This window comes from Embleya sp. NPDC127516 (assembly GCF_044765325.1).
GTDB lineage: Bacteria > Actinomycetota > Actinomycetes > Streptomycetales > Streptomycetaceae > Embleya.
The window spans coordinates 451,971-507,130 of sequence record NZ_JBIWJT010000004.1 but is presented as its reverse complement, the minus strand read 5'-3'; the positions used below and the strand labels follow the sequence as shown (position 1 = coordinate 507,130).

The following is a 55,160-nucleotide window of genomic DNA, read 5'->3' as shown; positions in this document are numbered from 1 at the left end:
CGTCGTAGTAGGTGTCCTCATACACCTCCTCCCGCCCGCCGGCGAGCCCCTCCAACGCACCGAGAAGCCCCTCCCGATCACCCACCCGAGCCTTCAACTCCACCTCGATCACACCCCACCCTCCCCACCCTCCCCACCGACCACCCGAACCGCCGAACCGCCAGGGCAGTGTCGGACGGGCCGATATTCCGGATCGAACCAGAACCGGCGTCGCTTCTCAGCGGAAGCGGGCTCGATTTGCGGTGAGGAATTCGGCGAAGATGCGCGGCTTTCGGCCGGTGAGGTGTTCGACGTCGGGTGTGGTGGCGGCCAATGAGCCGGTGCCGACGTCGGCCCAGAGGGCGGCGACGTCGTCGGCGAACCGTTCGGGGACGCCCTGTGACACGAGTTGCCTCGCCATGTCGTCCGGGGTCAGCCCGACGACATGGACCGGTTTGTCGAGTAGCTCGGACAACTGCCCGGCGACCTCGGCCATCGTGAGTGCCTCCGGGCCGGTGAGGACGAACGTCTCTCCCGCGCCCCGGGGTTCGGTGAGCAGGACGGCCGCGCACGCGGCGATGTCGTGGCAGTCGATGTACGAGACGGGAGCGTCGTCCGCCGGAGCGATCAGGCTCCCGTCGGCGCTGAACGTGCCCGCCCCGGTGTGGAAGTTCTGCATGAAGCCGCTGGGTTGCAGAAGGGACCATTCGATGCCGGACGCCTTCAGGTGCTGCTCGATCTCCCAGTGCGCACCCTGAGCGAGCCTGCCGCTCCGCTGCGCGTGCCAGACCGAGACCTTGACGATGCGTGTCACCCCGGCCCGCCCGGCCGCGTCGATGAAGGCCCGTTGTTGGGCCACCATCGGCTGCGCCGCCCCGTCGACGGTCGGTACCGCGCCCGCGCCGTTGAGTAGGACCCGGTCCACCCCGACCAGCGCCGCGGCGATCGAGTCGGGATCGTCGAAGTCCGCCACGACGTACGGGCAGCCCAACGTCCGACCCTTGTCGGCGTCCCGGACCAGTGCGGTGAACGGCGCCTGTAGGTCCCGGAGTCGGCGGACCAGATGTCCGCCGATGGATCCGGTGGCCCCGGTAACCAAGATCATGTGCAGCTCCTTCGACTGAGGACCCTCGGCTAAACTGAGGGCTCCTCGGAATAATAAGTCGAGGTACCCTCGAATAAGCAAGGGGCAGGTGGATGAGCGGCACCCGAACACGCCGACCGCGCGCCGACGCGCAACGCAACTACGAGCGCATCCTCGAGGCGGCCGACACGGCGTTCCGCGAACAGGGCACGGGCGCGTCCCTGGAGGGCATCGCCCGCCGGGCGGGAGTCGCCATCGGAACCCTGTACGGGCACTTCCCCAACCGGCGGGCCCTGGCCGCCGCCCTGCTGCGCGAACGGCACGCGACCCTCTTCGAGTCCGCCGAAGAACTGCCGGAGCAGGTGCCGCCGTTGGCCGCCATCGCCGACTGGATGGGTGCGGTCGCGGTACACGCGGCGGCCTACCGGGGCCTTGCCGCGCTGCTGATGGAGGGCTTCGACGACGAGGCCTCGGAACTGCACGAGGCGTGCGAACGCATGGCCGCGATCACCGAGAGCCTGCTGAGCACCGCCCGCGACGCGGGTGCGGTCCGCGCCGAGGTCACCGCCGCGGACATCCACGCCCTGATGAACGCGGCCGCCTGGCTGCGCGAACAGGTGTCACCGACCCAGGCCGAACACCTCCTGCGCCTGATGGTGGCCGGCCTACGCCCGGGCGGCGAGGACCCGACGCAAGAAGACTGACGGGAACCGACGGTGGATCCAGGGACCAGGGAGCTATTCCCGGGTCGTCGTGATCTGTTCGACCAGGTGACGGCGCAGGATCTGGCCGGTTGCGGGGGTGCGGGGGAGTTCGGGTACGTAGACCACTCGGCGCGGGTGTTTGTGGGTGGCGAGTCGGCCCGCGCAGGCGGCGCGCAGTGTGGTGAGGTCGGGTGGGCTCGTGGCGTCGGCCGGCACCACGACCGCGCAGATCAGTTCGCCCCAGGTCGGGTCCGGCAGGCCCACCACGGCCGCCTCGCGGACCCCCTCGACCCGGAGCAGCACCGCCTCGACCTCGCCCGGCGCGACCGCTTCGCCGCCGGTGCGGATCAGCTCGCCCACCCGGCCGACGATGCTCAGGTAGCCGTCGGCGTCCACCGTCGCGAGGTCGCCCGTGTGGAAGCGGCCGTCCCGCAATACCGCGCGGGTGGCCGCCTCGTCGTCGAAGTAGCCGTCGAACAGCAGCGGCCCGCGCACGCACACCTCGCCGTCGGCGCCGAGTTCGACCTCCTGGTAGGGACTCGGCACTCCGCAACTGCCCGGCTTGCGCGGCACGTCGACGCCGTCGAGCGCGGCCACGTTGCCCGCCTCGGTCGAGCCGTAGAAGACGCGGAGCACGGCGTTCGGGGCGGCCTCGGCGATCGCCGCGAGCAACTCCGGCGGGGTGCGGGACGTACCGGTGTCGGCGAAGCGCAACGTCGCCAGCGTGCCGCCGTCGGGTCCCTCCTCCGCCGCGAGCGTGTCCAACACCCGTTGCCAGACCGCCGGTACGCAGTTCAGTCGGGTCGCGCGGTGCCGGCGCACCGCGGACACGATCTCCGGGCCGTCCGCCCGGGTGACCAGGACCACCGTGTCGCGCGCCTGCCACTGTTGCAGCGCGATCGTCCAGGCACCCATGTGGAACAGCGGGTACGGGCACACCATCGCGCCGCGTGGTTCGAGTTGCGCACCGGGATGGGTGCGCAGCACGTTCGTGCGGTGGGAGAGGATCACGCCCTTGGGCCGACCGGTGCTGCCGGACGTGAAGAACAGCACGTGCGGGTCGGCCTCACGCGGACCGTCGCAGGTCTCGCCGCTCCCGCCGTCTCCGCCGCTCGGCGCGGTGTGCGCCGGATCCGCCGAGCCCGCCACCTCCGCCAGACCGAGCACCGGTACGCCGAGCGCGGCCCCCACCGCCGCGCCCGGCACACTCTCGTCCGCGATCATCAGCGCGGGCCGGGCCACCCGTACCGTCGCGGTCGCCTCGGCTGCGGACAGTCCCGGGCTCAACGGGACGTACACCGCGCCGATCCGGGCCAGCGCCACGAACACCGGCAGTACGTCGAGCGTGGTCCGGTTCCAGCACGCGACCCGGTCGCCGCGCCCGACGCCGGCCGCACGCAGCGCGTGTACGGTGCCGGACGCCGCCGCGTGCAAGGCGCCGAAGGTGAGCGCGTCCTCGCCCAGAACCGCCGCCGGCCGGTCCGGGACGGCTCGGGCCGCGCCCGTGAACACGGCGTCGATCACCAGACCCTCGTGCGCCATTGCCACACCCTTTCGTCGGTGCTCCGCGCCGGAGTGACCACCCGGGTCAGCGGTCCTTCAGTTCGACGATGATCTCGTGATACCGCTGCTCGCCGACGTTGACCGCGGTCTCCACGCCGCCGCGTCGCATCGGGACGACCACGCCGGGAACCACGTCGGCGGCGAAGTACTCGCGGTACTCGCCCTCGGTGTCCGGTTCGGGTTCGACCGCGATCCGGTCGCCCGCGATCTGGATCAGGTAGTAGTCCAGTTCGTGCCGGTGCGCGTCGCTGCGTGCGCCCGGGGCGAGTTCGAGTTCCCAGATCCGGACCTTGTCGTCCTCGAACAACACCCGGGTACCGATCCCGCCGAGGGTGCGTTCGGCGGCCGGCTCGCCCGTCGCGGACACGGTTTCGTCGCTCATCTGCTGATCCGTCCTTGGGTCGCTGGGGTGATATGGGCGGTGGTGGTGATGGGCAGCCGGGGATTCAGCAGCCCGCGTCCGGGTCGATCCGGTTGCGGAGTTCCTCGCCCGCCAGGTACCGGGCCAGGTTGTCGCGGAAGAGCCGGAAGACCTCGGTGAAGTGTTCGAGGGCCGCGCTGGAGCAGTGCGCGGACAGGTACAGGTTCGGCGCGTCCCACAGCGGGTCGTCGGCGGGCAGCGGCTCGGCCGCGACCACGTCCAGGGCGGCGCCGCCGAGCCGGCCGCCGCGCAGCGCCGCGATCAGGTCCGCCTCGACCACGAACGACCCCCGGCCGACGTTGCAGTAGAACGCGCCCTCGCGCATCGCGGCGAACGCGGCGGCGTTCATCGTGCCGACCGTGTCCGCCGTCTCCGGAGCCGCGGACACCACCGCGTCGCAGCCCGCCAACATCTCGTGCAGGTCGTCCGGGTGGAAGAGCCGGTCCACGTGCTCGGCGGGCACCTCCACCCGCCGCCGCGTCGCGTGCACCGTCATCCCGAACGCCTTGGCCCGGCGCGCCAGTTGCGACCCGATCCCGCCGACGCCGATCAGGCCCAGGGTCCGGCCCTGGATCAGCCCGCCGAACGCCGGCTTCCAGCGCCGCGCGTCCTGGAGCGCGTCCAGCTCGCGATGCCGCTTGAAGAACGCGAGCATCCGGGCGAAGACGAACTCCGCGATCGGCGTACCGTTCACCCCTGCCGCCGTGGTCAGCCGGATCCGCTCGGTGGGCAGGCCCGCCGAGAGCAGTTGCCCGTTGCCCGCCGCGCAGCTTTGCACCCAGCGCAGCTTCGGTGCCAGGTCCGCCACCTCGAACGGCAGGTCCGCCACCAGCGCGATCTCGGCCCGGGCCAGCAGGTCGCGCTGGTCGGCGGTCAACGCGGGGGCGAGCTGCCGCAGTTCCGGGCGGGCCGCGGCGCCGGGTCGGCCGCGCTCGGTGCGCAGGTGCTCGGGCTCGACGTAGCGGCAGTCCACGATCTCCAGCCGGGGATCGAGCGCGCGCACCGCGTCGAAGTCGGCCGCGAGCACGTGCGCGGGCCGGATGTCCCAGGCCGAGGGGTACATGACGGCGACCACGATGGACGGCCGATCGGGTTCGGGCGCGGGCTGGTGCGTCCGCTCGGGTTCGGGCGCGTCACTCACGCTGATGTCCTCCGGTCCTTCAGTACGCCGAGGGTGTGCGTCGCGGCGTGCGTGTTCGCCAGGTAGTCGGGCGCGGCGGTGGTGTCCACGAACCAGCCGGTCGGGCACATGGTCAGGATCTCCACGAACGAGAAGCCGTCGCCGCGCAGTTGGGTCCGGAACGCGTTCTTGATCATGCGGGCGGTGCGGGTGATGTTGACGATGTCGTTGACCGCGCCGCGCGCGACGTACGCGGCGCCGTCGAGTTCGGCGATCAGTTCGGCGAGTCGGATCGGGTAGCCGTGTACGGCCGCGTCGCGCCCGTCCAGTGTGTTCTTGGTGCGCTGGCCGAGCACGGTCGCGGCGGTCATGTGCCCGCCGGTCTCTCCGAATACGCCGTTGTTGAGCATGAAGCACGTGACGTTCTCGCCGCGTGCCGCCGTGTGCAGCACCTCCTGGAGGCCCTCGTTGACCATGTCGCCGTCGCCCTGCACGGTGAACACCAGGGTGTCCGGCCGGCAGCGCTTGACGCCGGTGGCCAGGGACGGGGCCCGGCCGTGCAGGGCTTGCAGCACCTCGATGTCGAGGTTGTTGGAGTAGGCCGTGTAGCAGCCGATCCCGAACACCGCGATCGCCTTGGTGACCTGGTCCAGTTCCTGTACCTGCTCGACCATCGAGCGCATCGCGATCGGCTCGCCGCAGCCGGGACACAGGTGGTGCGCGCCGACGTCGATCAGGTCGGGGGTGAAGTCGTGCACGAGCCGGGCTCCGCACGTGGGCGCGGTGGCGGTGGTGGTCAGCACGGGCAACTCACGGCGTCCGGCGGGCTGCGGGCCGGGCCGGGGACCGGACCGGGCATCGCACGCGGGGCCCGGCGGAGTGGCCGCGCCGGTCGAGGAGCCGCTCGTCGGCGTTCCGGCGCTCATCGGTGGTCCGCCGCGGGTCGGGCGTCGGCGGCCGAGTCCCGGTCGGCGGCCGGATCCGGATCGGCTGCCGGGGCCCGTGCCGATCCGTCCCCGGCCGACTCGAACACCGCCTCGATCCGCCGCCGCATCGCACCGACATCGAGGTCGGGCGCGATGCCGAAGCCGGACGAGTCCAGGCTGAGCCGGCCGATGAACCGCACCGGCGCCGCGCCGAGCACGGCCAGGCGTACGTCGTCCACCATCTGTCCTCCGCTGTTCTCGTACACCGCCACCACCCGCGCGCCCGCCGCCGCGGCGCGCACGATCTCGCTCGGGAACGGCACCAGCGTGATCGGGCGCACGTAGCCGACCCGCAGGCCCAGCGCGCGCAGGTCGCGAACGGCCTGGCGGACGTACAGCGCGGGCGTTCCGTACGCGACCACCACGACCTCGGCGTCGGCCAGGAACCCGGTCTCCGCGCGGGGTTCGGTCTCGGCGACCATGCGTTCCATCGCGCCGCCGTGCCGGGTGTAGAACTCGGCCAGATCGTAGCCGGCGTCGGTGCGATCGCCGGCGTGCCGCTGCTTGCGGTCGGACAGCGGCGAGACGAGTCTGGCCGCGCCGGTTCCGCCGGACGAGCCGTCCAGTGCCCAGTCGCGGGCGGGCAGCGGCCCGAAGTCGTGCGGCCGGACGTCGACCGACACGTGCGTGTGGGCCAGGTAGTAGTCGCCCATCACCAGCACCGGGCTGCGCCAGAACTCGGCCAGGTGGAACGCGTATTGGGTCAACTCGACCGCCTCGCGCACATCGCACGGCGCGAGCACCAGGTGCCGGTAGTCGCCGTGTCCACCGCCGCGGGTGGCCTGGAAGTAGTCGCCCTGCGCGCGCGCCATGTTCAACACCACCAGTGGCAGCCGCGCGTACACGATCTCGGCCAGCGACTCCTGCATCAGCGACAGGCCCTGCCCGGTCGATCCGGTCGCGGCCGGCGTACCGGTGGCGGCGGCGCCCCACGCCATCCCGACCGCCTCCAACTCGCTCTCCGCGTTGACGCAGACGCCGTCGACCTCGGGCAGCCGGGCCGCCATGTGTTCGAGCACCTCGGTGAACGGTGTCATCGGATAGCCGGCGAAGAACCGGCAGCCGGCCGCGATCATCGCCTCGCCGATCGCGGCCGAGCCGGGCAGTACGGGCGGGCGGGTGTCGGTCGTGGTCCCTGGCCTGCTCATCGGCGGTCGCCTCCGGTCTCGTCGCGGGGTTCGTCGTACCGGTAGACCTGGAAGACGAAGTCCGGGCAGACCGCCGAACACGCCTTGCAGGCGATGCAGCCGGGCAAGAGTTGCGGATAGCGGTAGCCCCGGTCGTTGACCTCGTCGACGGTCATCCGCAACACGTCCACCGGGCACGCGTCGACGCACAGGTCGCAGCCCTTGCAGGCGTCGACATCGATCACCAGGGTGCCCTTGCTGAGCACCGGTTCGCCGGGCTGCGTGGCCGCCGGGCCTCGGCCGCTCACGCGTACACCGGCCAGGCCCGCAGCGCCGGTCCGGCATGCGCGTGTCCCATCCGGAGCGCGCTGCGGATGCCCTCCGCGTGTTGCCTTCGGTACGGCGGCAACACGTCGGCGGCGGTATCCAGGAGGGTGTCGAGGCCCACGACGGCGGTCGCGGCGGCGTACGCGCCGAGCGCGATCATGGTCACCGCCGAGGGGTTGCCGGTGCTCGCGGCCAACTCCGAGGCGGGGATGGGCACGAGCCGGCCGACGACGGGCGTCGCGCCGGGGTCGCACAGGCTCGTGTTGAGCACGAGCAGGCCGTCGTCGTGCAGTCGGGAGTAGACGCCGCCGGCGTGTGCGGGGTGCAGGACCAGGCCGGACCAGGCCGAGGCGACGGTCGGCGGACTCTCGACCGGCGCGTCGCCGAGGACGAGCGTGGTGTCCGAGTTGCCGCCGCGCATCATGCCGCCGTACGACCCGAAGTACATCGCGTGCCGGCCCTCGGCCACCGCGGCCGCGGCGAGCAGTGCGGTGGCGAGCTGGATGCCCTGACCGCCGATCCCGGTCAGTAGAACCTCGCGCTGCATGGAGACCCCTTCCTCGCCGCTTCTCTGCCCGGGAGAACCGTGCGGGGTGTATCCGGAACACAGTGAGTATGTCTGAGAACGTTGTTCCGGATAGTATGATGTAGCGTTCCGACAAACAAGAGCGTCGGACAATCGAAGGGGGGACCGCCGATGGACGAGATCGACGGGGTCGACAAGCTCCAAGGGACCGAAGCGGCGGCGAACTCCGAGGGTCTGGTGGGCAACGCGGTCCGCCGGCCGCTGGAGGCGCGCTGGGCGGTCTACGAACAGGAGGTCCGGCGGCTGATCGACGCGACGTACCGGGTGGTCGAGCGCACCGGCAGCCTCGATCCCACGATGCGCGACATCATGCGCGAGTCCGGACTGTCGAACCAGGCGTTCTACCGGCACTTCCGGTCCAAGGACGAACTGCTCGTGGCGATGCTCGACGACGGCCGGCGGCGGATGGCCGCGTACCTGGACCACCGGATGTCGAGCGCGCCCGACGTCGCGGGGAAGGTCGCCGCCTGGATCGACGGCGTCCTCGCCCAGGCCGGCGACCCGATCGCGGCCGCCCGCACGCGCCCGTTCGTCGCCCACCAGGACCGCCTGGCCGACCTCTTCCCGACCGAACAACGCGACTCGATCGAGGCCATGCTCCGCCCCTTGCGCGAGGCGTTGGCCGGCGCGCCGACCCCGAACCCCTCGGCCGACGCCCTCGCGATCTACCGCCTGACCCTGGCCACCCTCCACGACCACCTGCGCACGGGCACGGCGGTCGCCCCCGAGGACCGGGCCCACACGGTGCGCTTCGCGTTGGCGGGCGCGGGTGTGAGCGCGAACTGACGCACCGGCTCGGAGCGCGACGGACGCCTCTGCCGGGGCGTACGTGTCACGCCTTTGGCCGTTGCGGCGGCGGTAGGGCTTACGGGCCCGCCGATCGTCGGATGCGGACGATGTCGTGGTCGTGGCCGATGGAGAAGCCGGAGTCGTTCGGCTCGGCGAAGTTGGTCAGGACGTAGTGTTCGAGGGCCTTGCGGCTCGGCAGGTGGTCACGGGAGGCTAGGTCCGGCACGTTCACCATGAACTCGGCGACCGCGAGGGTGTCGGCCAGGTCGTCGGCACGAAAGCGCACGGGCAGGGTCTCGATGGTCCAGTCCTCGACGAGGCCGTCGTCGGCCGCGACCAGCGCGCTCGCCGTCGCCGTCAGGTCGAAGCGCACGTCGAAGAAGTGCCGCACGAGGCGCATGCACTCGTTGTCCGGATTCTGGAGCGCGAGGACGAGTTCACCGCCCGGTCGGACCCAACCCAGCATGCGCCGCACCGTGGGCAGCCAACGCGGCTCCGGCAGGTAGTAGAGCATGTGCGAACACAGCGCGAAGTCGGCGACGGCGGGCAACTCCACCGCTTCGACGGGCTCGCCCAGCACCTCCGCGTCCGGGCAGGCGAGGCGCAGCGCGGTACGCATGTACTCGCCGGGTTCGATGGCGATCGTGCGCTCGAAGTAGCGGCCCAGGTACCGGGTGGTGGCACCGGAACCGGCTCCGATGTCGACGAAGACCGAACGACGGGGCAACTGTTCGACCAGCGCGCTCAGATGGGCGTGGGTCACGGCCTTCTCGTCCGATCCGGCGAGGAAGAGTTCGAAGGACTGGCGGTATTCGTCCCCGGCGACGTCCAGGATCCGAATCGGGTCGGAAGGGGATGCCTCGGCAGGTGGCAACGCCATGCGGTTCGCCCTCCCGCGAGGAGGATCCCCCGCAGTTCGCTGTGGTCGTGGGACACCACGCTACGCGGTCACGGGGGTCCGATCCCGGATTGTCGGGGGTGAGCGAATCGCGGTCGCGCGAACGGCCGAAGCACCGACGCCCGGGCCCTCCGTCACCATCGCAACCAAGCCGCGGTGTCCGACCCGAGCCGGCCGTCGTCGGTCAATGGCCCACTCGTCAGCAGCGGTTCGGCGTGTTCGGGAAGCTCCACCGGGTCCCGGCCCAGGTTGACCACACACGCGAACCGGTCGCCCCGGGTGAACGCGATCACCTGCGCCGGCGCCCCCGGCAACCAGGTCAGTTCGCCGTCGCCGAGCGCCGATTCCGCACGGCGCAGCCGGATCGCGGTCCGGTACAGGGTCAGCATCGAGTCGGGGTCGCCGCTCTGTGCCTCGGCGGTCCGGTCGGCCCAGTCGGCCGGCTGCGGCAGCCACGGCGGCCCCGACGCGCGTGCCGGGCTGAAGCCGTACGGCGGTGCGTCCCCCGACCAGGGCAGTGGTACCCGGCAGCCGTCCCGGCCCGGCGAGGTGCCGCCCGAGCGCAGGGCCATCGGGTCCTGCAACGCCGCCACCGGGATGTCCTCCACCTCGGGCAGCCCCAACTCCTCGCCCTGGTAGATGTAGACCGCGCCGGGCAGCGCGAGGGTGAGCAGCGCCGCCGCCCGGGCCCGGCGGGTGCCCAGTGCCGGGTCGGTCGGTACGCCGCGCGCCTTGGTCGCGAAGTGGAACGAGGTGTCCGCGCGGCCGTACCGGGTTACCGTCCGGGTCACGTCGTGGTTGGCCAGTACCCAGGTCGCGGGCGCGGACACCGGGGCGTGCGCGGCCAGGGTGTCCTCGATCGAGGCGCGCAGTCGGCCGGGTTCCCACGGGCAGGACAGGAAGTCGAAGTTGAACGCGGTGTGCAACTCGTCCGGTCGCAGGTAGCGCGCGAAGCGCTCGGTGTCCGGCAGCCAGATCTCGCCGATCAGCGCGCGCGGATCCGGGTACGAGTCGGCGATCGCGCGCCACGAACGGTAGATGGCGTGCAGCCCGTCCAGGTCGACGTAGGGGTGCGGGCCGGTCGAGTCCGGGTCCAGGTCGGGCAGCGCCGGATCCTTCTCCAGGAGCGCCGCCGAGTCGATCCGCACCCCGGAGGCGCCCCGGTCGAACCAGAAGCGCAGTACCTCCTCGTGTTCCGCGCGAACGCGCGGGTGGGCCCAGTTGAGGTCGGGCTGGCGCGAGTCGAACAGGTTGAGGTACCAGTCGCCGGGCGTGCCGTCCGGGTCGCCGGACCGGGTCCAGGCCGAACCGTGGAACTCGGACACCCAGTTGTTCGGCGGCAGTTCGCCGTGCTCGCCGCGTCCGGGCCGAAACCAGAACAGCTCGCGTTCGGGTGCCGTCGGGTCGGCGATCGCCGCCCGAAACCACGGATGCTCGCTGGAGACGTGGTTGGGCACGATGTCCACGATGGTGCGGATGCCCAACTCCAGCGCGTCGGTGATCAGCTTCTCCGCCCCGGCCAGGGTGCCGAACTCCGCTGCCACGCCCCGATAGTCGGCCACGTCGTATCCGCCGTCGGCCATCGGCGAGGGATACCAGGGGCTGAACCACAGCGCGTCCACGCCCAATTCGGCCAGGTACGGCAGCCGCTCGCGCACACCGGCCAGGTCCCCGGTTCCGTCGCCGTCGCCGTCGGCGAAGCTGCGCGGGTACACCTGGTAGATCACCGCGCCGCGCCACCACGGTGCCGCCTGTGCTCCCTGTCGGCCGTGCTCTGCCACGTCGGCGTTCCTTTCGGTGGGAGGGGAAGGGAAGAGGAGGAGAGGAGGTACGGGCGAGGGGGAGAGGAGGTCTACTCCTTGACGCCGCCCGCGCTGATCCCGGCGATGATGTGCCGCTGGAAGACCAGGAAGACGGCCACCATCGGGATGCTCGCGATCACCATCGCGCCGATCAGGTAGGTCAGCGGCAGACTCGCGGACAGTTGCACCAGCGCGACGCTGATCGGCTGCTTGTCGGTGTCCGGGAAGACCAGCAGCGGCCACAGGAAGTCCTGCCAGACCGCGACCACCGCGAAGATCGACACCACCCCGAGCACCGGCCGCGACATCGGCAGCACGATGTACCACAGGGTCCGCAGCGGTCCGGCGCCGTCGATCGACGCGGCCTCCAACACGTCGTCGGGCAACTGGTCGAAGAAGCGCTTGAGCAGGTACAGGTTGAACGCGTTGGCCACCGACGGCAGCCAGATCGCCCACGGGGTGTTGAGCAGGTTGGTGCCGACGAATGGCACGTCGATCGCGGTCAGGTACTTGGGTACGAGCAGCGCGGACGCGGGCACCATCAGCGTGGCCAGGATCGCGCCGAGCACGATCTGCCCGAACACCGGCTTGAGTTTGGACAGCGCGTACGCCGCCGTCGTGCACAGCACGATCTGGAAGAACCACGCGCCTCCCGCCTGGAGCGCGGTGTTCTCGAGGTAGCGGGCCAGGTCCATCCGGCGCCACGCCTCGGCGTAGTTGTCCGCGTGCCATTCCTTCGGCACGTAGGTCGGCGGGCTCTGCAACATCTCGTCGGGGGACTTGAACGCTCCGGTGACCATCCAATAGATGGGGAACAGGAACGCGGCGGTGAAGCCCGCCAGGGTGAGCGCGAAGACCACCCAGTAGGTGATCCTGCCTCGCTTGCTGCGCATCCGCATCGGCGAGACGAGGGTGCGTACCTGGGCGCCGGCCCGGCGTCGGGAGCGTTCCGCCGCGCGCTCCGCCCGCCGACGCGCGCGCCGATCCGCCCATGCGCCGGCGCGCCCGCCGTCGGATCCGATCGTGGTCGTCATCGCCGGCCCCCTAGTCCTTCGTCCGGGTCAACCGCAGGTACAGCGCGGAGAACGCCGCGAGCAGGATCAGCAGCAGCACGCTGAGCGCGCACGCGCTTCCGTAGTCGCTGTAGACGAACGCGTATTTGTAGATCAGGTACAGCACGGTGATGGTGGAGTCGCCGGGTCCGCCGCCGGTGATCACGAACGGTTCGACAAACACCTGCATCGTGGCGATGATCTGCAGGAGCATCAGCATCAGGATGATGAACCGGGTCTGCGGGACGGTCACGTGCCGGATGCGCTGCCACAGGTTCGCGCCGTCCAGTTCGGCCGCCTCGTACAACTCGCCGGGGATGCCCTGGAGCGCGGCGAGGTAGATCAGCACCGTGCCGCCCATGTTGGCCCAGGTGGCGACCAGGACCAGCGAGATCATCGCGGTGTCCTCGCCGTTGGTCCAGGTCGAGGTGGGCAGGTGCGCGGCGCGGAGCACCTCGTTGAACAGGCCCGGTCCCGGGTCGAAGAACCATTTCCACATCAGCGCTGTGACCACCGGCGGGATCATCACCGGCAGGTAGACCGCGAGTCGGAAGAACGCCCGGGCGTGCCGCATCTCGTTGATCAGCAGGGCCAGTACGAACGGCACCACGAAGCCGATCACCAGGGCCAGCCCGGTGAAGTAGAAGGTGTTGCGCCAGGCGGCGGCGAACTCGGGGTCGTGGAGGACGGTGGTGAAGTTGTCGAACCCCACCCACTCGGTGCCCGCGTCGGCCCGGCCGCCGGTGCGTTGGAAGGACAGTTGGATGGCCCGGATCGCCGGATACCAGGAGAACAGCGCGAAGCAGAGCAGGCCGCCGGCGAGGAATCCGTAGGCGGTGAGGTTGGCGGTGATCGCGCGGCGTAGACGGGTTCGGCCCTGGGAGTGGGAGGCGGGGCCGCCTCGGGGGCCGGTTCGGGAGCCGCCCGGTCGCCATCGGGTCCGGCCCGGGGGGTCCGGCTTGGAGACCGCGACCGTGGTTGTCATGGCGTGCGCTCCCTCGCTGCTGTCGCTTGTCGCCGCTGCCGCTGCCGCTGCTTGTGCCGGTGCCGCTGGTGGGCTGGTGGGCTGGTGGGCAGGTGGGCCGGGGTGGCCGGGTGTCGGGGGTGTGCGGGCAGCGGGCCGAGCGCCGGGGGCGGGCCGGGGCTGGGGTGGTGTCCCGGCCGGCCCGTCGGGCGCGCGGACAGGGCCCGGTGGTGACCGCTGCTCGCGGGCCGGGGCTACTTGGCCAGTTGCTGGGTGATCTTGCTGTTCGCGTCGCCGAGCAGCTTGTCCAGGTCGGCGTCCTTCTTGGTCAGCACGCTGGAGACCACACCGTCCAGGATCGAGTAGATCTGCTGGCCGTTCGGGGGTTCGGCGATCGCGGGGACGGTGGCGCCGGCGAAGCTCGCGTAGTTTTCCACCGGCAGGTTCGCGTTGGCCGCCTTGAGGTCGACGTTGGACTTCGCGGCGCCGCCGGTCCAGATGGCCGGCTCGGGCAGTCCGACCGGCTCCTTGTCGGTCTTGCCCCGGGCCCAGTCGTTCAGGCCCTTGCCCGGGGTGAGCGCGAGGAAGTCGAGCCACTTCAGGCCCGCCTCGATCTGCTCGGGGGTGCACTTCTTGTTGAACATGTAGCCGTCTCCGCCGGCCAGGGTGCCCTTGCCCTCCGGCATCGGCGCGATGCCCAGGTCGGCGAGCTTGCCGCCGAACTCGTTGACGATGGTGGGGATGTTGTCGGGCGCGGCCAGGAACATGCCGAGCCGACCGCTGCCCATCATCTGCTGGACGTCCGCGATGGTCAGCAACTGCTTGCTGCCCATGCTGTTGTCCGTCCAGCGCATGTCGTGCAGCGTCTGTAGGACGGCCTTGCCCTCGGGCGTGTTCACGGTGCCGGACTTGCCGTCGGCGGACACCGCCGTGCCGCCGCGCGAGTACAACTCGGCGACGAAGTGCCAGCCGCCCTGGTTGCTCGCGCTGTAGTCGGCGTAGCCGACCGCGCCGCCGCCGCTGTCGGCGATCTTCTTGGCCGCGGCACGGACCTCGTCCCACGTGGCCGGCGGTTTGTTCGGGTCCAGGCCGGCCTTGGTGAACAGCGCGCGGTTGTAGACCAGGCCCATCGAGTAGTTCGTGCGCGGTACGCCGAAGGTCTTGCCGCCGGCGTCCTGGAAGTACTTCACCAGGTCGGGGCGAAGTTCCTTGCCCGCGACGAGCTTGTCCATGTGGGCGCTGATGTCGGCCGCGCCGCCGCGGGCCAGCACGGTCTGCACGTTGGTGTAGTTGACGTAGAACAGGTCTTCCATCCGACCCCCGGACAGCTTGGCCTCGAACGTGGTCGGGTCCGAGCAGGGAAACGCGTCCTTGGACTCGATCTTGATGTTCGGGTTGGCCTTCTCGAAGGTGGCCACGTCCTGTTCCCACTGCTTGCGGTCGACCTCGGCGGTGCGCGGCGGCTTGCAGTTGACCGTGATCGAGACCTTCTTGCCGCCGCCGGTCGCGGTGGTGTTCGCGGCGCCAGAGGGGTCGGCCTTGGCGTTGTCCGCCTTGTCGCCGGAGTCGTCCGAGCAGGCGACCCCGGCGAACAGGAGACCGGCGGCGACGAGGACGGCGGAGGATCTGCGGTACCTGGGCGTGGTGTCGCGCAGCCGACGTGCGCGACGGGTTTCACGTATCTGGCGCATCTGAAGAGCCCTCCTGACCGTGGGGACCCGTCGGCCGGCAGGTCGTCGGCTGCCCGCGGGGGGTTTGCGGGCAGCACGAGATGGCCCGGAGGCGGCCGTGCGGATCTCGGTCGGTACTCGATGGAACCCGACGATGGAACGAACAGGCGCAGACGTCCGGGAAGGTGCGATCCGGACCCTGCGTGGCGCTGCACACTCAACCACGGGGAACCACGGCGCTACAAGATGTCGACGAGATTTCGCAAATTAGCGACAGGGATCGGTGGTTCGTTCGATGGCACCTTGCAGAATGCTGCCTTTCAGTTGGTGGTGGGCCCGGTGGAGCGGTCGTCGGGGGTGTTTCGGCCCGCCGCCGGAACCGGTCCCGACGACTTGCGCAGCACCAACTCCGGCTCGAACAACAGCTCGTCGTGGGTGACCCGGGTACCGGCGATCTCGGCCATCAGCAACTCGACCGCGGCCCGGCCCATCAGCTCGATCGGCTGGCGTACGGTGCTCAGCGGCGGGTCGGTGGCCGACATCAGCGCGGAGTCGTCGTAGCCGACGATCGACACATCGCCCGGAACGTGAAGTCCCAGGCGGCGCACGGCCCTCACCGCGCCGAGCGCGAGCGGGTCGCTGGCGCACACGAGCGCGGTGATGCCGCGATTGATCAGCCGGGTGGCGGCGGCCTGGCCGCCCTCGGGGGAGAACAGGGCGTGTTCGATCCGGTCCTCGGGGAGGTGTACGGCGAGCCGGGCCGCGGCCAGTTTGCGGTTGGAGGGCACGTGGTCCGGCGGGCCGAGGATCATCCCGATCCGGTCGTGGCCCAGCGCCGTCAGATGTGCGATCGCCTGCTCGGCGGCGGCCGCGTCGTCGCAGCTCACGCGCGGGAAGTCGAGGTTGTCCACGGCCGCGTTCATCAACACGGTGGGCAGGTTGCGCTCGGCCAGGCGGGCGTAGTGGCCGTGTGGCGAATCGGCCTGCGCGTACATGCCACCGAAGAAGATCACCCCGGAAACGGCCTGGTCGAGCAGCATCTCGACATAGTCGGCCTCGGTCACCCCGCCCGCCGTCTGGGTGCACAGCACGGGCGTGAACCCGCGTTGCGCGAGCGCGCCGACCACGATCTCGGCCAGCGCCGGGAAGATCGGATTCTGCAACTCCGGCAACACCAATCCGACCAACCGCGCTCGCTCGCCGCGCAGTTGGGTGGGTCGCTCGTACCCCATCACGTCCAACGCGGTCAGCACCGCGGCCCGGGTCCCCTCCGACACCCCCGGCTTTCCATTGAGCACGCGACTGACCGTCGCCTCGCTCACTCCAACCTTCTTCGCAACCTCAGCAAGTCGACGCACCATGCGCGCAAGACTAGTACGGGCAACGTCATCATTTTGCATAATCACGCAAGACCTGTGCATGCAGGGGTGGGAATGCGGGGTGCGGGGGCGTCACGGGCCACCGACGCCCACCGTCGCGCTCCCGCCCCGGCGCGCCCGGGTGGTGCGGACACCGGGCCGGCGCGAGGACCCCCCGCGCGCCGTTCGACGTGCCCACCCCACCCACACCGCGCACCGAGACGCTACCGGGCAGGCGCGACCCCGGCACGCGAACGGAGCGACCGAAGGGTGCGGGGTTACGGGGGTGGGGGTGTGAGGGATTGGGCGGCTTCGAGGAGGGCTTCGACGATCCGGGATTCGGGGACGGTTTTCACGATTTGGCCTCGGACGAAGATTTGACCCTTGCCGTTGCCGGAGGACACGCCGATGTCCGCTTCGCGGGATTCGCCGGGGCCGTTCACGACACAGCCCATGACCGCGACGCGCAGCGGGATCGGGAAGCCGTCGAAGGCCGCCTCGACCCGGCGGACCAGGCGGTGGATGTCCACCTGGAGTCGGCCGCAGCCCGGGCAGGAGACGATTTCGAGTCGGCGCGGACGCAGCCCGAGGGATTGCAGGATGTGGCAGCCGGCCTTGACCTGTTCGGTGGGCGAGTCGGACAGCGACACCCGGATCGTGTCGCCGATGCCCTCCGCCAGCAGGATGCCGAACGCCACGGCGGACTTGATCGAGCCCTGGAGGCTGGGCCCGGCCTCGGTCACGCCCAGGTGCAGCGGATAGTCGCAGCGCGCGGCGAGCAACCGGTACGCGGCGATCACCGTGCGCGGATCGTGGTGCTTGACCGCGATCTTCAGGTCACCGAAGCCGTGCTCCTCGAACAACGAGCATTCCCACAGCGCCGATTCGACCAGCGCCTCGGGGTCGGCCCGACCGCCGTGCCGGGCCAGCACCCGCGGGTCGAGCGAGCCGGCGTTGACCCCGATCCGGATCGGTACGCCCGCCGCGCCCGCCGCCGTCGCGATCTCCCGGACCTTGTCGTCGAACCGGCGGATGTTGCCCGGGTTCACCCGTACCGCCGCGCAACCCGCGTCGATCGCCTGGAAGACGTAGCGCGGCTGGAAGTGGATGTCCGCGACCACCGGGATCGGCGATCGCGCCGTGATCGCGGGCAGCGCGTCCGCGTCGTCCTGGGAGGGCACCGCGACCCGGACGATGTCGCAGCCGGCGGCGGTGACCTCCGCGATCTGCTGCAGCGTGGCGTCGACGTCGGCGGTCGAGGTGGTGGTCATGGTCTGCACGCTGATCGGCGCCCCGTCACCCACCGGTACGGCGCCGACGTCGATCCGCCGCGACCGGCGCCGGATCGGAACCTGCGTGGGCACCTCGGGCAGGCCGAGGTCGGTGGCGGTCATGCGGGTGCCTCCTGTGCGGATGGGCGCGTGCTCGCGGTTGCGCGACATGGCTGTGCCGGGGCGTCTGCGATCGGCGCATGCCGTACCGGCGACGGGAGTTCGGCACCGGCGGAGGACGTACGGGGCGGCCTCGCTCGAGTACCGGTCCGCCGGCGTAGTCGCGGATCGGTCGCGCGTGGTCGACCGAGTCTCGAGCACCCGTCGTACATGTTCCTCCCGGGTCGCGGCAGTGTGCGCACGCGGCCGCAGGGGCGGGCCGAGGCCCGGTCGGCGCGACGTGCATATGGCAGTTTTCCCGACGATCGGACGATCGAGAAGGCGTGAAGCATGGCCCGGTGGCGCACCGATGATCACGACGGCACGCGGGGGGTACGGACGTACGGGAGGGCGCGATCGGATGCGCCGGGCGGGCGCTTCGAGCGCCGTCGGATGCCGGTTCGCGTGCCGGTCGGGGGCCGGGTCGGAGGCAGGTTCGGGGCCGGTTCCGGTGCGGGGTCGGGTCCGTGGGCGGCCTCACGGCTCACTCGTCGAGCAACATCCGGCGTAGCCGCTCGAAGGCGGTCGGACTCGGGCGGTTCGGCAGGAAATCGCGGATCTGCCGGGCGCATTCGGCGGAGCTGTAGGTGTGTGTGTCGCATTCGAGGTCGTACACGCCGTGCGCGTGCACCCGGTCGAACTGGAGGGCCACCAGGCCGGAGGGCCGGTCCCCGCGTGCCTGTTCGCGGCGCAGCAACTCGGCGCGTGGGCAGCGCAACCCGACCAGCACCACGTCCCGGGCGGGCAGCACGTCCAGGCAGTCGAGCAGGCGCCAACGTTTGCTGAGGAGGTGGTCCATCACCACGTGGTTCCCGGCGGCGGCCATGCCGGCGACCGCGCGATGGAAGCCCCTGACCGTGCGGTCGATTTCGGCCTGGACGAGGTCCGGCGCGATGTGCCGCTTCGAACGCATGGCGTGGAAGGAGTCCACCGGGAGGTGGTAGTGCGAGGGTTCGAGGATGCGCAGCAGTTCCGTCGCGATGCTGGACTTGCCGGAACTGGAGGTGCCGTTCAGGAAGATGACGCGCCCCGTCGCGGGTCGCGTCGGTGACTCTTGCGGCGACGTCATCTCCGCAGTGTAGCGGCCTGGATCCTATTACGGATCTTCTATATCCGTTATATCGATGCCGTTGCGCCGGTCGTTCCGTCGGGGAGTGGGCTCCGCTCGGTGGTGCTCCACGGGTGAGGCGGGCGGGTGTCGTCCGGCGGTGCGGCGGGCGTTGGCCACGATGAATTCGGTCGCCTGATTCGGTCGCCTGATTCGGTCGCGTGATCGGGCCGTCGGATCGGGTGGGAACGCCCGGTATCGGACCGAAATCACCGATGTGGTCGACCTCGCGGAGTGTCGCACCTCCCGAAGGGGGGTTGCCCGTCGGGGCTCTGGCATGCTGGGCGGCGTCCGAGTACCCGTGATGGGGAAGCCAACGGAGGTCCCAGATGAGCCTTGCCCGCAGAGCGACTTCGCCACCCAAAGCGAAGGTCGTGGTCGTCATCAACCGTAAGGGTGGTGTCGGCAAGAGTACGATCGCGGTGAACCTGGCCGCCGTCGAGGGCCAGAACTTCACTCCCACCGGGCCGTTCGACCCCGATGCCGACGCGCCCGTGGTCGCCTGCGGCATCGACCCGCAGGGGTCGATGGAGGACTGGGCGGACCGGGTCCCCGAGGAACACCTGCCGTTCGACTACATGTCCACCAAGGGCAAGCCCGGCATGCTCGCCGAGTTGAAGGCCGATCCCGCGGTCGCGCGGATCATCGTGGACAGCCCGGGATTCATGGACACCGACCCCGAGGCCGAACTCACCACCGACCCGCTCGGGCACGGCGCGGCGGCGGACGCCCTGCGGGACATGCTCGAGGTCGCGGACCTGGCGGTGGTACCGATCACGCCGGAGTTCATGAGCTGGTCGCCCAGCGAGTACACGATCGAGCGGGTGCTCAAGCCGCGTGGGATCCCGTACATCGCGGTGGTCAACCTGTGGGACCCGCGCGACGGCGAGACCGACCGGGCCCGGGTCGAGGCGTGGATAGACGAACGCGGCTACCCGAGGGCCCGGGAGCCGATTCGCAAATACAAGATCCACGCCCATGCGGCGGAGGGCGGACTCGTGGTCACCCAATACAAGGAGAGCGGCACCGCGTTGCGTGCCCGCGAGGACTTCTACAAGCTCGCCCTCGCGATCGAGCAGGCGATCTGATGGGCCGTCAACGTACTCCCAGGACGGCCGCCGAGCCGCGTCGACTGCGGACCGCCGCCGACATGGCCAAGGAACTGCCGGCGCCGTTTCGGCCGCTGTCCGACAGTCCGGTCCTGATCGACGACGAACAGCGACAACTGGCCGCGTGCGAGGCCGCGATCGAGACCTTGCGGGTGGCGTTCTGGGCAGCGGGCAAGGCATTGCAGATCGTCCGCGACGCGCGGCTGTACCGCACCCGCTACGAGACCTTCGAGGACTACTGCCTCGACCGCTGGGACATGCAACGCCGGTACGCGGACCGGCTTATCCAGGCCTGGCCGATCGCGGAGGCATTGAGTCCAATTGGCCTCAAGGCGGTGAACGAGGCGCAGGTCCGTGAACTCGTGCCGCTCGCGGGCCGATACGGGAACGAGGCCGCCGTGACGGTGTACCGCACGGTCGCCGAGGCGGAAGCCGTACCGCTGACGGCGGCGGTGTTGCGCGGCGCGGTGGCGGCGGTCGGCGAGGCGTTCTCCCCGGCTGCCGCGGTCGAGCAGGTCCGCGGCTACCTCGCCTCGCTCGGCATCGAGCCGGAGCCCGACGGCGACCGGGTGGTCGACTACACGGCCAAGGCCGCGGACACCATTCCGCGTCGCTGGCTGAGCACGCTGGCCAGGCAGGATCGGGCGGCGGCGGTGGCCTACCTCGACGAGCTGGAGCGTCAGGTGGCACGGGCACGGCTGGAGCTTGCCGAGGGCGACGCCGAAGGCCGTGCCGGTGGTCCGGGCGCAGCCGAAGTCGCGGGTCGTCCGGACGGCGACGCGGGGTCGGGATCGAGCGCGGACCGGAGCGCGGTGTCCGCGTAGACGCTGCGCGCCGCCGGAGCATGGGCGTCGGGTGAGTCCAATTGGACTCACTTGGTGAGTCGTTGCGGCCGGGCGGTCGCTCGTACGTGCGTTGCGATGCGCCGGGGTGTGTCTGTGCTCCTTCGGGACTCGGCGGCCCTGCCTTCGTCGCACGTGGGCGGGTGCCTTCCGCGTACGGCCGCCGGCCGCCGGCCGCCGACCGCCGGCTGTCCGCCTTCCGCCTCTCGTGTTCCGCGTTTGCCGCGAGTACGAGGCAAGCGCGTGGGGCGGGCCGGGCGTGCTCGGCGGTGGAGGGCCGCCGGTGCGTGCGTCCCGCCGACGCGACGGGCGCGCGGCCGGGCCGGCGTACGCGCGGATGCCGGCCCGGGGTCGGCGGAGCGGATGTCTGCGGCACCTGATCGGATCGTCCCCGGTGGTGGATCACCTGTCACCGACCGCTTCGGCAGGTCACTTCCCGGAAGGTGACATCTCGAAGGGTGACTTGTCGAAGGGTGGCTCCGGAAGGTGACCGCGGATCACCGACCGGACGTCGGAGCGGCCGCCGAAGGCCGAGCCGCGTACCGCGAAGCCGGGTTCCTCCACCACGCAGGTAGCCTCCTCCACCGAAGGACGGTCCCTCACCCGCAATCCAGTCTCCGGCCGAAGGACGCCGCCGCCGAGGGAAGCCCCCACCGACCGTCGGATCGCCCACCCGGCGTTCGCTTCTCCGCGGCCCGAACCACCCACCGAAACGAGCACTTCCCGACTCGGACCCGTGCCTCGCGCGCGGGACGAAGGAGTTGTCGCAGACATGCTGGACCTCGCGCGCTGGGACTGGTCCCGGCACTGGCCCTACCTGGCCGGAGCCCTCGTCGTGCTGGCCTCGATCGTCCTCATCGAACGCGCCCGCCGCCGCGCGATCGCCGAACGTGCCCGCGTCGCGGCCCTGCCGGAGGAGGCCCGCAAGGCGTTGGAGAGCGACCGCTCCGCGACCCGGGACCGGCGCGGGAGGCGAGTCGAGGACCTGCTGACGGCGGCGGTCGCGGCAGCCGCGGCGGGCCTGTCGGCGGCCCAACTCGGCAAGTTCGGCCGGGACGTCATGGGACTGCACGGCCCGTGGGCGTATCTGCCGTTCGTCGCGCTGGACTTCGCGGCCGTGGTGTGTGCGCTTCGAGCGCGCCGGCGGGCGTCGCGGGGCGCCGCGGCGGGTCTGTCGGGGGCCCTGGTGTGGGTCCTGGCGTTGTTGTCCGCGTCGATGTCGGCCAGCGAGGGTGACAACCTCGGCGAGGCGTTCGCGCTCGGCATCTGGGCGCCGATCGCGGCGGTGTTGTGGGAGCTGGGCCTGGCCGAGGAGCGGCACGCACGGACCGAACGCGCCGATCGCCGGATCGGGTTGATCCGCTGGCTGCACCCGATCGAACGTGTCCTGGTCCTGGCCGAGCTGGCGGGTGACGAACACCTCGGCGCGGCCGACGCGACCGAACGTGTCCGTGAGCGCCGCGCGGCACGCGCGTTGTACCGCCTGCGCCAGGCCACCGAGGCCCGTGCGGCACTGGTGGACGGGGGCGTCTCCCGCCCCAAGCGCGGGACCGAGCGCAGGTACCGTCGGGCCGAGGCGTTCGCGCAGCGTACGGCGGCGCGCGTCCGGTTGGCCGATGCCGAGGTGGAGGCCGCCGTCCTGCCGCAACTGCGCATCCTGGTCGACGTGGGTCGGCTCGCGAACATGACCTGGCCCGCCCCGGACGCCACCGCCATCCCTCGGCAGCGCGGCGGCCGGCCGCACCTCGGCACGGGTCCCACGCACCCGCAGGCCGGCGAAGCGCACCCGTATCCGACCGCCACGCGCCGGGTTGCCGGCGTCGCGGTCTCCGCCGGCGCCGGCGCGGGCGCTCAGCCGGAGGCCGGGTTTTCGTCCATGGACGGCGGATCGTCGGGGGACGAGCCTTTGCAGCGCGCCACGACTGCCGCGTCGCCGGGGGCGAACGGCTCGGGCCGTGGCGCGGCTGCGGCTTCGTCCTCGTCCGCGGTCGGGGGAGACGCGGAGATGGAGCAGCAGGGGACGAGGATCGGGTGGTCGGGGACCGGCGACCTGCTCGTCGGCGGGACGGTCGGGTCGGCCCATGCCGGGGACCCGCGTGACGGTGTGGTGGCCACCTGGCCGGGCGGCGGCGAGTCGGGCCGAGGGGCAGGGGCCCGGTTGCCGAGGGCCTCGGGTCCGGCGACTCTCGGTGCCGGCGGTGCGGCGACCCGAGGCACGCCGAACGGGCCGCGCGGCCCGGAAGGCCGCTCCCGGGAAGCGGCGATGGCTTCGGCGGGCGCCGGGGGCTCGACCCGGTCGCCGGGCACCGGGGGCGGGGCGCCGCGAGCCGCCGAGCCGCGTCGGGCGGAGGCGGGCGACGGGGATTCGGATGACCGAGATCGGACCCGAGGCGTGAGCGGAGACTCGCCGAGCGGGCACGGACCTCGGTACGAGCGTCCCCCGGGTCCGGCGGCCGCACAGCCCGACTTCGGCGCAGGTCGCGAAGGTGCGGCGGAGTCCGCACCGGCCGCCGTGAGCTGGGCCCCCGAGATGGCGACGCCGCCGGACGGCGAGGGCTTGCCTCCCGGTGCGCGGATCGGGCCGCCCGCGCCCGGCGCGGGCCACCGCGAGTCGGGCGCCATGGCCGGGCCGCGCGGAGGTGAGCCGCACCTGTCGGCCGTTGTCGGTGCGTACGAGCCGGGGAGCGGGCCGGAACCTGCGGATGACGGTCGGCACTTGGCGGGGACGAATGCGTACGGCGACGCGTACGCGCCCCACGAGGCACAGGTCGGGTCGTCCGGTGGCGAAGGCGTGTACGGCGACGAACTCGGGACGTGGCCGGAGTCCGCGAGTACGCGCCGCCACGTCGCGGAAGCCGAGGTGTCCGGCGACACGGCCGCACCTCGGGGCACGGTGGCGGGTGCGCGTCGGCATGTTGCGGATGCGGACGCGGACGTGTCGGGTGCCGTGGTGGGGGCCGACACGATGGCGGGGCCCGAGTCGTTCGGTGGCGGAGGTAGGCGTCACCACATGGCGGGTGCTTGGTCCGAGGACCTGGAGCCGGACCGCGTGTCGGGTGTCGCCGGCACGCGTCCTGTCGCCTCGAGGCGGGATGCCGGTGGCGAGTCGTCGGGTTCGGGGGCGAGTTCGGGGTCGGGTTCGGTGTTGGGCCCGGGTCCGGGTGTCGGGGGAGGGCGTGGGTTCGACGCGGTGGCCTCCGAGGGGCGACTGCCCGATGCCGGCGTGCGTGCGGAGGTGGATGGCCGGTCGTGGGAGGTCGGTGACCTGCACCATCGCGCGACGGCCGAGGTGCGCTGGGAGGGGACTCCGCAACCTGCCCCGTCGGGCATGTCGCCGGCCGCTCCGAACAGGTACGAGGTCGGCGCCGCCGGGTCGCCCGCAATGGCGGGTTCGTCCCCGGACGCGGGTGCCGGTTCGCCCGACGTCCCTGGCCGCCGGCCGCGCGATGCCGCCGGCGCCGTGAGCGCGTCGGGAGCGGTGCGACCCGACATGGCGGCGAGCGGGTCCGGTACGGGGGCGACACCCGTGCCGGCTCGTGCCACCCGCCACGGGCGGGCCACCCGACACGACACCGACCCCGACACGGCGGCGCCCGGCGACCCGACATCCGCCGTGGCGGCGCCACGTGGCCGGACAGGCGACATGGCGCCCATCGCCGATTCCGGCAGCGGCGCACACCGGCCGCCATCGGAACCGACACTGCCGGACATGCCCGCCACGCCCGCCGACCGCCGCGCGGAACCCGACGTCACACCGTCACGCCGGTCGTCTCCGGCCGAGTCGGCGGCCGGTGACGCCAATTCCGCGCTGGCACCGGCGACACCCGACACGCCGTCGGAGCCGCCCGCCCGCGACCCGATCGAATCGTCTTCCGCCGCCTCCATCGACTACGACATCGCACTCCAGGGTCGCGTCGCCGACGGCGCGGCACTCACCACCGCCGCCCGCCGCGACCCCCGAGTCCTCAGCCTCGCCGCCCTCCTCGCCGCCGAAGCCGACCTGACCGGCGCCGCCGTGGGCCGCAGCCTCGGCGTCAGCGAACGCACCGGCCAACGCCTCCTCCGCCTGGCCCAGGACGAACTCGACGCCCGCCGCAACCACGCCGACAACCCCGACCTGGCCGACGCGGGCCTGTGACCCGAGGTCGGCACTACCAAGCCCGCCACCGAGCCGGCCACCACCGAGGTGACTCGCATCCGAGAAGTGACTTCGTACAACCGAAATCCCGCGCGAGTCGCCGGCGGTCGTGACGTCGAGGGTTCGCCCGAACTCTTTCGCCGGTGATCGGTGACCGATGATCCGTGCCCCCATCACCCAGCGCACCGTCTCGCGTTCCGCGGCCCGCCGCACGGCACGTTGCGCACGGGGATTCCGCAACCGCGCGCACCTGGACCGGTTGCCCGATTCCCGAGTCCTGCTCCTTGAACGTCGGCCCGACCCCCGGTGACGGAGGCCGGGCCGACGTGTCCACCACCCTGCGGCGAACATGGCCGGTCGCAGCAACGACGGCCCCCGACATCATGACCGGTCACACCGACACGACAACAGGCGCATGGCAATACGAGGCTCGGGACGGTCGGCGCCGCGCCGCGTACCGGTCGACTTTGGGTCGGCCGCCGCCGTCGTGAGGCGCGGAACGCGGCCCGGCCCGACCCGGCACCCGTGGCGCGGCGCGTCCTTGCCGTCGCGATCGTGGCGGTGACTCAAGACACGGGCTTTCGCACTCCCCGCTCGACGCCCTCGACGCCCTCGACCACAATCGTCATCACCGGTCCGGGCCGGCGGTCGACGCAGCGGCACACAGCTTCCTCGACGCGATCCGACCGGTCCTCGAACGCGCCCAGGCCGCCGGCGCCGCCCGCCCGGACGCCACCGTCGACGACGTGTCCACCCTGGTCCGAGCCCTCGCCCACGTGGCGACGCCCGACGAGGGCGAAGCCGTCGACCGGGTCCTGCGGATCGTCCTCGACGGCCTCGGTGTGCCCCACTGACCCGCCTGCGGTGCGACCAGCCCTGATCTCCGGCGATGCCGGGAGTGAGGGTGGGAGCGACGGGGAACCGGTGCGGTTCCGGTGTCGACCTCGGCACGGCCGGTGGTGCGTGCGGTGGGGCGATGAGTTTCGCCGTTGCCGCCGGTCTCCATTTCCGACACGCGATCAACCGCACTCGAGGAGAGCGTCATGACCGCCACCTACACCTTCGACGTCTTTTCCAGCCTCGACGGCTTCGGCGCGGCCGGCGGCGACTGGACCGGCTACTGGGGCAAGCAGGGTCCCGAGCTTCTCGACCACCGGTTCGCCCTCTACGGCGAGGACCAGCGGATGGTGTTCGGGGCCAACACGTACCGGGCGTTCGCGCGCATGTGGGCATCGAGTACCGAGGAGTCCGAGGTGCGTGACCCGTGGGTCACGCGGATGAGGAGCCTGCCCGCGACGGTGGTGTCGACCACCTTGGAAGGATCCCTCGACTGGCCGGACGCGACCGTCGTGAGCGGCGACGCCGTCGATGTCGTCGCCCGGCTCAAGGCGGAGTCGGACGTACCGTTGCGCTCGCACGGCAGCCTGTCGATGAACCGGGCGCTGATGGCCGCCGGTCTGGTCGACCGCGTCCAGGTGACGCTCTTCCCCGTGATCACCGGTCGGACCGGGCTGGACCCGATCTTCCGGGGCGCGGCCGACTTCGACCTCGAACTGATCGAGCACCGGACACTCGACGGGCACATCCAAGAACTCGTCTACCGCCCCACCCTGCATGTCTGAATCCACATGTCCGAATCCGTGCCCGCCCCCGGCGGATGCCGCGATCGCTTCCGCGGACGGTCCGGAAGGATGACCGGTCACCGAGGCGGACGTCCGGTTCTGTCCGCGCTACTGCGCGTAGCGCCGACGGGCGAGATGAAGGGTGATGTCGGCGGCAATCTCCACCGTCTCGGGCAGAACCCGCATGATCTGCCGAAAAACCTGCTCCTGCTCCGAGGCCGGCAATATCAGATAGGCCGATATGGTCGAGAGTTGGCCGATGTAGTCGCGAGCACTCATCGTCAAGCGCCGTCCGATCATGGACTGCCGAACATCGGTGAACCACTCGGAGCGTTGCAGCTCCGTACCCGGCCACTGCATGTCATGCTCCGGAGGTGTCCCGTCCGGGGACGGAACCCCGTCGCTTTCCAAGAACGGTGCTCGGGCCGCTCGAACGGCTTCCTCCACGGCGGGGTCGGCCGGTTGCACCGGTCCACCGAACGAGGCGAACACGCCACCCGGCTCCAGCAGCGCGGCCGTGCGTGACCACCGACCCTCCGGGTTCGTCCAATGCAGCGCCGCCGCCGCATACACCAGCCCATAGCTTTCGCCCGGTCGCAAGTCCTCGAACGCGGCTCGCACCGTCCTGACCCTCGCCGGAACGTGCTTGCGCAACTCGGCGAGCATGTCTCCGTCGGGCTCGGTGGCGGTGACCGCGATTCCCCGTCGAGCGAACAGGCGGGTCGCCTTGCCTGTCCCGGCGCCGACCTCGAGGGCAGTCCGAATCGGCCGACCCGCGTACTCCATCACCCTGTCGAAGAGCTCCACGGGATACCCCGGCCGGAAGCGTTCGTATGCTTCCGCTCTCATCCCGAAGCTCAGTGCGCGACCAGACATGCCGAGCATCGTGACACGAGCTGCGCCGTCGTGGCTCGGCGCTTTTTGTGCGACCCGACCGCCCGATCGAGAACACGGGCGGGCACACCTCGCTCGTCTGCCCATCCCGGGCCCTCGCCGAAGCCGACGGGGCCGGCGCACCGGTCGACGCCCACCGGGTCGGCCCGCGCCGCCCGGATCACCGGCCTCGGCAGCGGTACCGACTCGGAGCTGTGGACGCGGTTGGCCCGGACGTATGGGCCCTGTCCGCCGGCGCCCGGTCCGAGCGGGCGGCGGAATCGTCCGCGTCCGAGGTCTCCGGAATCGGCGGTCGTGTGTGTCGGTCGACGGCATCGAGTCGTTGACCGGACTACCGGAGGACACGCCGGGAGTGAGCGGTCGAAGTCTCCGTGGCGACGCGGTCAGCTCGACTTCTCGGCGAGTTCGGCGAGGAACCGCGGCACTCGGCCGGTACCGAAGTCGTAGAACCGTGCCCATTTCGGCTCGACCGCGATACGCGCCATCCGGTCGTACATGGCCCGGCAGTTCCGCTCGAACTCGGCCGCGTACTCAGGGTCGAAGTTCTTCCGCGCGGCCGCGAGGTACTCCGGAACCACGCCGTCGACGATGGTGAGGTGCACGACGCCGCGCACCGACAGTGTCCTGGCCGAGCCCGGGCTGTCGCCGGCGTCGATGGTCAGGGCAACCTCGGGGCGGGCGGACAGCGCTTCCACCTTGGGCGCCGTGGCCGCGGTGGACATGACGATCTCGTCGCCGGTCCAGAAGATCCCGATCGGGATGACACGTGGCAGCCCGTCGAGTCCGTTGTATGCCAGTCGCGCCATCGACGCCCGGCTCAACAGCTCGTGAGCGTCGGCCAGCTCCTGTGCGATCTGCTTGGGGTCCATGACTTGTCGTCCTCCACTGTCGCGCGGCCGCTCGTGGCCACTGTGTCCCTGGGACGGAGACGCCGCCCCGTTCTCGACACCCGCAGCCGAATCGCCGTCCACTCGCCCACGGTAATCGTGCCGCGCGGACCGGCTCGGCCGGACGGCGCAGCGAACGAACAGCCGAGGAGTTCCTGCTCAGAGGAAAACGCGCGCGTTGTCGAGCCACGTCTGCGCGTCCTCACCGTGCGCGGTGAGGTCGGTATCGGCTCGGGACCTGCGCTGGGTGACGCGGAGGCAGAAGTCGAGGGCGCTGCCCTGTATCCGTTGCGTCGCGTTCTCCGGGCCCCATGCCCGGGTTCGGCCGTCGGGACCGGTCAGTTCGACGCGGCACGGCTCTGCCGGAACGGGTAGCTGGGCGGCATGGTGGTGCGGATGGTCTCGGCGGTGACGCCGCCCGCCCGGCGCGCGTCCTTCGGGCGGCGTCCGCCGGCGTCCGTGCCGATGCGACCGTGCTTGTCGATGCGGCGCACCAGCGGGCCGGGAACATCCTGTCCGTGCTCATCGAGCACGGCGCGCCAGGCCCGCATCGCGCGGACCGGGCACAGGTGCGTGTCGGGCTGCGCGAGGATCCGGGTCACGACGCCCGTGGCGCGCACGTCCGTCTTGGACACCCGGGTGTGTACCAACAGAGCTTCCGTTTCGACGAGTTCCCCGGTCTGCTCGTCGAGCAGACCGCCGCGGATCTCCTCGACGTCGTGCAGGTTGAGCCCGGCCGGTTCGGACGAGCGGCCGGCCATGAAGAAGTCGACGAGCAGCACCATGGCGTCGCGGATGCCGCGCGGTGTGGTCCGGTCGGGTGTCCTGCTGAAGTTCGCTGATGCTTACGCCGGCCTGCGCCGGGGTGAGATCCCTGTGGAGCCGGGTACGAGCACGGCGTACCGACTCGACCCGGCGCTGTCATAGCGACCACCCATGTTCTGAGGTGCGTCGACCCGACGTCGCGATCGAGGGCTTCGAGCGGCTACTTGGCTCCTCGTAGGTCCGGGAGCACGACACCGTCCGCCTCGATGAGCCGGCGCGGCTCCGGGCAGTCCAGATCGTCAGGCGATGCCCGAGGCGGTTGCCGTCATGTTCAGACGCACGAAGTCGAGTACCGGTCGTTCCAGGCGCGCGGAGACGGTGCGGACCAGGTCGCGGCGTTCGCCCTCGGTCCGGTCGGTCAGGTAGGGGCCCAGCGCGGCGTGGAGGAGGAAGTCCTCCAGGGCGCCGGCGGAGTCGAAGGGCACGGGTGCGTCCATGAGCCATGCCCGGGCGCCGGTGAATCCGGCGGCGGCCAGTCGTTCGGTGGTCTGCTCGGCGGTGGCGTAGTGGTTGTGGCCGGAGGTGTCGACACCGAGGTCGGCGAGGATGGCGCGTACTCGGGCCAGGCTGCCGTGGCCGCCGCACTGCGCGACCAGGTGCCCGCCCGGGCGCAGGACGCGGGCGGTGTCGGCGAAGAACGCGGCATGGTCGCGCACCCAGTGCAGGGCACCCGTCGAGAGAACGACGTCGAAGGCGGAGTCCTCGAACGGGAGCCGGCTTTCCAGGTCGACTCGGCGCAGGACGACGCGGTCTTCCTGCGGCTCCAGGCGGGTCCGCGCCTGGCTCAGCATGCTCTCCGATACGTCGACGGCGACCACGGAGACCGACGGGAAGCGGCGCAGCAGTTCCTCCGTCACGCGTCCACTGCCGCAACCGGCGTCCAGCACGGTCGAATTCGGTGGTATGTCCAGGCGGGCGAGTACATCGGTGCCCCAGGCGTGCTGGGCGTCGCTTCGCGCGTCGTATGTCGAGCCGGTCCAGGTGTCGGTCATGGCGCTCACTCTGTCGCAGTCCCGGTGCCGGTCGCATCGGGAATTGCGCCCGGCACCGCGAACGCCGTCTTCAGCGATTTTGTCCGCCCACAGTTCGGCGTCCACGAACGGCCTCGCCCTGAACTGCTCGACCGGCGCCGCCATGTGTTCCTGCGAGCGGGCCACAACCAGGCGCTCGCCGCCATACCGGTCGTCATGGGCGTGGATCGCGGACGCGCGCATACAGCTCGCTGCCGTCCGTGACCACCTTCCCTGCAGGTCACACAGCTCCGGTGAGGCGCCGTCCTCGCTGCCGTCTTCGTTCATCCTTTCTTCGAACTCTGACCGCGGCACACAGTGCTCGGATGCTCAGGCGACATTGGTGTTCTGCATGGCGCTTATCCACCACGCGCCGTCCTTCCTGACCGCTACCGCCGTGCCGTGGTTGGCGAACGCTCCCTGCGGAGTAGTGGTGTCCTGGCGAAGGTGGAGGATCGCGAGGTCGGGGGCAGGGGACGAGATGTCCGTCGTCGTGATGCGGGTCGTCCAGCCGGTGACGGGACCGTTCAGCCGGGCCGTGTGGTACTCGAACAGGTTGCTCCAGCCGCGCAGGACCGTGCCGTCGGGGACGATCACGACGGCGTCGTCGCTGAAGGGTCCGTCGATCACGGCCGGGTCCTTCCGGTTGAAGCCGGTCTCGATCTGCGCGACGAGCTGCTCCAGATCGCGCCGGTCCTGCTCGGAGACCGCGGGGCCGTACACGGAGGGTCGAGCGGTCACGGTGATGCACCTTTCTCAGGGGTCAGGCGTTGGTGAGGACGGACAGGAGGTCCTGTTCGGAGAGGGCGCCGCTGCTCGCGGGACGGCCGTCGAACTGGAGGACGGGGACCCCGCGAACGCCCGAGCGGCGGACCCGGTCGAGCTCGGCTCGGGTCTCGGCGGCTCCTTCATCGCTCCAGCGGACACCGACCTCGGACGCGAGGTTCCGCAGGACATCGGGATGGGCCACGTTGAGCTCGTCGGTGTGGTGGGCGCGGAAGAGGCGCTCGACCATCGGCTCCCCGAGGCCCTGGCCGCTTGCGAGGGCGACAAGACGGTGCGCATCGAAGGTGTTGGAGAAGATCGCTTTCTCATGCCGCAGAACGAGGCCCTCGGCCGCCGCGAGTTCGGTGATCTCGGCTATGGCCTGCGCGGGGTCGATGCCGAACGCCTTGCGAAGCACCTCCACCTTGGGTTCGCCCTCAGTGGTCGCCTCGGGAGCCAATTGGAAGGGATGGAAGACCACTTCGGCGCGTCCGCCTTCGACGCGGAAGCGGGTCAGGGCTCGTTGGAGCCGGGTGAACGCGAAGTAGGACCACACGCAGGGGATGTCGAAAGTGAAGTGCACCGAAGTGGCGGTGCCGCTGTCGTTCATGTCGCCAACTTAGCCGTCGGCGAGGGCCCGCACCTCCTTCCGATGGAGGATGCCGCACGCCTTCCCGGGGGATGGTGCGGGGTGAGACGCCGGAGCAGCCTGGAGACATGACAGCGATAGAAGTGCGCGGTCTGCGCAAGTCTTACGGTGCGACCACGGCTGTGGACGGGGTGTCGTTCACCGTTGCCCAGGGGGAGATCCTGGGCGTGGTCGGGCCCAACGGCGCCGGCAAGACGACCACCGTGGAATGCCTGATCGGGCTGCGCAGGCCCGACGCCGGACAGGTGCGGGTGCTGGGCCTCGACCCGGAACGCCGGCGGCGGGAACTCGCCGAGCGGGTCGGCGCGCAGCTCCAGGAGAGCGAGGTGCCCGCCGGCCTGCGGGTCGCGGAGGCGCTGCGGCTGTTCGCGGCGTTCTACCGTCGACCCGACAACTGGCGTGCGGTGCTGGAACGTTGGGGGCTTACCCCGATCGCCGACCAGGCGTTCGGAAAGCTGTCCGGCGGTCAGAAGCAGCGTGTTCAGCTCGCGTTGGCGCTGATCGGCGCGCCCGAGTTGGTGGTGCTCGACGAGCTGACCACCGGCTTGGACCCGATCGCGCGCCGGGACACCTGGACTTTGATCGGTGACCTGCGGGCGTCGGGGACGACGGTGGTGCTGGTCAGCCACTTCATGGACGAGGTGGCCGCGTTGTGCGACCGGGTCGTGGTGCTCACCCGGGGCAGGGTGGGCGCGATGGGCAGCCCGCAACAACTGACGGCGGACGCCGGGTTCGACTCGCTCGAAGCGGCGTATCTCGCGCTGATGCGGGAGGGACGATGAGAGGGGTCGCGCAGCTCTCGTTGAGCGAACTGCGGCTGCTGACCCGAGATCCGGCCGCCTTGTTCTTCATGGTGGCGTTTCCACTGATGCTGCTGGTGATCAACGGCGGCGACGGCGGCAAGAGCGGCGAGGACGGTCGGGCCGAGGCGCTTGTGCCCGGCTACATCGTGATGATCCTGGCGATCGGCGGTATCGCCGCGCTGCCGGAGGTGCTGGCCGTCTACCGCGAGCGCAAGGTGCTGCGCCGCCTGAAGGCCACGCCGATCAGCCCGCTCGCCGTCCTGATCGGCCAGGTGGCGGCGCAGCTTGCGATGGCCCTGGCCGGAGCGGCGGTCATCGTCGGCGTCGGCGCGCTCGGTTTCGGCCTGGACCTGCCCGCCAACCCGGCCTGGCCGGTGGCGGCGTTCCTGCTGTGCGCGCTGATGGTGTATTCCGTCGGTTTCCTGATCGCGGCCGTGGCACCGGGAGGACACGCCGCGAGTCTGCTGGGGCTGATGGTCCTGTTCCCGATGATTTTCCTGTGCGGCGCCGTCATCCCGCGCGAGGACCTGCACGCGAACGTCCTGCGGATAGGCAGGCACCTTCCGCTCGCGCACGGCGTGGACGCGCTGCACGACAGCTGGTCGGGGACGCCGTCGGCGACTTCGCTGCTGATCATGGCCGCCGTTATCGTGGTGTGCACGGCTACGGCAGCCGTGTTGTTCCGCTGGGAGTGAACCGGTGATCGATGCGGGGGCGCGCTGGATCAGGGCTTTCCACCTGCTCTTCTTCGCGTGCCTGGGGATCTCCTCGGCCGCGGCCTTCGCCCATGGCGGGTCGGATTGGACGACGCTCGGCCTGGCCGTGTTCATGGGCGGGTGGTACGCGGTTTGCGTCGCCAGGCGTCCGCATCTGCTGGAACGACTCAACCCCATGGGCTGGCACCTGCTGGTGTTGATCGCGTTGCTGATCGTGCTGATCCGCCGCGATCCGGCGTACGAGATGCTGGTGTACGGCATGTTCTCGCTGCCGTATCTGCTGCTGCCCACCCGGTGGGGCTACCTTGGTGCGGCGCTGCTGGTGGTCACCGCCACGGCCGCGGTTGCGCCGTTGTCGGAGGTTCTGCGCGATCCCGTGTCCTTCGGTCCGGCGGTCGGCTCGGTGGGGCTGGTGATCGTCATGGGCCTGTTCGCCAACCACCTCGTCCGGCAGGGTGAGCGGAGCCGGAGCATCGGGGTGTTGGAGGAACGGGCCCGGCTCGCCCGGGAGATCCACGACACCCTGGCCCAGGGATTCAGCGGCATCGTCGCCCAACTGGAGGCGGCGGAGCAGAACATCGATGATCCGGTCGTGCTGCGCCGAAGGGTGGCGTTGGCCAAGGGGCTGGCCCGTGACAGCCTGGTGGAGGCGCGGCGCTCGGTGGAGGCGCTGCGTCCCGAGCCGTTGGAGGGCGCGTCGTTGCACGGCGCGCTGGTCTCGGTCGCCGCGCGCTGGAGCGCCGAGACCGGGGTGCCCGCCGAGGTGACCATCGACGGGGTGCCGCGACGGCTGGGTGCCGATGTGGAGGCCACCGTGCTGCGGGCCGCGCAGGAGAGCCTGGCGAATGTCGCCAGGCACGCAGGGGCGAAGCGGGTGGCGCTGACGTTGAGCTACATGGACGGCGAGGTGACGCTCGACGTGCTCGACGACGGCGCGGGATTCGTGCCCAGTGCCGCGCGGGCCGGGTACGGTCTGGCCGCGATGCGCGAACGCGCCGCTCACGCGGGGGGAAGGGTCACCGTGGAGTCGGCTCCGGGCGAAGGGACCGCAGTGTGCCTGAGCATCCCTTGCGGTTGATGATCGTCGACGACCATCCGGTGGTCCGGGACGGACTGCGGGGGATGTTCGACGGGCTGACCGACATCACGGTGGTCGCCGAGGCGCGAGACGGCCGGGAGGCGTTGGCCGCCGCCCGCACCGAACGGCCCGACGTAGTGCTGATGGACCTGCGCATGCCGGTCCTGGACGGGCTCGGCGCGATCCGCCGGTTGCGCGTCGAACAGCCGAACGTCCGCGTGATCGTGTTGACCACCTACGACGGAGACGGGGACATCTCGCGGGCGCTGGCCGAGGGTGTGGCCGGCTATCTCCTGAAGGACGCGCCGCGCGAGGAGTTGCACGCGGCCGTACGTACGGCGGGCGCGGGCGGCCGGGTGCTCGCCCCGGCCGTCACCGCCCACCTGATGGGACGCCTCGCCCCCGTCCCCACCACGGTGCCCAGTCCCAGGGAAGTGGAGGTGCTGGCGCTCATCGCCCGCGGCGCCGCCAACAAGGAGGTCGCCCGTGTCCTGCTGATCAGCGAGACCACGGTGAAGACGCACCTCAAGCACGTCTTCGCCAAGCTGGGCGTGGACAACCGGGCCGCCGCCGTCGCAGTCGCCCTTCAACGGCGCCTCATCTGAACCGGGTCCGCGGTTGCGCCTCGTGGAGCACGAGGAGCCGATCCAGTGCCTTGTCGCAGACCGCCCGGACACCGCCGCGGTGCCCACCGCGCCGCCGATGCCCGGCAGTTGGTCCCGTATCGCCACGTCCCCACTCCCCTCGCCGAACCACCCCGCGAACCCCTTCATCACCTCAATCGCACACCCCCACCGACCGGCCCCGGCGGCTCTTCGCTCGCCCTCCGGGTTGCCTCCAAGTCGCTTCCATGTGCCTTCCAGGGCCATCCGGCGAGTGTTTTCCCCACAAGGCGACGACCGCCGGTCCCACCGGCCCGACACTCGGGAGAACACCCATGAAGCTCAGGAACCTGACCACCATCCTGGCCGCGCTCGGTGGCGCGTTCATCATCTACGTCGGCCTGGCCTACCTGTTCGCCCCGCAGTCGACCGCGTCCGGCTTCGGCCTGCCCACCTGGCCCGAACACCAGGGCACCGGGTTCCTCGCCGTCAAGGGCGTCCGCGACATCGGCACCGGGCTGGTCATGCTCGCCCTCCTGCTGACCGGACACCGTCGGGCACTGGGCTGGACGATGCTCGCGATGACCTTCATCCCGGCCGGCGACATGACGATCGTGCTGAGCAACGACGGCTCCGCCGCCACGGCCCTCGGCGTCCACGGCCTCACCGCCTGCCTGGTGGCACTCACCGCCGGCCTGCTGCTGCGCGAACACCCGGCCCAGGCAACCACCCCCACGCCCACCCCGACCACCCCCCGCGTGAACGTCCCGACCGCACGTTGACCCCCCGGGCCATGCCGGTACCGGTGCCCGGTTGTAGCCGTTGAGTGTGACGAGCCCGGAGGCGGTGAGGTAGGCCGCCTCCGGGACCAGCGGCACGATCTCGGCGAGGGTGTCGGCCGTCTCGGTGGAGGCGCGCGCGAGTTCCAGGGATGCCCGGGTGTCGGCCGGTGCGTGCTGCGCATAGGTATCGACGTGACGGCCGGCCTGCCCGCCGGGCATCAGCGTGCGGACCAGTCGCAGGGCCAGGAGTCGGGCTTCCGCCCGCCCGGCCGCGGTGACGGGGGTGATGGGGGGAGACAGGTGACCGTGGGCGCGCAGCCTCGACCGCGGCCCGGGGATCGTCTGCCACGGCCCACGGGCCGCCGCCCACGGCCCGGACCGCTCAGGGGATCACGCCGCGGAGCCCCGGCCCGGATCCGGGGGCTTGGGGGTCGGTACGAAGACGCTCAACCGGTAGGTGGTCGGCTGGATCAGGCGCCCACAGAACGTGTCCATCCGCACCGCCGTCCAGTCGATCTGCCGGTCCGTCGCTCGAAGATCGCGGATGTGCGCGCGCCACGCCACCTCGTCCTGGGTCTCGAAGAGCACCTCCCAACGGCCCGCGTCGGGCGCGAAGCGAGCGGCGGTTCGCCGTGCGTCGTCCTGCCGCCGACGCCTTCTCTTCCCTTGTCCTGGCACCGGCTCAGCATCGCCGGCTTCCGCGGACACGGCAAGGCCATAACGACACCTGGGAGGTCCGGCTCGCACCGGCGTCGTTGTGCGGCCGCCGCGTCAAGACGAGCGGACGACCGTCCACGAAGCGGAACCGGTGCCGTTGCCGCAGCAACTCGACGAGGTCTGCCCGATGTTGCCGTGGTCCGGCAGTCACCGGGGAGACCCGCAGGGCTACCTGCCCGCGATTGCGTCGATGGCGTCGGCGAGTTTGAAGTCGAGTTCCGTGACGACGCCGCCTGCCGTGTAGGTCGTCATGCTGAACCGGGTTTCCGCCCAATGGAGTTCGACATCCGGGTGATGTTCCAGTTCCTTGGCGATCAGGGCGACGCTCCCGATGAGACGGGCACCGGTCCGGAAGTCGATGGCGAAGCTCTTCGTGATGCCGGTGGTGTCTCCCGACCAGCCGTCGCGCTCGGCGAGCCGCGCGGCTACGTCCTCGGCGGCCAGGGGTGTGCGTTCTCCCACGGTGCGCTCCTCGGATACGACCGGCGGGTCCGCCGGGGTGGTGTCTTCGGATTCTCATGGGGGAGGGCCGAGGGAGGCCAGAGCGGTGGGTGGTGTCGCGTCGGCGGCGGCCGAGCCGAGGAGGAGGGTGGTCAGGTCGTGAGGGTTGGCGTGTTCACCGGTTGGCGTCGCCGCTGCGATTCGGTCCAGTCGGAAGCCTCGGCCGGCTCGGCGGGTTCGGCACCAGGCGATGAGGTACCAGCGGCCGTCGGCGGTGAGCAGCCCGGCCGGTTCCACGACGCGGTCGCTTTCGTGTCCTGTCGCGTCGGTGTACGACAGCCGCAGCACCAGGTTGTCGGCGAGGGAGCGCTCCACCGCGGTACGGATCGCCGAGTCGCCGGGGGTGGGCAGGGTGACGATTCGTGCGGCGAGTTCTCGGGCCGCCACCGAGGCGGGGCCGGTCATCGAGGCCACGATCTTCTGCGCCGCGGTGCGGGCCGCGCCGGCGTAGGGGGTGGAGGCGTCGGCCGCGGCCAGTGCGGCGGTCAGCGCCGAGGCCTCGTCGAGGGTGAGGTGGATCGGGGGCAGGGTCGTCTTCGGGTCGATCGACCAGCCGCCGCCGCGCCCGGGTATGGAGCGCACCGGGACACCGGCCTGCATCAGGGTTTGCAGGTCGCGCTGTACCGTGCGGGTGCCGACCTCGAACCGCGCGGCGAGCCTCGCGACCGTCAGAGGCCGCGGCGCCGCCGCGCGCAACTCTTCGACCAGCGCGTACAGCCGCGCAGCGCGTTTCATGCCGCCGACGCTACCTTCACGCCGAGGCCAGGAAGTCCCGCTGTCGCCGCAGCTCCCGCTCGGTGATGGTCAGCGGAAACAGCGTGAAGCCGTGCATCGCGCCGGCGACGACATCGAGGTGCACGCGCGCACCCGCCGCCTGCCATCGCGCGGCCAGGAACAGCGAGTCGTCCAGCAGCGGATCCTCGGTTCCGACGACGATCCGGGCGGGCGGCAGCCCGGTCGGATCCGCGAACAGGGGCGAGACCTCCGGTGCGCGGCGCTGCTCTTCTCCTATCCCCGGCGTGAACAGCTCATAGCCGCTTCGAAGCGTGTCGGTGTTGCTCAGCAACTGTCGGGAGCCGAACCTGCGCTGGCTCGGCGTCATCGACAGGTCGTACGGGCCGAAGAGCAGGTGGGCCGCCCGGAACGCGCCGGTGATGCCGTACCGGTCGCGAAGGCGCAGCAGGGTCAGGACACTCAGGTGGGCGCCGGCCGATTCGCCGCCGATCAGCAGCCGTTCGGTACCGAACTCGGCGGCGGCGTGTTTCACCAGCCACCGGGCGGCGGCCTCGCAGTCGTCGGGCCCGGCGGGGAACGGATGTTCCGGTGCGAGGCGGTACTCGACGCTCACCACGGCCAGCCGCGCCTGCTCGGCGAGCTGCCAAAGCCGCTCGTCCTGACCGCCCGCGGACCCGAACACCCAGCCGCCTCCGTGAATGTGCAGGTACACGCCGTCGGTGTGGTCCGGTTCGAAGACCCGTACCTTCACGCCGCCGTCGACGACGCGGTCCCGGCCGTGCGGCAGCCGCACGGGCGGCGTGTCCCCGCCGAGCCGGTTGCGCCGCAGGAGCGCCAGCGTGGCCGGACTCGGCGCCTGCGCCCGAGTCGGTCGGCTCGCGGCGGCAGCCTCGAACTGCGCGTTGAAGGCCAGGGTTTCGGGGAGGCAGTCCTCATCCGTGATCGTCATGCCGTCGACGGTCGCAGCCCCCCGCGACAACACCCTGTCACCCTTTCTTCGCGCGCTTTGTGATCCGGGTCATGATCCCGTTCCGCGACCCCTGCGCCGAGGTTGCGGCGCGTGTGTCGATCGGAACTTCATGCCGGTCGTTTGCGGCGTACCGTGGCCAAAGGTTCACACATCACCTTCTGGGGGCATCCATGGACGTGCCGGCCGACCTGTCGATGGGCGAGCGGATCGAGTGGTTGCGGACGCGGCGAGGCATGAGTCGACCCGTGCTGGCCGGTCTGTGCGGTCGTGGCCCCGACTGGCTGAAGAAGATCGAGAGCGGCGAGCGTGAACTGCGCGACCACAGGCTGATCCTGAGGCTGGCGTCTGCACTCGGAGTGACGGACCTCGGGGTCCTGACCGGCACCGGAGAGGTGATGCAGCCCGTGTCCCCAGCCCTGCACCACGAGTCGATCCCAGCCATTTGGGCAGCGGTCAAGAAGCGCAACTACTCTGCGGTGCGCCCGGATGCTCCACCGGACGTTCCAGCGCTCCGTGGCCGCGTCGATGCGGCTTGGCGGCTGTGGCACTCGTCCCGGTACAACCGCACCGAGGTCGGCGAATTGTTGCCCGACCTGATCGGTGCCGGCGAGGTCGCGGTCCGCGCCCTGGACGGGCCGCAGCGCCGGGACGCGTACGCGGTGCTCGCGACGATCTACCACCTCGCGCAGCAACACATCGCGTACATCGCTCCAGCGGAACTCGTGTGGGTGGTGGCCGACCGGGGGATGTCGTCGGCGCAGTATGCGGACACCCCGGAGGCTCTGGCCGGTGCGGCCTGGTGCTACGGAAACGCGTTGCGCGAGACGGCCGACGGGGACGAGGCGCTGGCCGTGGTGACCGATGCCGCCGAGGCGATGCGCCCGCATTTGGACGATCTCGGCGACGACGCCCGTGGGTTGTACGGCGCGCTGCACCTGCACGCGGCGATCACCCACGCGAAGTACGGCCACGACGGCGACGCCTGGGCACACTGGCAGCGCGGCGACGCCACCGCGAAGAGCCTGCCGGCGGGCTACCTGCACCCGTGGACCGTATTCGGACGGCCGAACGTCGACATCCACGCCGTTTCGGTGGCGGCCGATCTGCTGCGCGCGGGCACCGCGCTGGAGTACGCGGATCGCATCGACCCGGAGAGCATGCCGTCCATGGAACGCCAGTCGAGATTGTGGACGGAGAGCGCCCGCAGCCACGTTCAGCGGGGCGAGCACACGGCGGCGCTGCACCTGATGCAACGGGCGGTGGGTGCGGGCCCGGAGGCGGTCAGGTACACCCCGGCCGCACGTGGGGTGGTCGCCGAGTTGTGGCGCACGACACGAGGTCCGCTTCGGCGTGAGGTGGTGGAACTCGCTGAGAACGTAGGCGTCGTCGAGGGCTGATTCGTTCGACGTCGATACGGCGACTACGGCGACGACAGGGACGGATCGTCCCCTCCGCATAGGGGGACAATCCGTCCCTGTTGCTGCGTGTGCATTCGGTTACGTTCTCGGCACTGTCCGCCGCCACCGCGAGGGATGCCATGCCCCACCATCAGTGCACGCACGCCGCGCTCACCCCGGACGTTTGCCCGACGCTCGACTCCGAGACCGGCGAACTGCGGCTGCGGATAACGCTCTACGCCGTGGACGAGCCCATCGAGCACCTGGATCTCGTCCTGTCCGGGCCCGAGGTGTCCGACCTGGTCGACGTGGTGTGCCCGTCGGTGACGAGGTGACCGTGGATCGGTCCACTGCGGCCGTCATCCGTGTCGGTCCTTCAGGCGACGAGCACCATCCCATCCGGATCGAAGTCCCCGGCCGTGCGCCGTTGGACGTGACGCGGGCCGAGCTCACGGCGCTGGTGCACGAGTCTCGGATGTATCTGATGCGGACGTTTCCGACTCCGCCGCTCGGTCGGATCTCGAACTCGGGTGGGTGAACCCCGCCCGATGCCGCACGCTGTCGTCACCTGCGGGCGGTGGCGCCCGGTCCCGCAGCCACCGGCGCGGTTGCGGGACCGGGTTCGTCACTCTCTCCCGGCCGGGATCGCCCGACCGCCACCGACTGCCGTGACTGCCACTACCACCCCACCCCACCCCACACCTGGAGGAGAGGCCATGACTCGGCCCGAGCGTGACTGGAAGCTGCTTCGATTCGAGTACGACCCCGACCTGCTGAAGGCGCAGTACGAGCTGCCGACCGGCGAGTATCGGTGGCAGACGTTCGCCGTGCCCAGCGGCACGTTGCCCGCGCTGGTCGGGGCTCTTCTGGCGCACGCCGACCAGAACGAGCGCACGGACATCCTGCGCGCGGAGGTCGAGCGGAACGACGAGGCGATGTCAGCCAGTACAGGGCGATGACCGATCGCACGCGAGCGCCGTCGTGGCTGCCCGAGTTCCTCCGCCACGGCAACACGCTGCGGTGATCGCAAGTCCCGGCCGCACCCGGTTTCGGATCCGTTTCCGCGAGGAGCGCCGCGCCGCCGGTCGGGTGGTCCGCCGGTTCAGCGCGGGCCCGAAGGGCCTCGCGCGATGGTCGAGAAGATGTCCGGCTGTGCGGCGAGGGTGAACAGTTCGGGTCCTGTGAGTGGGGGGCCGCCCAGCAGTGCGCCGGTCCGACTGTTGCGGGTGCCCGACATGAGTGCGCGTGCGGTGCCGTCCGGCATCAGGATGAGGACTTCCACGGTCGTGTCGCCGTCGTCGAGGGTTCGTGAACCGGTGACGGTCCGCGAGCCGTCGGGGAGGGTTCCGCGTACGCAGTCGGTCCAGGCGGGGAGTGCTCCTCCGGTCTCCTGCTGGCGCCAGTCCCCGCACGGCAGATACGCGGTGCGCCGCAGCGCGTGGTAGCGGGTCGTGACGAACTCGTCGAACAGACGCTCCTTCTCGGGTCTCATCCTGGTGTGCCCCCATGAGGTCGACGACGATTTGTCATACCGGTCAGGCGGGATCGGCCTCCCGAAATATTGCGTGCGGCCACGCGCGGTCGGGTTCGCCGGACGGTGCCGGTCCTACCGGTGGGTAGGACGTCCGGTCCCGAACACGACGCCCACCGCCGTCGTCGGTGCGGCGCTCGGCGGGCCCGGCCGGGTAACTCGGCGTGCCGACAGGGGAGTTGGGCACGCACAGTAGACGCGCTTTTACCCGGATGAAGGCCGAGGCCCCGTCCGCCCGGGGGCCCGCCTTGCGTTCGCGAGCCGAGCCGACATAATCCAAGCCTTCGGGGCAATCCCGGGATCGCTCGTTCGTCCGACCGTCTTTCACGCTCCCTGCACGTTCTCCACGTTCTCCACGTTCTCCGAGCTCCCAAGCTCTCCGCGCTCTCCGGACGTTCGTCGGACGCTCGCCGGACGACGGGCGCGGGTTCGTCCCGAAGCAGGCACCCCCTTCCAGTTTCAGGAGCACTTCAGTGCAGCTGCACATCAGCAGGCACATATCGGGCGCCGTCGGCGTCGGTGTACTCGCACTCGCGCTGCCGGTCGTCATGGCCGGCACCGCCGAGGCCAAGCAGGACCACGACACCTGCGCCCGGGTCGGCGTGGAGTACTCGCTCGACGGCGGCAAGCACTGGACCACCAGCGGCCGGATGGACGGCACCCTGGTGACCCGGATCGAGGTCCGGCTCAAGGACAAGCCGAAGAACAAGTGCGAGTACGCGGTTTCGCTCGCCTCGTACAACACCGAGGGTCCGACCTGGCCGACCTCGGGCACCCAGAAGTTCCTCGGCTGGGACTCCAAGAAGCTCAGCAAGAAGAACCCGAAGGTCACGCTCGACGTGAGCGCGTACCGACCGACCTGCTTCGGGCAGGTCGACCTGTACGGGAACGGCAAGAAGTACGACGGCGTGGCCAACCCGCTGCCGGCGTACCCCCGCAGCACGATCGCGAACCTGATCACGGCGTGGAACGGCGGCGACAAGTGCGCCCCGCCGACCACGACGCCGCCGACGACAAAGCCGCCGACGACGAAGCCCCCGGTGGAGACCACCAAGCCGCCGGTCGAGACCACGAAGCCGCCCGTCGAGACCACGAAGCCGCCGACGGCATCCACCAAGCCGCCGGTGGAGACCAGCAAGCCCGCGACCTCCTCCTCGGCCCCCGCCGTCGAGGAGACCAGCAGCACGCCGCCCGTCGGCAAGCCCGAGGTGACCCCGGTCGACGACACCGCCCCCGCGTCGCTCGCGGAGACCGGTTCGGACAACTCGAGCGCGATCGTGCTCGGCGCCTCGGCCGGCGTACTCCTGGTCGGTGGCCTCGGCGCCTTCGCCTGGAGCCGCCGCCGCAACAGCACCGGCACCGGCACCGGCACCACCGCGTAAGCCACGTAATCACCACCGGGCAGGCCACCCGAGACTCCCACCCCGGAGCCTCGACAGGACCCGCCGGTGACACCACGTACGGCCCGGCCGGGACATCCCGGCCGGGCCGTACGCGTGCGTGCGGCGGGTTCGTCGGCGACATCCCGCCGCCTCGTCGATGACCCTGGTTTCCCCAACCCGCCTGTGGCACGATCCGTCACCTCTGGTCGTGGGCGCCCTTTCGCGTCCCATACCGCTCTCGTCCGATGGAGTGAACGTATGTCGATAGCCCACGTGTCCGGCCGGTTCGACGGCAAGACCGCGGTGGTCACCGGAGCGGGTTCGGGGGTCGGCCGCGCGACCACGCTGCGCCTGGCGGCGGAGGGCGCGAACGTGTTCGCGCTGGACATCGCGGCGGCGGCGCTGGCCGAGACCGCGGAACTGGCGGCCGGGCTCGCGGGGAAGGTCGTCACCCGGGTCACCGACGTGGCGGACCGGGACGAGTGCTTCGCGGCGGTGGCGGCGGCAGTGGCCGAGTTCGGCGGGCTGGACGTACTGGGCAACGTGGCCGGCATCGCGCGGGCCGAGCACGTCCTGGAGGTCACCGAGGCGGACTACCGGCGGATGATGGGCGTCAACATCGACGGCTACTTCTTCATGTGCCAGGCGGCCATCCCACACCTGCTCGAGCGTTCCGGCAACATCGTCAACATCGCGTCCAACGCCGCTGTGATGGGCCTGGCGTACAGCGTGGTCTACACCATGAGCAAGGGCGCCGTGGTGCAGTTGACCCGGTCGCTGGCCTGGGAGTTCGCCAAGCAGCCGCTGCGCGTGAACGCGATCGCGCCGGGCGGGATCGACACCAACCTGGTCGCCAACTACCAGATGCCGGCGGACGTCGACTGGGATCTGGTCGGCCGGGCGATGACGCCGCGCCCGATGGCCCAGCCGGAGGACATCGCCGCGATGTTCTCCTTCGTGGCCTCCGAGGAGGCCCGCAACGTGCACGGCGCCGTCCTGCACAACGACAGCGGCCTGACCGCAGGCTGACGCCACGCGCGGTCGAGCGCGGGAGGCGCGCGAAAAGCGCAACGCGCGCGACGCCCGAAAAGCACACGACCCGGTCCACCACGGTCACGCGACCGTGGTGGACCGGGTCGATTCGGCCGGCGCCGTGCCGGGCGAACCCCGGAGCCCGCGACGGCAACCGTCGTTGCTACGACGGCGCTCCGGCGGCGCGGCGGTCCAGGGAGTCGCCGACGAGGTGGTAGACCGCGTTCGTGGCCGCGGTGTGCTTGGCGACCTCGCCGGGATCGCGGTCCTTGCCGTCCATGCGGCCGGTCATCTCGTAGATGAAGTAGCGGTACAGCGACTCGTGTATCCAGGTGTAGGCGGCTTCGGGCGCGAACACCTCGGTCTCCCGGTTGGTCGGGGGAGTGACCTGGTTGTAGTAGCCGGCGTTGGACTGGGCGAGCGTCGCGGCGGCGATGGCGGTGGGCATCGTGAGCACGCCGACCGTCGTCTGTACGTTGTTGGCCTTGTCCACGTATAGCGCGGAGACCGCCCGCACGCAGCCCAGTTGTTTGATCAGCTCGGCGGCTTCGCCGGAGGCCATCGGGGTACAGTCCTCCAGGACCTTCACGCAGGTCCGGGTCAGGGTGCCGCCCTGGTACTTGTAGGGAAGCTGGGCCAGGCCGAAGACCTCGTCGACAGTCACCGGCTTGGGGTCGGTCCCCGCCGAGCGCAGATCCTCACGGGTGAGTGTCCCGCGCGTGGGCTTGTCGGTCGCGGTGACGGTGGCGCAGGGCCGCAACGGCTTGCCCGTCGAGGACGTGGTCGGCGAGGCGGCCCCCGCGGCCCCGGTGGCGGGCGGCGTGCCGGGCGCGGCCGCAGACGCCGACCCGGGGGTCTGCGATCCGCTCGCCGGGGGCGGCGCGGCAGCCTTCTTCCTGTCGTCTCCGCCGCACGCGGTGGAGCCGGCCAACAGGGCCAACGCGCACGCCGTCACGGCGAGCCCGCGAACTCGCTTGCGCCGCCCGGCGCGAACGGAATCGCGAACAGAATCATGCTCGGACATCGGGGACCCGTTTCGAATCGCGGCCGACACCCACCGCTGTGCCCGGCCGCCGTGGGATCCGGTGCAGCGGCCGGATTTCGTCGTACCGGCTGATAATCGTGGGAAACCTACCATCCGGTGACACGGCAAGATCAACCATGTGGGGCGAGAGCACGATCTCCGCGCGAAATGGATATGCCGATCAGACCGTGTGGTTTCCGGACTCGGGCAGGCTCTCGAGCAGGCGGGTCAGCAGTCGCCCGGCCGCCGGACCGGTCGGGCCGTCGGTCGGCCAGGCGAGGGCGATGCGGCCGCGGGGGCTCGGGTCGGTGAGGTACAGGGTGCGCAGACCGGCCACGGTCGCCATGGCGGGAGGCAGGGCCGGGAGTACGGCCACGCCGAGGCCCCGGGCGGCCAGTTGTACCAGCAGTTCGGGCGCGGCGGCCTCGAACGCGATGCGTGGGCGGAATCCCGCCTCGGCGCACGCGCGGTCGAGGGTCCCGCGCAAACCGGTGCCACGCAGCAGGCTGATCAGCGGACGATCGCGCAGTTCGGCCAGCGGGACGCTGGTGCGGCCGGGTGTCAACAGCGGATCGTCCGGGGCCATCGCGACGACCAGCGGTTCGTCGACGAGCACCCGGAAGGTGAGGCCCGGCGGGGGCTCCGGGTCCACGATCCCGACCATCGCGAGGTCGAGTTCGCCGCGGCGCAGGGCGGCGAGCATGTGCTCCGACGTGTCCTCGGTGAGCGCGATCTCGACCCGGGGGTGCTCGTCGTGGAAGTCGGCGAGCACCGAGGCCACATCGAACTCGTGGGTCGCGGCGCCGGAGACCAGGCCGAGGGTGACCCGGCCGCGCAGCAGGCCGGTGAACTCCTCGACGGTGTGCCGGACTCCCTCGACGGCCGCAAGTGCCGCCCGCGCGTACGGCAGGACAGCCTCGCCCACCGGCGTCGGTATCACCGTCCGTCCGGAGCGGTCGAGCAACGGTTGGCCGAGTTCGCGTTCCAACTGCCGGATCTGGGCGCTGATACCCGGCTGCGCGAGGTGCAGGCGGGCGGCGGCACGGGTGAAGTGGGCCTCCTCCACCACGGCGACGAAGTACTGCAACTGCCGGAGTTCCATAACCATCGATTCTAGCTCCGAGAAAAGATGCGTCTTGGACTTATCGATCACGGCTCGCCACGCTTGATCACATGACCGGCCCCGCGAACCCACCGCCACCACCGAACGACCCGAATCCCCAGAAGGACCCGAGCACCGCGAGCACCCCGAGCCCCAACACCCCACCGCCCGCCGCCGCGCGACTCAAGGCCGCCATCGCGGCCGAACGCCGGGACCTGGCCGCCCTGTTGGCCGATCTCCGAGCCGACCAGTGGGACGCGCCGTCGCTCTGCGCCGGGTGGCGGGTGCGCGAGGTGGCCGCCCACATGTCGATGGGCTTTCGCTACTCGCTGCCCCGCGTCGGCCTGGAACTGCTCAAGTCCGGAGGCAATCTGCATCGCACGACCGACCGCCTGGCCCGCGCGGACGCGGCCGCGCTGTCGACGCACGAGATCGCCGCCGCGCTCGCCGACAACGCGGAGCACCCCTGGAAGCCGCCGGGTGGGCGTACGGCGGGCCTGGGTCACGACGTGGTGCACGGCCTGGACATCACGGTCGCGCTCGGCCTGGATCGCACCGTCCCCGAGGACCGGTTGCGCATCCTGCTGGACGCGATCAGCCCCCGGGGCGTCAAGTTCTTCGGCGTCGACCTGACCGGTGTGCACCTGCGTGCCGACGACCTGGACTGGTCCTACGGCACCGGTACGCCACTGACCGGCTCGGGCCAGGACCTGCTCCTGGTCGCGTTCGGCCGTCGGCTCCCGCCCGGTCGGCTGCGCGGCGAGCATCGGGACCGCTTCGTCACCGGGTGATTCGGAGTAGTCGTGGTGAGTCTCGGTGAGTCGTGTGGTGCCGGGAACCCGCCCGCTCCGGGCCGGTTCCGATGCGCTTAGGGTCGATCGGGTGACCAAAGAGTTCCTGCCGCCCGAGCAGTGGTACGAGCAACTGCCCACCCTGTACGCAGCCGCCTCCGCGCTGATCACCGATGTCGAGGACCGGGTGCTCCTGGTCAAACCCAACTACCGCGACTATTGGAATCTGCCCGGCGGCTTCGTGGATCGCAACGAGTCGCCGCACGACGCGTGCGCGCGTGAACTTCGTGAGGAACTGGGACTCGACCTGGACGTCGGCGAGTTGCTGGTGATCGACTGGGTGCCCGAGCAGGATCCCAGGCCGCGACCGCTGACCGGCTGGACCTTCGACGGCGGCACCCTGACGCCCGAGCGGATCGCCGCGATCCGGATCCAGGAGGACGAACTCGACGACTACGCCTTCGTCACCCTCGACCGAGCCGCGCAGCTCCTGCCGAGCACCGTCGCCCCGCGCGTGCCGGCAGCGATGGAGGCCCGCGGCCTCGGCCGCGCCGTGTACCTGCCGAGGCACTGACTCGAACGCGTACCCGCCGAGGCCCCGACCCGAACGGACAGCAACCGCGCCCCGCGCGTAGATTCGACGCCTGCTTCGCATTCGCGAACATCACCCACAGGCGCCCGGAGGCAAGGTTGTCGTCGTTCCGTTCCATCACCGAATCCGATCTCCCGCACGTCCTCGCCTGCGAGGTCGACGAGCCGATCGGCTCGATCTCCGCCGATCGGTACCTCGCCGAGGCGGCGGACGGGATGTATCGGCCGGAGTGGACCTGGATCGCCGAGCAAGACGGCCGGATCCTGGCCCGCGCGCTGTGGTGGGGCCCGGCCGACAGCGCGCATCCGGTCGCGTTGGACTGCCTGTACGTCGACTCGCGGGTCGAGGACCGGGCCGCGATCGGCGCGGAGTTGATCGCGGCGAGCCTGCGGGCGTTCCGCGCGGCCGGTGCGGACCGGCTGCCGTTGTACAACGTGACGTTGACCGGGGGGTGGCGCGAGGACCCCGCCGCCTCGGCCGCACTCGCCTGGCGGCGCGAAGCCGCGTTCGCGGCCGGTCTGAGCCACGAGGTCGAGCGGTTGCGTTTCGAGTGGTCGCCGGACGTGGGCGTACCGGCCGGCTCCGGACGACTCACCTTCACCGAGGCCGACGACGACGCGTTCCTCGCCGTGTTCCGGCGGATCGCCGAGGGCAGTCTGGACGCGGAGACGCGCAAGGGCCTGGCCGCGCACGGCCCGGAGGTCGTCGCTCGGCAGGAGATGGACTTCTATCTCGGCTGCCCGGGCCGGCGCGAGTGGTGGCGCTTGGCGCACACCGCCGACGGCACCCTGGTCGGCCTGGCCATCCCGTCCGCGACGCCCTACCACCCCAACGTCGGGTACCTGGGCGTCGTCCCCGAGTTGCGCGGCCGCGGCTACGTCGCCGACCTGCTCGCCGAGATCACCCGCCTGCACGCCGCCCGAGGCGCCGAAGTGATCACCGCCACCACCGACACGACGAACGCTCCGATGGCCGCCGCCTTCCGCCGGGCCGGCTATCGCACCACCGAGGTCCGCATGGTCTTCTCCGCCCCCGAGTAGCCGCCGGTCGAGCGCCCCCGCCCGCACCTACACCAACTCCCGCCCCATCGCCGTCATTTGGCCATTTCGGTCACACGGCCACCCGCTCGCCCGGTACGTTTCCGGCGATGCACCGACGAATCGCGATCCGTGATTCGCGGCCGTCTCGATTCGGGTGGGGGCCCGAGGGTCGTACGGGGCGGGGATCGACGTGCCCCGATGGAGACGGCCGGGTGTGGTCCATCTTCAGGGAGGGGATCCCGATGTCGCTCCGTTCCGTGTTCCACGGCCACGAACCCAACCGCCGGCGCCGCCGCTCAGCCGACGCACCCGACACGCGCCACGTGCACCGAACGCGCCACCCGTACGGCCCCCACCGACTCCGCAACCCCCGCAGGCCGATCGCCCTGATCGCCGCCGTGACCCTGTTCCTCGCCTGCCTGGTCGCCCAGGCCGCACCCGCCTCCGCCGCGCGTCCCGGCGTGTCCGCCTACGTCGCCAACTCGGGTTCGAACACGGTGTCCGTGATCGACACCGCGAACAACACCACCACGGCGACCATCCCGGTGGGCAGCGGTCCCTACGGGCTGGCCGCCAACCACGCGGGTACCCGGGTGTACGTGGCCAATTTCGGCTCTGCCGGCGTCTCCGTGATCGACACCGCGACCGACACCGTCACCGGCACCATCGCCACAGCCGGCGCGCCGTTCGCGATGGCCGTCGACCCGACCGACACCCGCCTGTACGTCGCCCAGAACAATTCCGTTCTGGTCGTGGACCTCGCGACCAATACCCCCACCGCCACCATCGCGGTCGGCACCAACCCGATCGCGGTACTGGTCGCCCCGGACGGTGCGCACGTGTACGCCGTCAACAACGCCGGCCACAACGTCTCGGTGATCGACACCGCGACCGCCGGCGTCGGCGCGACCATCGCACTCGGCGGCTCGCCCGACGGTGCCGCGCTCAGTCCCGACGGCAGGCGCCTGTACGCCGTGGACGACCAATCCGGCCTGTGGGTCCTCGACCTGACCGCCGGCGGTGCGCTCGCCGCCACCGTCCCGATCGCCGAGGGCAGCAACGTCGCGGTGAACGCGGCCGGGACCAGGGCCTACGTCTCCGCGTTCCCGGCCGCCGTCAAGGTGGTCGACCTGACCACGAACACGGTGATCGACAGCGTGGCGGTGGGCAGCTATCCGGCCAACCTCACGCTGCACGTCGCGGGCGGATTCGTGTACACCACCAACGCCGTGTCCGGGGACGTGTCGGTGATCGACACCGCGTCCGACACCGTGGTGGCCACCATCCCGGTCGGGAACACCCCGTACGGCATCGTCGTCGTCGGCGTCCCGCAACCGCGCACCGTCACCTCGGTGACCCCCGGCTCAGGCCCCGCGGCCGGCGGCACCGCGGTGACCGTCACCGGGACCGGATTCACCGGCACCACCGCCGTCGCGTTCGGCGCGACCCCCGCTCCCTCCTACACCGTCGTCGACGACACCACCATCACCGCGACCGCGCCGCCCGGCACACCCGGCACCGTGGACGTCACCGTGACCGGCCCGGGCGGCACCAGTGCGACCACACCCGCGGACCGCTTCACCTACCTGGCCGCCCCGACGGTCACCTCGATCAGCCCCGGCTCCGGCCCCGCGGCCGGCGGCACCGTGGTCACCATCACCGGCACCAACCTCGCCGGCGCGACCGGCATCACCTTCGGCCCCGGCCGGCCCGCCGGCTCGGTGTCCTGCACCGCGACGACGTGCACGGCGACCGCGCCGCCCGGTCCGGCCGGTTCGGTGGACGTACAGGTGAGCACCGCCGGCGGAACCAGCGCGACCGGTCCCGGCGACCGATACACCTATATCGCGAGCGCGGCCGACGTGGCGGTGACACTCCGGGCCACCGGCGTGCCGTCGTTGTTCAACGCGCGCATCGACTACACGGTCACCATTACCAACAGGGGCCCCGACGCGCTCGGTTCGGCCACCGTCACGGCGCCGCTGCCGGTCCCGATGATCGTCACGTCGCCGGACTGCTCGGTGGCCAATCGCACGGTGACCTGCACGGTCGGCCCGCTGGCCGGAAACGCGGCGACCACCCGGCACTTCACCGCACCGGTCGCCCTGCTCAGCCTGGGCGCCGAGTACGAGGTCACCGCGAGCCGTGTGGCGAGCACGCCCAACGACCCCAATCCGGCCAACAACAGTTCCTCGGCTTCGTGCACCGCGGTCACGTCGCTGCTCATCTTCTGCTCCTGAGCCGGCCTCGCTTGCGGATGGTCGGTCCGCGCGGGTTCGGGGCGACCGGTCCGCGCGGTTCCGGGCGGCCGGGCCGTGTCGGCCCCGTGCGGGGGCGCGACGGCCGGACGCGCGAGCGGGCGTCGGCCGCGGACAGCCGATATACGCGGGCCGCCGTCGGTGCCGGGTAGCCGGAACACGCGAGCCACTGCCCCGAACCGCTTCCGACGGGTAGACAGGACACCTGCGGCGGGCCGGACTACCGGCCCGCCGCAGCGTGTGCCCGGGCTACGCCGATCGCGAACGCGACGGAATCCCCCTGTGCCGAAGCGGAAGTCGCGATGATGATGGGCCCGCGCACGCGCGCGACTCCACTCCGGACCGGGTCGCATCTCGGTCGGATCGCACTTCGGTGCCGCGCCTCGGCCCCCCGATGGGCGCACCCCGGGACACACGAAAGCGAACGCATGAGCCCCTCCTCGACACCCCGTGAACCCGATCGGATCGACGCCTCGATACCGGCGCAGTCCGCATCCGCGAAGACGCCGCCGGCCGGATCCGTACCCGAACCCGCAGCCACGCCCGGACCCGAATTCGACCTCGGCTACGAGATTCCCCTCGAACTCCCGCACGACCCGATCGAGACGCCGGCCGAGAACGAGCGGCCCACCGGTGTGACCCCGATCGAGCTGTTCTTCGACCTCGTCTTCGTCTTCGTGCTCACTCAGGCCACCCACCAGGTGGAGTCGCACCCGGGCTGGACCGGGCTGCTCCAGGGCATGTTGCCGCTGGCGGCGATGTGGTGGATGTTCGGCGCGTTCAGTTGGTTGACGAACGCGGTCCGTCCCGACGCGACGGTGGTCCGGCTGCTGCTGGCGCTCACGATGACTTCGTTCTTCGTGATGGGCCTGGACCTTCCGTACGCGTTCGACCCGGACGGCTGGGCATTCGGCCTCGCGTTCCTGGTCGCCGTCGGGATGCACGTAGCGCTGTTCCTGACCGCGTCCGAACCCTCGGCCCGCTCCGGGATCCTGCGCCTCGCGCCGTTCAACGCGGCGGGCGGCCTGCTGATCCTGGTCGCGCCGCACCTGCCGGACGCAGGCACCTGGGCCTGCTGGGTGGCGGCCGTGGTGGTGATGTACCTGTCGATGGTGATCGGTCGGATCCGCGGCTTCGTGGTCGAGCCGCACCACTTCGTCGAGCGGCACGGCCTGATCATCCTGATCGTGCTCGGCGAATCGGTCGTGGCCGTCGGCATCGGAGCGGGCGGTCGACCGGTCGACTGGAAGCTTGCGGGGGGCATCCTGCTCGGCATCGCGGTCGCCACCGGCATCTGGTGGACCTACTTCGGCGGCGACGACGAACGCACCGTGCGCGCCATGTCGGAGGCGTCGGTCGAGCGTCGCCAGATGCTCGGCTACGTGGCGTTCGGCCTGGCCCACGCGGTGATGATCGCGGGTATCGTGCTGATCGCGGCGGGCATCTCGGACGCCATCCATCACCTGGGCGGCGACACGAACCGTTGGTGGCTGGGGGCTGGCCTGGCCACCTTCCTGGCGGGTCACGCGTGGCACCGCTTCGTGTTGGCCACCGGCCCGGTCCAGGGACACATCGTCACCGCGGTGGTGGCGGTACCCCTCGTCGCGTCCGTCGCGGGCACGGGCTGGGCGGTACTCGCGGTCGCCACGGCGCTCCTCGCGATCATGACCGTGTCCGACCACCTCCGCCAGGTCCGCGCGGCGGAGGAGCCGGACGCGCGGCAGGTGACCTCGGCCGGCTGACCCTTTGGGGCCGGGGAGCCTGCTCTGCTAGCGTCCCCGGCCATGAACGACAGCGTGTACGTGGGCAACGCGGGCCCGGACGCGGCGCTGGACCGGGGTTGGCTGCTCGGCCATTTCAAGGACGTCGGCGACCCTCGGCACAGCGAGGCGGTGGAGATCAAGTGGGGTGTCCACCCACCCGGCGACGCGCGCGCCGAGTGGGTGAGCGGTGAGGCGCGGACCGCGCTGCTGATCCTGATCAGCGGCCGGTTCCGGGTCGAACTGCCGGGCCGCAGCGTTTTGTTGGCGAAGCAGGGCGACTACGTGGTGTGGGGTCGCGGTGTCGACCACTCCTGGGCGGCCGAGGAGGAGTCGGTGGTGCTCACGGTGCGGTGGCCGTCCGTGCCGGGGTATCGGGTGGGCGAACCCACCTGAGCCGCGGCGCCGGCGCCGCGGCCCACCACAGGGCCGGCCACCGTGTCGGCCGACCTTCAGGGCGGTGCCTCTCCGGCCGACGCTTTTCGGCCGGCGCCTTCCGGGCGGCGCCTCCCACGCGGTGACGAACGGCACCGTGCATTGCTCGCGCGACCTGTTGTACGACGAGCAGCTCATCTCATACGCTCCGCAAGCCGACCCTGTCCGGGTCGGCGACACAACCGCATAGTTCGCAATCCAGGGGAAGCCGGTCGAAATCCGGCGCTGACCCGCAACCGTAGGCGGTGGCCGACAGGCCGCCGCGAGTCGGAATGCCTGGATTCGTACGAGTTTAAGGCTCCAGCTGTCGTGGACTGCACGCTGAAGCCCGGATTTCACGTCCGGCGGTGTCTCGTCGGCGCGATGCCGGGGTCGGCGGTCCTGTGAGGAACATCGCTCGGCCCGGGCGGCATCGGTTCCGCCGCTCGTGCCGACGCCCGTCGCACGAAGGGAATCCGCACGTGAAATCTCGTGGGAACAAGGCTCGAATAGGCCGGCTGGTCGGGGCACTCGCCCTTCTCCTGCTGCCCGCCACCGCCCAGATCACCGTGAGCGCACCCGCCGCCTACGCCATCGACCCCACCAAGGGCTCCGCCGGCGTCTGTCCGGACGCCAACGGGGTGACCGTGATCGTCGACTTCCAGGAACTCGGCGGCGCCACGCTCACCCGCTGCGCGCCCGGCGACCAGGCCACCGGTCTGGCCGCGCTCAAGAACGCCGGCTTCCAGATCCAGGGCACGAACCGGTGGGGCGAGGCGTTCATCTGCCGGATCGAGGGCAAGCCCGGCACGGACACCGAGCCCTGCGTCAACACCCCTCCGGCGTCGGCGTATTGGTCGTACTGGCACGCGCCGAACAACGGCACTTGGACGTACAGCTCGTGGGGCGCGACCAACCGAAAGCCCCCGCTGGGCAGCTTCGAGGGCTGGTCCTTCTCCAAGGACAAGAGCTCCACCACCAATCCGCCCCCGCGCGTGGCCCCCACGCGCCCGTAGGGCCGACCCGGCGTCGGATCCGAAGCGAGGTCGTCCTCGGCTGCGCGACCGCGTTCGTTCCGCCGGTCATCGCCGACGCGCGTGATTCGGTCGGAACGAACGCCGGGAACGGACCGCGCACGCCTGCCCGATCGGCGCCGGCGGAGGCATCCGCCTCGCGCGTAAGTCGTTTCACCGTCCACCGGGTGGACTCGCCTGCCGGACGCGCCCATCGCCGGCTAAGCTGACGGACGCAGTCGGTTCGCCCTGCCCGCCAGGCAGGCGCGTCGTAAGAGGGAACCCGGTGTGAATCCGGGACTGCCCCGCAGCGGTGAGTGGGAACGACCGCCGTCAACAGCACTGGGCCCCAGGACGGGCCCGGGAAGCGACGGCCAGTAGGAGTCCGCCCTTTCGGTGGACGCGCCCACGAGTCCGAAGACCTGCCACTGCCCGTGTGCCGACGAGGCACACGGTGATCTCGGTGACCTCGTGGGCGGGTCGGCGGACAACCCCGGTGGCACACGTGCGCGACAGCGCCGAAACGCCCCGGCGGCTTGCCATCCCTTCGCGCCCTCGATCCGTCCCGGGATTCCGGAGACAACTCGCGAAGGAGAGTTCCGTGACCACCAAGTCCGCAGCCGCGGCAACCCGCGCCACCGTGTACGGCTACCCCCGACAGGGCCCGCGCCGGGAGTTGAAGAAGGCCATCGAGGGCTACTGGGCCGGTCGGGTCACCGCCGACGGGCTTCGCGAGACCGCGGCCGAACTGCGCCGCGCCAACCGCGATCGGCTCGCCGATGCCGGTGTACACGAGGTGCCCACCGGCGACTTCTCGCTCTACGACCACGTCCTGGACACCACCGTGATGGTCGGCGCGATCCCGCCCCGCCACCGTGCGGCCGTCGAAGCCGACGCCCTGGACGGCTACTTCGCGATGGCGCGCGGCACCCAGGAGGTGGCGCCGCTGGAGATGACCAAGTGGTTCGACACGAACTACCACTACCTGGTCCCCGAACTCGGCCCCGACACCGTGTTCTCCGCGAACTCCGCCAAGCAGGTCGCCGAGTTCGAGGAGGCCATCGCACAGGGCCTGACCGCCCGCCCCGTACTGGTCGGCCCGATCACCTACCTCCTGCTCGCCAAGCCCGCGCCCGGCGTCGCGGCCGACTTCCAGCCGCTGACCCTGTTGGATCGACTGCTGCCGGTGTACGCCGAGGTGCTCGCCGACC

General features: G+C 71.1%; 55 protein-coding genes, 1 pseudogene and 2 riboswitches (2 of these 58 cut by a window edge). Of the genes and pseudogenes, 25 read left to right on the top strand and 31 right to left on the bottom strand.

Annotated elements, in window-relative coordinates:
* Nucleotides 1-112: the beginning of a class IV adenylate cyclase gene (locus tag ACIRL2_RS10230; RefSeq protein ID WP_402231435.1), read on the bottom strand. Its footprint begins 479 nt before the window's first position; only the first 112 of its 591 coding nucleotides appear in the window; it begins with the start codon at nt 110-112; its stop codon lies off the left edge, out of view.
* Between the two features lie 105 nt (nt 113-217).
* Nucleotides 218-1,084, bottom strand: coding sequence for an SDR family oxidoreductase (locus ACIRL2_RS10225; RefSeq protein WP_402231433.1), 867 nt, complete (start codon nt 1,082-1,084; stop codon nt 218-220).
* Nucleotides 1,085-1,176: 92 nt separating this feature from the next.
* Between ACIRL2_RS10225 and ACIRL2_RS10220 the strand changes: the two genes are divergently transcribed.
* The gene (locus ACIRL2_RS10220; RefSeq protein ID WP_402231431.1) at nt 1,177-1,767 is read left to right on the top strand and encodes a TetR/AcrR family transcriptional regulator; all 591 of its coding nucleotides are present in this window, start codon (nt 1,177-1,179) and stop codon (nt 1,765-1,767) included.
* 33 nt (nt 1,768-1,800) lie between these two features.
* Here the strand turns inward: ACIRL2_RS10220 and ACIRL2_RS10215 are convergent, their stop codons facing one another.
* From ACIRL2_RS10215 to ACIRL2_RS10185, 7 genes are all read right to left on the bottom strand, one after another.
* Nucleotides 1,801-3,309: a class I adenylate-forming enzyme family protein gene (locus ACIRL2_RS10215; protein ID WP_395859028.1), complete on the bottom strand. Its 1,509-nt coding sequence runs from the start codon at nt 3,307-3,309 to the stop codon at nt 1,801-1,803.
* 46 nt (nt 3,310-3,355) lie between these two features.
* Nucleotides 3,356-3,712: a hypothetical protein gene (locus ACIRL2_RS10210; RefSeq protein ID WP_395859027.1), complete on the bottom strand. Its 357-nt coding sequence runs from the start codon at nt 3,710-3,712 to the stop codon at nt 3,356-3,358.
* A 64-nt stretch (nt 3,713-3,776) separates the two neighbouring features.
* Complete coding sequence (locus tag ACIRL2_RS10205) at nt 3,777-4,892, bottom strand: D-2-hydroxyacid dehydrogenase (RefSeq protein WP_395859026.1); 1,116 nt, start codon at nt 4,890-4,892, stop codon at nt 3,777-3,779.
* Nucleotides 4,889-5,797, bottom strand: a complete 909-nt coding sequence (locus tag ACIRL2_RS10200; RefSeq protein ID WP_402231429.1) for a thiamine pyrophosphate-dependent enzyme — start codon at nt 5,795-5,797, stop codon at nt 4,889-4,891. The genes ACIRL2_RS10205 and ACIRL2_RS10200 overlap by 4 nt, the downstream gene beginning before the upstream one ends.
* Nucleotides 5,794-7,005 carry a hypothetical protein gene (locus tag ACIRL2_RS10195; RefSeq protein WP_402231427.1) on the bottom strand — a complete coding sequence of 404 codons (1,212 nt, stop codon included), beginning with the start codon at nt 7,003-7,005 and terminating at the stop codon, nt 5,794-5,796. The genes ACIRL2_RS10200 and ACIRL2_RS10195 overlap by 4 nt, the downstream gene beginning before the upstream one ends.
* Complete coding sequence (locus ACIRL2_RS10190) at nt 7,002-7,292, bottom strand: 4Fe-4S dicluster domain-containing protein (RefSeq protein ID WP_395859023.1); 291 nt, start codon at nt 7,290-7,292, stop codon at nt 7,002-7,004. The genes ACIRL2_RS10195 and ACIRL2_RS10190 overlap by 4 nt, the downstream gene beginning before the upstream one ends.
* Complete coding sequence (locus tag ACIRL2_RS10185) at nt 7,289-7,858, bottom strand: 2-oxoacid:acceptor oxidoreductase family protein (RefSeq protein WP_395859022.1); 570 nt, start codon at nt 7,856-7,858, stop codon at nt 7,289-7,291. The genes ACIRL2_RS10190 and ACIRL2_RS10185 overlap by 4 nt, the downstream gene beginning before the upstream one ends.
* A 150-nt stretch (nt 7,859-8,008) precedes the next feature.
* Here ACIRL2_RS10185 and ACIRL2_RS10180 point away from each other — a divergent pair, with 150 nt between their 5' ends.
* Nucleotides 8,009-8,683 (top strand): TetR/AcrR family transcriptional regulator, encoded by a 675-nt coding sequence (locus tag ACIRL2_RS10180; protein ID WP_402231424.1) that lies wholly within the window; start codon nt 8,009-8,011, stop codon nt 8,681-8,683.
* Between the two features lie 79 nt (nt 8,684-8,762).
* Here the strand turns inward: ACIRL2_RS10180 and ACIRL2_RS10175 are convergent, their stop codons facing one another.
* The 8 genes from ACIRL2_RS10175 to ACIRL2_RS10140 all read right to left on the bottom strand — a co-directional run bounded on the left by ACIRL2_RS10175 (nt 8,763) and on the right by ACIRL2_RS10140 (nt 18,929).
* Nucleotides 8,763-9,566 carry a class I SAM-dependent methyltransferase gene (locus ACIRL2_RS10175; RefSeq protein WP_402231422.1) on the bottom strand — a complete coding sequence of 268 codons (804 nt, stop codon included), beginning with the start codon at nt 9,564-9,566 and terminating at the stop codon, nt 8,763-8,765.
* A gap of 152 nt (nt 9,567-9,718) precedes the next feature.
* Nucleotides 9,719-11,365, bottom strand: a complete 1,647-nt coding sequence (locus ACIRL2_RS10170) for a glycoside hydrolase family 13 protein (protein WP_395859019.1) — start codon at nt 11,363-11,365, stop codon at nt 9,719-9,721.
* Nucleotides 11,366-11,436: 71 nt separating this feature from the next.
* Nucleotides 11,437-12,285, bottom strand: a complete 849-nt coding sequence (locus ACIRL2_RS10165) for a carbohydrate ABC transporter permease (RefSeq protein WP_395859321.1) — start codon at nt 12,283-12,285, stop codon at nt 11,437-11,439.
* A 145-nt stretch (nt 12,286-12,430) separates the two neighbouring features.
* Nucleotides 12,431-13,423 (bottom strand): carbohydrate ABC transporter permease, encoded by a 993-nt coding sequence (locus ACIRL2_RS10160; protein ID WP_402231420.1) that lies wholly within the window; start codon nt 13,421-13,423, stop codon nt 12,431-12,433.
* Between the two features lie 233 nt (nt 13,424-13,656).
* Entirely contained in the window at nt 13,657-15,093 is a 1,437-nt protein-coding gene (locus ACIRL2_RS10155) for an ABC transporter substrate-binding protein (protein WP_395859017.1), read from the bottom strand.
* 299 nt (nt 15,094-15,392) lie between these two features.
* Nucleotides 15,393-16,433, bottom strand: coding sequence for a LacI family DNA-binding transcriptional regulator (locus ACIRL2_RS10150; protein WP_395859016.1), 1,041 nt, complete (start codon nt 16,431-16,433; stop codon nt 15,393-15,395).
* 275 nt (nt 16,434-16,708) lie between these two features.
* Nucleotides 16,709-17,824, bottom strand: a complete 1,116-nt coding sequence (gene ispG / locus ACIRL2_RS10145) for a flavodoxin-dependent (E)-4-hydroxy-3-methylbut-2-enyl-diphosphate synthase (protein WP_402231418.1) — start codon at nt 17,822-17,824, stop codon at nt 16,709-16,711.
* 520 nt (nt 17,825-18,344) lie between these two features.
* Nucleotides 18,345-18,929, bottom strand: a complete 585-nt coding sequence (locus tag ACIRL2_RS10140) for a chloramphenicol phosphotransferase CPT family protein (protein WP_395859015.1) — start codon at nt 18,927-18,929, stop codon at nt 18,345-18,347.
* A gap of 413 nt (nt 18,930-19,342) precedes the next feature.
* On the opposite strand from ACIRL2_RS10140, the gene ACIRL2_RS10135 reads away from it, so the two are divergent.
* The 5 genes and pseudogenes from ACIRL2_RS10135 (at nt 19,343) to ACIRL2_RS10115 (ending at nt 26,679) form a co-directional block, all read left to right on the top strand.
* Nucleotides 19,343-20,056: a ParA family protein gene (locus tag ACIRL2_RS10135; protein ID WP_395859014.1), complete on the top strand. Its 714-nt coding sequence runs from the start codon at nt 19,343-19,345 to the stop codon at nt 20,054-20,056.
* Nucleotides 20,056-20,901 (top strand): hypothetical protein, encoded by an 846-nt coding sequence (locus ACIRL2_RS10130; RefSeq protein ID WP_395859013.1) that lies wholly within the window; start codon nt 20,056-20,058, stop codon nt 20,899-20,901. Before ACIRL2_RS10135 ends, ACIRL2_RS10130 begins: the two co-directional genes overlap by 1 nt.
* A 790-nt stretch (nt 20,902-21,691) precedes the next feature.
* Nucleotides 21,692-25,057, top strand: a complete 3,366-nt coding sequence (locus tag ACIRL2_RS10125; protein WP_402231415.1) for a hypothetical protein — start codon at nt 21,692-21,694, stop codon at nt 25,055-25,057.
* A 617-nt stretch (nt 25,058-25,674) separates the two neighbouring features.
* Nucleotides 25,675-25,911: pseudogene (locus ACIRL2_RS10120) on the top strand (hypothetical protein); the annotation flags it as partial.
* A gap of 189 nt (nt 25,912-26,100) precedes the next feature.
* Nucleotides 26,101-26,679 carry a dihydrofolate reductase family protein gene (locus tag ACIRL2_RS10115; RefSeq protein WP_395859011.1) on the top strand — a complete coding sequence of 193 codons (579 nt, stop codon included), beginning with the start codon at nt 26,101-26,103 and terminating at the stop codon, nt 26,677-26,679.
* Nucleotides 26,680-26,787: 108 nt separating this feature from the next.
* On the opposite strand, the gene ACIRL2_RS10110 is transcribed toward ACIRL2_RS10115, so the two are convergent.
* The 7 genes from ACIRL2_RS10110 to ACIRL2_RS10080 form a co-directional block, all read right to left on the bottom strand.
* The gene (locus ACIRL2_RS10110; protein ID WP_402231413.1) at nt 26,788-27,486 is read right to left on the bottom strand and encodes a class I SAM-dependent methyltransferase; all 699 of its coding nucleotides are present in this window, start codon (nt 27,484-27,486) and stop codon (nt 26,788-26,790) included.
* A 470-nt stretch (nt 27,487-27,956) separates the two neighbouring features.
* Entirely contained in the window at nt 27,957-28,442 is a 486-nt protein-coding gene (locus tag ACIRL2_RS10105) for a pyridoxamine 5'-phosphate oxidase family protein (RefSeq protein WP_402231411.1), read from the bottom strand.
* A gap of 177 nt (nt 28,443-28,619) precedes the next feature.
* Complete coding sequence (locus ACIRL2_RS10100) at nt 28,620-28,802, bottom strand: hypothetical protein (RefSeq protein WP_395859318.1); 183 nt, start codon at nt 28,800-28,802, stop codon at nt 28,620-28,622.
* Nucleotides 28,799-29,245, bottom strand: coding sequence for a hypothetical protein (locus ACIRL2_RS10095; RefSeq protein WP_402231409.1), 447 nt, complete (start codon nt 29,243-29,245; stop codon nt 28,799-28,801). Before ACIRL2_RS10095 ends, ACIRL2_RS10100 begins: the two co-directional genes overlap by 4 nt.
* Nucleotides 29,246-29,524: 279 nt before the next feature.
* A complete protein-coding gene (locus ACIRL2_RS10090) occupies nt 29,525-30,277 on the bottom strand; it encodes a methyltransferase domain-containing protein (RefSeq protein ID WP_402231407.1) in 753 nt (250 codons plus the stop codon).
* 348 nt (nt 30,278-30,625) lie between these two features.
* A complete protein-coding gene (locus tag ACIRL2_RS10085; RefSeq protein ID WP_395859008.1) occupies nt 30,626-31,036 on the bottom strand; it encodes an SgcJ/EcaC family oxidoreductase in 411 nt (136 codons plus the stop codon).
* 22 nt (nt 31,037-31,058) lie between these two features.
* A complete protein-coding gene (locus ACIRL2_RS10080) occupies nt 31,059-31,670 on the bottom strand; it encodes a DsbA family oxidoreductase (RefSeq protein ID WP_395859007.1) in 612 nt (203 codons plus the stop codon).
* 107 nt (nt 31,671-31,777) lie between these two features.
* On the opposite strand from ACIRL2_RS10080, the gene ACIRL2_RS10075 reads away from it, so the two are divergent.
* From ACIRL2_RS10075 to ACIRL2_RS10055, 5 genes are all read left to right on the top strand, one after another.
* Nucleotides 31,778-32,491, top strand: a complete 714-nt coding sequence (locus ACIRL2_RS10075) for an ABC transporter ATP-binding protein (RefSeq protein ID WP_402231405.1) — start codon at nt 31,778-31,780, stop codon at nt 32,489-32,491.
* Nucleotides 32,488-33,207: an ABC transporter permease gene (locus tag ACIRL2_RS10070; RefSeq protein ID WP_402231403.1), complete on the top strand. Its 720-nt coding sequence runs from the start codon at nt 32,488-32,490 to the stop codon at nt 33,205-33,207. The genes ACIRL2_RS10075 and ACIRL2_RS10070 overlap by 4 nt, the downstream gene beginning before the upstream one ends.
* A gap of 4 nt (nt 33,208-33,211) precedes the next feature.
* Nucleotides 33,212-34,306, top strand: coding sequence for a sensor histidine kinase (locus ACIRL2_RS10065; protein ID WP_402231401.1), 1,095 nt, complete (start codon nt 33,212-33,214; stop codon nt 34,304-34,306).
* A complete protein-coding gene (locus ACIRL2_RS10060; protein ID WP_402231399.1) occupies nt 34,282-34,911 on the top strand; it encodes a response regulator in 630 nt (209 codons plus the stop codon). Before ACIRL2_RS10065 ends, ACIRL2_RS10060 begins: the two co-directional genes overlap by 25 nt.
* A 332-nt stretch (nt 34,912-35,243) precedes the next feature.
* Nucleotides 35,244-35,690 carry a DUF4267 domain-containing protein gene (locus ACIRL2_RS10055; protein ID WP_395859003.1) on the top strand — a complete coding sequence of 149 codons (447 nt, stop codon included), beginning with the start codon at nt 35,244-35,246 and terminating at the stop codon, nt 35,688-35,690.
* Nucleotides 35,691-36,080: 390 nt separating this feature from the next.
* Here ACIRL2_RS10055 and ACIRL2_RS10050 read toward each other — a convergent pair whose 3' ends face one another.
* From ACIRL2_RS10050 to ACIRL2_RS10035, 4 genes are all read right to left on the bottom strand, one after another.
* Nucleotides 36,081-36,368, bottom strand: coding sequence for a hypothetical protein (locus ACIRL2_RS10050; protein ID WP_402231397.1), 288 nt, complete (start codon nt 36,366-36,368; stop codon nt 36,081-36,083).
* 207 nt (nt 36,369-36,575) lie between these two features.
* Entirely contained in the window at nt 36,576-36,869 is a 294-nt protein-coding gene (locus ACIRL2_RS10045) for a 4a-hydroxytetrahydrobiopterin dehydratase (protein WP_402231395.1), read from the bottom strand.
* A gap of 54 nt (nt 36,870-36,923) precedes the next feature.
* Nucleotides 36,924-37,643 (bottom strand): helix-turn-helix transcriptional regulator, encoded by a 720-nt coding sequence (locus ACIRL2_RS10040; protein WP_402231393.1) that lies wholly within the window; start codon nt 37,641-37,643, stop codon nt 36,924-36,926.
* Nucleotides 37,644-37,659: 16 nt separating this feature from the next.
* Nucleotides 37,660-38,592: an alpha/beta hydrolase gene (locus tag ACIRL2_RS10035; RefSeq protein WP_402231391.1), complete on the bottom strand. Its 933-nt coding sequence runs from the start codon at nt 38,590-38,592 to the stop codon at nt 37,660-37,662.
* Nucleotides 38,593-38,783: 191 nt separating this feature from the next.
* Between ACIRL2_RS10035 and ACIRL2_RS10030 the strand changes: the two genes are divergently transcribed.
* From ACIRL2_RS10030 to ACIRL2_RS10020, 3 genes are all read left to right on the top strand, one after another.
* Nucleotides 38,784-40,010, top strand: a complete 1,227-nt coding sequence (locus ACIRL2_RS10030) for a multiprotein-bridging factor 1 family protein (protein ID WP_402231389.1) — start codon at nt 38,784-38,786, stop codon at nt 40,008-40,010.
* A 140-nt stretch (nt 40,011-40,150) separates the two neighbouring features.
* Entirely contained in the window at nt 40,151-40,345 is a 195-nt protein-coding gene (locus ACIRL2_RS10025; RefSeq protein ID WP_402231387.1) for a hypothetical protein, read from the top strand.
* A gap of 381 nt (nt 40,346-40,726) precedes the next feature.
* The gene (locus ACIRL2_RS10020) at nt 40,727-40,969 is read left to right on the top strand and encodes a hypothetical protein (protein WP_402231385.1); all 243 of its coding nucleotides are present in this window, start codon (nt 40,727-40,729) and stop codon (nt 40,967-40,969) included.
* Between the two features lie 143 nt (nt 40,970-41,112).
* Here ACIRL2_RS10020 and ACIRL2_RS10015 read toward each other — a convergent pair whose 3' ends face one another.
* Nucleotides 41,113-41,502: a hypothetical protein gene (locus ACIRL2_RS10015; RefSeq protein WP_395858994.1), complete on the bottom strand. Its 390-nt coding sequence runs from the start codon at nt 41,500-41,502 to the stop codon at nt 41,113-41,115.
* Between the two features lie 512 nt (nt 41,503-42,014).
* Between ACIRL2_RS10015 and ACIRL2_RS10010 the strand changes: the two genes are divergently transcribed.
* Together ACIRL2_RS10010 and ACIRL2_RS10005 are read left to right on the top strand one after the other, a co-directional pair.
* Nucleotides 42,015-42,923: an LPXTG cell wall anchor domain-containing protein gene (locus ACIRL2_RS10010; RefSeq protein ID WP_395858993.1), complete on the top strand. Its 909-nt coding sequence runs from the start codon at nt 42,015-42,017 to the stop codon at nt 42,921-42,923.
* A 258-nt stretch (nt 42,924-43,181) separates the two neighbouring features.
* On the top strand, nt 43,182-43,952 hold the full coding sequence (locus ACIRL2_RS10005; RefSeq protein WP_402231383.1) for an SDR family NAD(P)-dependent oxidoreductase: 771 nt from the start codon (nt 43,182-43,184) through the stop codon (nt 43,950-43,952).
* 166 nt (nt 43,953-44,118) lie between these two features.
* Here ACIRL2_RS10005 and ACIRL2_RS10000 read toward each other — a convergent pair whose 3' ends face one another.
* A complete protein-coding gene (locus ACIRL2_RS10000; RefSeq protein ID WP_402231382.1) occupies nt 44,119-44,895 on the bottom strand; it encodes a hypothetical protein in 777 nt (258 codons plus the stop codon).
* 265 nt (nt 44,896-45,160) lie between these two features.
* Nucleotides 45,161-46,081, bottom strand: a complete 921-nt coding sequence (locus ACIRL2_RS09995; RefSeq protein WP_402231380.1) for a LysR family transcriptional regulator — start codon at nt 46,079-46,081, stop codon at nt 45,161-45,163.
* 71 nt (nt 46,082-46,152) lie between these two features.
* On the opposite strand from ACIRL2_RS09995, the gene ACIRL2_RS09990 reads away from it, so the two are divergent.
* The 8 genes from ACIRL2_RS09990 to metE all read left to right on the top strand — a co-directional run.
* Nucleotides 46,153-46,872, top strand: coding sequence for a maleylpyruvate isomerase family mycothiol-dependent enzyme (locus ACIRL2_RS09990; RefSeq protein WP_402231378.1), 720 nt, complete (start codon nt 46,153-46,155; stop codon nt 46,870-46,872).
* A 91-nt stretch (nt 46,873-46,963) separates the two neighbouring features.
* Nucleotides 46,964-47,446, top strand: coding sequence for an NUDIX hydrolase (locus ACIRL2_RS09985; protein ID WP_331771068.1), 483 nt, complete (start codon nt 46,964-46,966; stop codon nt 47,444-47,446).
* Nucleotides 47,447-47,562: 116 nt separating this feature from the next.
* Nucleotides 47,563-48,504 (top strand): GNAT family N-acetyltransferase, encoded by a 942-nt coding sequence (locus tag ACIRL2_RS09980; RefSeq protein WP_402231376.1) that lies wholly within the window; start codon nt 47,563-47,565, stop codon nt 48,502-48,504.
* Between the two features lie 242 nt (nt 48,505-48,746).
* A complete protein-coding gene (locus ACIRL2_RS09975) occupies nt 48,747-50,744 on the top strand; it encodes an IPT/TIG domain-containing protein (protein ID WP_402231374.1) in 1,998 nt (665 codons plus the stop codon).
* A gap of 446 nt (nt 50,745-51,190) precedes the next feature.
* Nucleotides 51,191-52,504, top strand: coding sequence for a low temperature requirement protein A (locus tag ACIRL2_RS09970; protein WP_395858985.1), 1,314 nt, complete (start codon nt 51,191-51,193; stop codon nt 52,502-52,504).
* A gap of 42 nt (nt 52,505-52,546) precedes the next feature.
* Nucleotides 52,547-52,918 carry a signal peptidase I gene (locus ACIRL2_RS09965; RefSeq protein WP_402231372.1) on the top strand — a complete coding sequence of 124 codons (372 nt, stop codon included), beginning with the start codon at nt 52,547-52,549 and terminating at the stop codon, nt 52,916-52,918.
* Between the two features lie 241 nt (nt 52,919-53,159).
* Nucleotides 53,160-53,234, top strand: a riboswitch (cobalamin riboswitch).
* 184 nt (nt 53,235-53,418) lie between these two features.
* Nucleotides 53,419-53,952 (top strand): flagellar hook-length control protein FliK, encoded by a 534-nt coding sequence (locus ACIRL2_RS09960; protein ID WP_402231370.1) that lies wholly within the window; start codon nt 53,419-53,421, stop codon nt 53,950-53,952.
* Nucleotides 53,953-54,172: 220 nt separating this feature from the next.
* A riboswitch (cobalamin riboswitch) is annotated at nt 54,173-54,394 on the top strand.
* Between the two features lie 156 nt (nt 54,395-54,550).
* Nucleotides 54,551-55,160, top strand: the beginning of a protein-coding gene (gene metE, locus ACIRL2_RS09955) for a 5-methyltetrahydropteroyltriglutamate--homocysteine S-methyltransferase (RefSeq protein ID WP_402231368.1). The gene runs 1,715 nt beyond the window's last position; 610 of the gene's 2,325 nt are visible here — the first part of the coding sequence; it begins with the start codon at nt 54,551-54,553; its stop codon lies beyond the right edge, outside the window.

What these genes read in the sequence shown, in the direction of transcription:
- ACIRL2_RS10225 (WP_402231433.1), bottom strand. Translation starts at nt 1,084, where the DNA reads ATGATCTTGGTTACCGGGGCCACCGGATCCATCGGCGGACATCTGGTC.
- ACIRL2_RS10220 (WP_402231431.1), top strand. Translation starts at nt 1,177, where the DNA reads ATGAGCGGCACCCGAACACGCCGACCGCGCGCCGACGCGCAACGCAAC.
- ACIRL2_RS10215 (WP_395859028.1), bottom strand. Translation starts at nt 3,309, where the DNA reads ATGGCGCACGAGGGTCTGGTGATCGACGCCGTGTTCACGGGCGCGGCC.
- ACIRL2_RS10210 (WP_395859027.1), bottom strand. Translation starts at nt 3,712, where the DNA reads ATGAGCGACGAAACCGTGTCCGCGACGGGCGAGCCGGCCGCCGAACGC.
- ACIRL2_RS10200 (WP_402231429.1), bottom strand. Translation starts at nt 5,797, where the DNA reads ATGAGCGCCGGAACGCCGACGAGCGGCTCCTCGACCGGCGCGGCCACT.
- ACIRL2_RS10195 (WP_402231427.1), bottom strand. Translation starts at nt 7,005, where the DNA reads ATGAGCAGGCCAGGGACCACGACCGACACCCGCCCGCCCGTACTGCCC.
- ACIRL2_RS10185 (WP_395859022.1), bottom strand. Translation starts at nt 7,858, where the DNA reads ATGCAGCGCGAGGTTCTACTGACCGGGATCGGCGGTCAGGGCATCCAG.
- ACIRL2_RS10180 (WP_402231424.1), top strand. Translation starts at nt 8,009, where the DNA reads ATGGACGAGATCGACGGGGTCGACAAGCTCCAAGGGACCGAAGCGGCG.
- ACIRL2_RS10175 (WP_402231422.1), bottom strand. Translation starts at nt 9,566, where the DNA reads ATGGCGTTGCCACCTGCCGAGGCATCCCCTTCCGACCCGATTCGGATC.
- ACIRL2_RS10165 (WP_395859321.1), bottom strand. Translation starts at nt 12,285, where the DNA reads ATGCGGATGCGCAGCAAGCGAGGCAGGATCACCTACTGGGTGGTCTTC.
- ACIRL2_RS10160 (WP_402231420.1), bottom strand. Translation starts at nt 13,423, where the DNA reads ATGACAACCACGGTCGCGGTCTCCAAGCCGGACCCCCCGGGCCGGACC.
- ACIRL2_RS10155 (WP_395859017.1), bottom strand. Translation starts at nt 15,093, where the DNA reads ATGCGCCAGATACGTGAAACCCGTCGCGCACGTCGGCTGCGCGACACC.
- ACIRL2_RS10150 (WP_395859016.1), bottom strand. Translation starts at nt 16,433, where the DNA reads ATGGTGCGTCGACTTGCTGAGGTTGCGAAGAAGGTTGGAGTGAGCGAG.
- ispG (WP_402231418.1), bottom strand. Translation starts at nt 17,824, where the DNA reads ATGACCGCCACCGACCTCGGCCTGCCCGAGGTGCCCACGCAGGTTCCG.
- ACIRL2_RS10140 (WP_395859015.1), bottom strand. Translation starts at nt 18,929, where the DNA reads ATGACGTCGCCGCAAGAGTCACCGACGCGACCCGCGACGGGGCGCGTC.
- ACIRL2_RS10130 (WP_395859013.1), top strand. Translation starts at nt 20,056, where the DNA reads ATGGGCCGTCAACGTACTCCCAGGACGGCCGCCGAGCCGCGTCGACTG.
- ACIRL2_RS10125 (WP_402231415.1), top strand. Translation starts at nt 21,692, where the DNA reads ATGCTGGACCTCGCGCGCTGGGACTGGTCCCGGCACTGGCCCTACCTG.
- ACIRL2_RS10115 (WP_395859011.1), top strand. Translation starts at nt 26,101, where the DNA reads ATGACCGCCACCTACACCTTCGACGTCTTTTCCAGCCTCGACGGCTTC.
- ACIRL2_RS10105 (WP_402231411.1), bottom strand. Translation starts at nt 28,442, where the DNA reads ATGGACCCCAAGCAGATCGCACAGGAGCTGGCCGACGCTCACGAGCTG.
- ACIRL2_RS10095 (WP_402231409.1), bottom strand. Translation starts at nt 29,245, where the DNA reads ATGGTGCTGCTCGTCGACTTCTTCATGGCCGGCCGCTCGTCCGAACCG.
- ACIRL2_RS10090 (WP_402231407.1), bottom strand. Translation starts at nt 30,277, where the DNA reads ATGACCGACACCTGGACCGGCTCGACATACGACGCGCGAAGCGACGCC.
- ACIRL2_RS10080 (WP_395859007.1), bottom strand. Translation starts at nt 31,670, where the DNA reads ATGAACGACAGCGGCACCGCCACTTCGGTGCACTTCACTTTCGACATC.
- ACIRL2_RS10075 (WP_402231405.1), top strand. Translation starts at nt 31,778, where the DNA reads ATGACAGCGATAGAAGTGCGCGGTCTGCGCAAGTCTTACGGTGCGACC.
- ACIRL2_RS10070 (WP_402231403.1), top strand. Translation starts at nt 32,488, where the DNA reads ATGAGAGGGGTCGCGCAGCTCTCGTTGAGCGAACTGCGGCTGCTGACC.
- ACIRL2_RS10055 (WP_395859003.1), top strand. Translation starts at nt 35,244, where the DNA reads ATGAAGCTCAGGAACCTGACCACCATCCTGGCCGCGCTCGGTGGCGCG.
- ACIRL2_RS10040 (WP_402231393.1), bottom strand. Translation starts at nt 37,643, where the DNA reads ATGAAACGCGCTGCGCGGCTGTACGCGCTGGTCGAAGAGTTGCGCGCG.
- ACIRL2_RS10035 (WP_402231391.1), bottom strand. Translation starts at nt 38,592, where the DNA reads ATGACGATCACGGATGAGGACTGCCTCCCCGAAACCCTGGCCTTCAAC.
- ACIRL2_RS10030 (WP_402231389.1), top strand. Translation starts at nt 38,784, where the DNA reads ATGGACGTGCCGGCCGACCTGTCGATGGGCGAGCGGATCGAGTGGTTG.
- ACIRL2_RS10025 (WP_402231387.1), top strand. Translation starts at nt 40,151, where the DNA reads ATGCCCCACCATCAGTGCACGCACGCCGCGCTCACCCCGGACGTTTGC.
- ACIRL2_RS10020 (WP_402231385.1), top strand. Translation starts at nt 40,727, where the DNA reads ATGACTCGGCCCGAGCGTGACTGGAAGCTGCTTCGATTCGAGTACGAC.
- ACIRL2_RS10015 (WP_395858994.1), bottom strand. Translation starts at nt 41,502, where the DNA reads ATGAGACCCGAGAAGGAGCGTCTGTTCGACGAGTTCGTCACGACCCGC.
- ACIRL2_RS10005 (WP_402231383.1), top strand. Translation starts at nt 43,182, where the DNA reads ATGTCGATAGCCCACGTGTCCGGCCGGTTCGACGGCAAGACCGCGGTG.
- ACIRL2_RS09995 (WP_402231380.1), bottom strand. Translation starts at nt 46,081, where the DNA reads ATGGAACTCCGGCAGTTGCAGTACTTCGTCGCCGTGGTGGAGGAGGCC.
- ACIRL2_RS09990 (WP_402231378.1), top strand. Translation starts at nt 46,153, where the DNA reads ATGACCGGCCCCGCGAACCCACCGCCACCACCGAACGACCCGAATCCC.
- ACIRL2_RS09975 (WP_402231374.1), top strand. Translation starts at nt 48,747, where the DNA reads ATGTCGCTCCGTTCCGTGTTCCACGGCCACGAACCCAACCGCCGGCGC.
- ACIRL2_RS09970 (WP_395858985.1), top strand. Translation starts at nt 51,191, where the DNA reads ATGAGCCCCTCCTCGACACCCCGTGAACCCGATCGGATCGACGCCTCG.
- ACIRL2_RS09965 (WP_402231372.1), top strand. Translation starts at nt 52,547, where the DNA reads ATGAACGACAGCGTGTACGTGGGCAACGCGGGCCCGGACGCGGCGCTG.